A 55,133-nucleotide genomic window follows, 5' to 3' on the forward strand; every position below is an offset into this window, starting at 1 on the left:
CCTGTATTGAAGTCGGTCATCATTGCACCAATTCCTAATACGTACTCACTATTTTCTACAAATTATCTGACTTCAGGTGTCATTAATTTGCCATCATACATACCAACATATTGGGGATGAGATTCACTCAAAATACTTTTATCCATAAACATAGTGGCATAAGGTAAGCCCGTTTTATCGATAAAAGCTTGGACATTATCTGATAACCCTAAACGTGCGGATAAAATACCTGGTAATACGCAGATATTATTGCTGTGTATAAGCTTTTCAATAATGAGTGATACCACTTTTTCTAGTATTTCTTTATCACTCACTGGTTTTTTCGGGGAGGTAACAGGTGAATGTTCTATCACTTGCATAGTGGCATTATCAGAAGGTAGGCCAATATAAACTGGGCGACGTTCTTTTAATGCAGTAGCAATTAAACGTTCCATTTCTGTAATGCAATTTTCAGGTGTTAATATTGCGTGAGCACAAGCAAGGCGTTGGCCTAATTGATAAAAAATATCAAAATCACCATTACCTAATGTGTGATGAACAAGGCGCTTACTTTTTTGTACACCACTTGCTGGCATACCAACTAAATGGAAAATAGGTAGGTTTTCTGCATAAGACCCAGCAATAGCATTAATTGCACTTAACTCACCAACACCAAATGTTGTCGATAATGCTGCCATACCTTTAATTCGGGCATAACCATCAGCAGCGTAAGCTGCATTTAATTCATTGCAGTTACCAATCCAGCGCATATGATTGCTATTACAAATAGTATCTTCTATGGGAAACGCATAATCACCCGCAACACCAAAAACATCACTTATTCCTAAGTCATATAAGCGGGTTAACATATACTCAACGACAGTCTTACTCATATCATCTCCAAAAAAACCGAATAATAGTCTGTGAAAGTAGAGGAATGCTTTTACATTATGCTTAATGTTTTATCGTGGATATTATCTGATATGAAATGGTTTATTATCATTGAGGGTATAACTAAATGTAATAAGGTAAGCATTGCTAATGGATATTCGCACATTGCGCTATTTTGTTGAGGTTGTTCAATTAAATGGTTTTAGCCGAGCCGCTGATGCGCTATTTATCACTCAACCTGCAATTAGTCGTAGTATTAAAAAATTAGAAGATGAATTGGGTGTTACTTTATTAGTGAGAGAAATTGATGGCGTTAGATTAACAGATGATGGTGCAATATTGTTTGAACATGCAAAACAAATACTTGCACAATTTAATAATATAAATAAAGCATTACAGGACAAGTCTGGGCCATTAACAGGGACATTAAATGTTGGATTACCTCCTGTAATAGCTTCGACGTATTTTGCTGATATTATTATGGAATTTAGCTCTCGCCATCCTCTGGTTGAACTAAAAATATTTGAATTGGGTACTAAGCAAATGGCTGATGCCATGAGAGAAGGCAGAGTTGAAACTGCCGCCGTCGTATTGCCTTTTAATGAAGATATTTTTGAATTAACACCTTTTTCAGAAGATCACTTAATGCTATTAATGTCACCATCTCATTCTTTAGCTATAAAAAAGGAAATTCACTTCAAAGAGTTGATTAATGAACCTTTTATCTTCTTTTCTGAAGATTTTCGTATTAATGATTTAATTTATAGTGCTTGTGGTATTTACAATACAGTGCCTATTATTGCGGGACGTAGTAACCATTTAGATTTAATTATTGCCATGGTGAAAGCTGGTGTAGGAGTAACACTTTTACCCAACAGTATGTGTAATAAAAATCCTATTGATGATTTGGTTGTTCTTCCTGTAGTGGAACCTACATTGTCATATCAAGTAGCACTAGCAAATAATAAAAATGGCTATAAAAGCCGAAGTTGCCAAGCATGGAATCAGTTAGCAAGAGAAAAGCTAACAATAGAATAAAATATTAAAATAATACTTATTTATATTCTATTTAAGAAATAAATATCGCAATTATCTTATAAATAATAAAAGTGATTATAAATCAATAAATGTTATTTTTTAAGAAATGCGGATAGCAGTATAAAAGCAGTTATATAAATGATAAGTTTATATTTTGCACATAGCCTTATGAGTAATAATAAAAATGGGCAAATAAAAGATTAATCAGACAAGACAGGAATAGGATAGGGAAAATGAATGAGAGTAATAGTTCTGTAAATCAACATTTTATTCGCAAACTTGAAGGTATCGTTGGTAAAAAACAAGTATTAACACAAGCACATAAAACAGAACGTTATCGCAAAGGTTTTCGTTCAGGGCAAGGTAAGGCGTTGGCTGTTGTCTTTCCCGCTAATCTATTAGAACAGTGGCGAGTTTTTAAAACCTGTGTCGAAGCCGATAAAATTATTATTATGCAAGCGGCGAATACTGGATTAACAGAGGGCTCAACGCCTAATGGTGATGATTATGATAGAGATATCGTGATTATTAGTACATTACGCCAAGATAAAATACAGGTTCTTTCAGAGCATAATCAAGTTATTGCTTTTCCTGGTAGTACGTTATGGCATTTAGAAAAAGTATTAAAGCCATTAGGGCGAGAACCTCATTCTGTTATTGGATCTTCTTGTATTGGTGCGTCGGTGATAGGGGGAATTTGTAATAACTCGGGCGGTGCTTTAGTTCGCCGCGGGCCTGCTTATACCGAATTATCGCTTTATGCTCGCGTTAATGAAAAAGGTGAAGCTGAATTAGTTAACCATTTAGGTATTGATTTAGGTGAAACACCAGAAGAAATATTAACTAATTTAGATAATCGTCATTATCACGAAAAACAGATACAAACGACAGAAAAACTAGCCTCTGATCATGAATATCATGAGCGTATACGTGATGTCGATGCTAATACACCTTCTCGTTTTAACAATGATGAACGGCGTTTATATGAAGCAGCAGGGAGTGCAGGAAAATTATCGGTATTTGCTGTGAGATTAGATACTTTCCCAGCAGATCATCGCACTCAGGTTTTTTATATTGGTACTAATAATCCGGACGAACTTGAAGATATTCGTCGTCATATTTTAAGCCATTTTAAAAAGTTGCCTGTTGCTGGGGAATATATGCATAGAAGCTATTACAAAATGGCTGAAGTGTATGGAAAAGACACATTTTTGGTGATTGATAAATTAGGTACAGATAAAATGCCAATATTATTTGCCGTAAAAGGGCGAGTAGATGCGGTATTAAATAAAGTGCCTTTCTTACCTAAAAACATGGTGGACAGAACCATGCAGTTTATGAGCAAACTATGGCCAGCTCATTTACCAGAGCGTATGACTGATTTTCGTGACAAATATGAACATCATCTTATGTTAAGAATGGCAGATGATGGAATTGAAGAAGCCGCAACTTATTTAAAAGAATACTTTAAGCTAGCATCAGGCGATTATTTTGAATGTACTGAAGAAGAGGGAAATAAAGCCTTTTTGCATCGTTTTGCTGCCGCAGGTGCTGCTGTGCGTTATCATGCCGTTCATGTTAATGATGTAGAAGATGTGTTGCCATTAGATATTGCATTGCGCCGTAATGACAAAGATTGGTTTGAAAAGCTACCACCTGAAATAGAGAGTAAATTACTTTATAAACTCTATTGTGGGCATTTTATGTGTCACGTTATGCATCAAGATTATATTATTAAAAAAGGTGTTGATGCTAAAGCATTAAAAGCAGAAATGCTGGCGCTATTAGATCAGCGTGGAGCTGAATATCCCGCAGAGCATAACGTAGGTCATATGTATTATGCTAAACCTCAATTAAAAGCATTCTATAAGCATAACGATCCAACCAATAGCATGAACCCAGGTATTGGTAAAACCTCAAAACTAAAATATTGGGGAGAAGAGTGTGGCTGTGGACATGCTCATAATGATGCTAATACAGAGAATAAAAAATAATTGTTGTAGATTGTGTTTATTAAATTAAAGAATAAAGGCAGGATAAAACCTGCCTTTTATTTTATCAATTAGCTCGCAATCTCTTGAGCATATAAATAAAGCTCTTGTAGCTGTTTTAATTTTTCCTCGTTATCGGCATGTTCTTCAGCTAATAATTGAATAGTATTAATATATTCGGTTAGTTTTTCTGGCGTTAACATCTCTTTTCTATGTGCCAACCAACGTTGTTGTTCGTCATAATTAAGCGTTGAAGGATAATTTCTTGCACGATAACGGAAAAACAGAGGTTCCATTCTCGCATCTTCAAATGTTAAGTCTAAAGCGGGTAAATTCTGTGGTTGCGTTGAGCGAATAATCTCCATCGCACTACGATCATTTTCACTGAAAAAACCATTATAAATTTGTGAATCAACATTATCAGAGACAACAAAAGGTGTTTGTTGTGCAAATATTTCCACGACTTTATTGCGTATTTCAGGATGAGAAAACAATAGTGCTTGGTTTTTTAAACAAGTATCAACATCTAAACCAATTCTATCTGCATCTTGCTGTCTTAATGTATTTTGCGGTGCCACAATGGGGCATTTATTAATATGCAGTAATTTAATTGGAACTGGTGGCTCATCGACTGATAATTCACTACGTGGTGTATATAAACGTTCACGCAATTGGTCTGAATCGAGTGTTAATAAAGGCGATATATCTGCGGCTAAGTCGCAAACAATAACTGCATTGCGATTATCAGGATGCCACGCTAATGGTGCAACAAGGCTTAAATTAGAACGTGCGGCACCAAACATACCTGAAACATGCACAATCGGTGTCATTGCTGGAATATCAATTAGCGCCTGTACTTTGCGTTTATCGCGTAAATTAAAGAAATAATCAAACATGCGCGGTTGAGCTTGTTTTAATTTTTTTGCCATCGCAATGGTGGCATAAACATCAGACATCGCATCATGCGCATTCTCATGAGAAATACCATTTGCTTTGGTTAATAACTCCAAACGGAAGCTTGGAAAACCGTCTTCATTTTCAGGCCAAACAATACCTTCAGGGCGCAGTGCATAACAGGCACGTAAAACATCAAGTAAATCCCAACGTGAATTTCCTTTTTGCCAACTATAAGCATAAGGATCATAAAAATTACGATAAAGGATATTTCGTGTGACTTCATCATCAAATCGAAGGTTGTTATAGCCCATAATACAACTATTAGGTTGGCTAAAAGCTTGATGAATTTGACGAGTAAATTCGGCTTCAATCACCCCATTTTTTGCCGCAACTTGTGGCGTTATTCCTGTGATCATCACGGCTTCTGGGTGAGGCAGATAATCATCATTAGGTTTGCAATAAATAACGAGAGGATCTTCAATAATATTGAAATCCATATCGGTTCTTACACCTGCAAATTGCGCAGGGCGATCAAGTGCTGGGTGCGTGCCAAAGGTTTCGTAGTCATGAACATAGAACGTTGGTTGTTTGATTGTGTTAGTCAATGTTATCTACCGTAATAATCTGTGTTTTAATTCATTGATTTATTGCTATTTATAGCACCTTGACATCAACTATTTCGCTCTTTTGAGTGCTAATGTCCTTTACTGTCCAGTATCGTCCATGTCATATTGAGTACAGAATGAGTACAAAACTACAAAAAAGAGTGAGTACAAAATATTATGGCTCTTAGTGACACGAAGCTTAGATCTATTAATGGTAAACCATATTCAGGTAAACCAGAAGTAGCTGATGAAGATGGTCTCAGCGTTAGGATATCTCCAAAGGGAGTGATTACCTTCCAATGCAGATATAGATTAGATGGAAAGCAGCATAGAATTAGCATTGGTAGATACCCAATAGTTACTCTTAGAGATGCTAGGGTAAGGGCTGATGAAATTAAGGAGTGTGTTGCTAGGGGAAACGATCCTAGACATCATGATGGGAAAGAAAGCAGAAACATTGTTACACTGCATGACTGTATCTCTTATTGGAAGCAAACCTACTTCCCGCAACTGAGAGAGAATACAATACTATTGTATGAGGCTGTTGTTGTTAAAAATACCAGAAATATCTTTACTGGCATTGATATAGAGGAGATATCCTCTAAAAACTGGATGGATTTATTTTTGGCTTTCGAAAAAGAGAACCCCAAGAAAGCAAGGACTATATTTGTACAGCTAAAGTCAGCTATAAATTGGTGCATTAGAAGGCAGTTTATTAACTCATGCGAGTTGATGAAGATAAGCCCAAAAGATATAGGCATAAGAACAAATAAAGGCGAGAGGGTTCTGACATATAATGAGCTTGCTAAAATATGGATAGCAATAGAAAGAAGTAGAGCATCAACGTCTAATAAGCTTTTGCATCAAATGGCCATGCTATGGGGATGCAGACTATCAGAACTCAGAAGATCGAGAAAGTCAGACTTTGACTTGAAGGAGAAAGTATGGACTATTACTCCTGAATATAGCAAGGCAAAAAACACAATAAGAAGACCTATATTTGATGGAATAGAGCCATTATTAAATAAGGCACTAATCACATACAAAGATTATTTATTCCCAGGGCAAGATATTAGCAAGCCAATAACAATAGCTGCTGCCAATAGATATATTGGAAGAATAAGAGATGAAATGAACTTAGAATACTGGAGAACTCATGATTTTAGGCGCTCTCTAGCTACTAGGTTATCAGAGGAGGGTGTTGCCCCGCATGTCATAGAGAAAATGCTAGGGCATGAGCTTGGTGGGATCATGTCTGTGTATAATAAGCATGACTGGATTGATGAGCAAAGAAAGGCGTATGAGATACACTTTACTAAAATAATGGATCACGTTAGGGAGTTATCTGACTAGCACCGCCGTTTTTAATCCACTTATAAACATCTGTTCTCAGGTATGCTTTAGGTCTCAATCTAATAGGGCGAGGAAACTTCCTTCTTCGCTCGTAATCCCATAGTGTTTGTCTGGATGAAATACCTAATTTATTCATTACTTCATCACTAGTCATTAATGTTCTATCCATCTTTCTCTTCCTTTTGTAATTTCCGTAGGTAATACGATAGGACCATCTTGTCCTGATAGTTCATGTGATTTAGAGGCTTAAACTTTGGCGTGTATTTATCGAGGATCTGAGTGGTTAGTTTGTCGTTGGGTATTCCGTGGCTTCTGAGTTCGATTAAGCATTCCTTTGCTATTTGCCTTCGTGCGTTTTCCATTGCTTGTGCATTCATAGTCTTTGCCTTTTATTACGCAAAGTGACTATATATGATTTACGACAGTTTTCTATTTCGACGGGATAAATATTCTTTCCTATCTTTATTTTGTGACTAACGATTATTCCAGTTCGATTATATTTCTTTTTATGGGCTTCCAGTGCCTCATTAATAGCAATCCTTTCTGTTGGCGTGACTTCACCGCGAATTATTAATCTCATAATTCACCTATATTAATTGAATACTTTCTTTTGCTTGGTCGCCATATACATCCCAATCACCGTATTTCTCACGAGCGAATAATTCGAGTCGAGGAACATCTCCATATAATTCCTCTAAACGATGATGTGCCTCTTTTGGCTTTTCGCTGTGTTCACCTAAGCACGAATAAATAATTTGTCTCACGCTTGCAGATTGACGAGGTAATCCATTTCCTCTTGTAGCTATTAAACACATTTCGACATTTTGACGGGTATAATTACCGCAATTAATCTTTGTCTCATTGTTTAATATTTCCATGAAATCAAAGAAATCTTCTGGCGGTTTTTTATTTATTCTATCTCCTGCATTTTTATTTAATTTAACCCATGCGAACCCGAACATGTTTTTAACTTTAAAATCCCATGCTTCGGCTAATTTAATAGCCTCAAGTGCAAAGTTTCCCGTGTACCACATAAACAGTACGGCATTTTTAGAAGAGTGTTTTTCTATTGGTAATCGAGAAAGGGAATATAAATCTGTGGTGTTGTAATGGTTATCTGCTGCGCCATTTGAAACTTTGTTGTTATATTGCCAAGGCGGGTCAGCTAGAATCAAGTCATACTTTTTCATTCTCCGCATCCTTCATCATCAGGAATACTTCCATAGCGCCACGGTATAAGCCTCCACGCTCAACATTACCAACTGAGCCATGACAGCACATCCATCCACCTGAGCTTTTAATCATGGATATTTCATTCTCAATAATAATCGGCATGGCGTCTTCTGGATTATGGCAATAGTCAGTTCGATAAAACGAATTAAACATATCTTTGTCTTTTAGTGATTCCTCGCCATATAATTTAATAAAAACATTTTTATTAATCTCGAAGTCAGAGAGTTCAGTGTGTTTATTCATTATCAGCCTCAATAATATTAACCTCGGAAATATGAAGGTTTTCGCCTGCGTTTTTGCCAATAATTTTCTCAGCATCTTCACGCAAATAGAATATTGCTTTTAGTGATGGGTACTTACTATTGTTGATACAGACAATATTCCCGTCATTATCACACACCGCATAAAATTTAAATTTATTCATTTCTCATCACCTCGCCACAAATAACCTCAACATTCTTCACTGACATTAAATATTCAGCACGTTTATTACATTCCGATTGTGTGTATATATCTTCCGTTACAGGCACAGCAGAACCCTGTATTAGCACGAGTAATACATATCCAATTATTTGCATTGTTATTTACTTTTGAATTAAATCAGCACGAATATATAATGTGTCAGTTGGATGAATTCTATCTGCACACCAAGTTACATCATCACTACGTAATTTAACTGGAAATTCAGGTTTATCTATCTCCTCTGGATCAGGGTCGACTTGTAGCCATATTAATTCTGGTGCGGTAGGGCAATTAATGCTTTCTGGTAAATTATTAATTAAACTCTCGCGCGATGCTTGCCAGCTAATCCACATTAAATCTACATATTGGTCAGCGTAATTTAATCCGTTGTTCGCATGTTTAAGTTTTGATTCAAATTCTGAAGGGTCGCTAAGTGACTTTATTGTCTCTTCAAATTGCTGTCTTGATTTATCCATCACTCCACCTTTTAATATTTGCAATTGCCAATTCCATTTTATGACGTGCTGATGAATTAGATGAATGAACAATAATTTCAGGCGGTTTAAATCCGTTTAAGTAAACCTGTTCTTCTATCCATAATAAAACGTCGTAGCCTGTACCGCGTTCATCATCACCTAAATCATGGTCTAGGCTAATTAACTCAACCTCGCCAGTTTCAATTAATTTAATTGCTTCATCAGGCCAGTAAACACGCACAAATCCCCCTGGCGTTTTACGCTCGTCGTCGAGATAGACTTTCATCACTCCACCTTTCTATATCCAGCTTTATATAAACGCTCGGCATGTGCTCTGGCTGTAGCTATTCCCATATCAACCAAACCAACATCACCAGTTGATAAGTCAGTTGCCATTTGCTGAATTTCCTTTTCAGCTATTTCCTTACGCTTTTCATCTGCAATTTCTTTCGCTAAATCAGAACACTCAAAACAAATATTTGCCGTCTGACCTTGGATTAAATTGTCTTTGCCGACATTGCCACCGCAAAGATTGCAAACATTCTTAGGGTCTGGCTCTGGAAATGTAAATTTCATAAATTGCCCATAATGTGTAAAACTGTTCATATTCACTCCTCTTCATTGCATCCCTGAGAGTTAAATTAAGCTGTCCGTAGCTTTTCGATTTCAGGGTAACGCGAGCGAATTAATTTAAAAGCCTCATCTAAACTAATTTCGCCTTCCATTCGCTTATCGAACCAAGCTTGAATATCTTCTGAATTCCCGTCACTATCATCTAGTTCATCAAAAATGTTTACATCAGTTCCCCACTCTAACGCGCCAAGTAACCAGTCCTTAGCTTCAACTGTTTTTCCTTTCTCGATTAAAAAGGATGCAATTTGAATAGTTAAGGAGAGCCTTACCATGATGCATACATCAATATTTGCCATTGCAGCTCTGCCTTGAAGTGCGTTAATTTCTTCTTTGAGTTTATCTGTCATATCTATCTCCTGTTTGCATCCTTGCACTGAGTCCGTGGTTAATTAAAGAATTCCTTTGCGATACTCTTTTCCCAAATAAGTTTCTTTCCCGCTAACTTCGATACTTCCCTTAAGTAATTCTCGGTTAGCTTTCCCGATAGAGTTGTCTGGACTTATATCTAACCCTTTTAATGGACGAGAAATTGAATCGAATTGACTAATAATCTCTTGGCGCTTTCTATCAACACGAGCAATGACTTCGTCAAAGTGCTCTTCACAGGAATGAAAGCCTCGGTACTCATACCCGTTATAGTCATCAAGTTCTTTCTTGCATAAGCAACATTTATTCATGGCTATATCCTTTGGTTAAATCACATAAATAGCGTGGCGTGGGTAGGGGAGTCCGATAGGAGCGAAAGGTATTTGATCATCCCAATCTTGAGGTGGCTCACTTTGTGGTGTTTGATTACTCGATGCTTGTTTTGGTGCTTGCGGTTGCTGAGGTTGTCCCCATCCTTGAGGCTGTGGCTTCTGGCTTCCTACCTGATTACCACCGTTACCGCCTAACATCTGCATAGATCCGCCGATATTTACCACCACTTCCGTTGTGTATCTGTCTTGACCGCTTTGGTCTTGCCATTTTCTGGTTTGCAGAGAGCCTTCGATATATACCTGACTTCCTTTTCTCAGATATTCACCTGCAATCTCAGCTAATTTTCCAAAGATGCACACGCGATGCCACTCAGTTTTTTCCTTCATCTCACCTGTTTGTTTATCACGCCACGATTCCGATGTGGCTAGTGTGAGATTTGCTACTGCGCCACCTGATGGCATGTATCGAATTTCAGGGTCTTGCCCCAAGTGACCAATGAGAATGCATTTATTTACGCCTTTACTTGCCATTATGCCGCTTCCTTAAGTTCTTTAATCCGAATTCCTGTTAAACGTTCACATTCCTTTTGTGATTCGGTACCAGCCAATGCATTCCATGCTTTTTTGTACTCATCCATGATTTGTGACTGATTCACCTCTGTACCAAGGAAGTTAGTGTAATCAGCTAATATCTGCTCTGCCGTCCGAGGTGCTACGTTATGAACTTCTGCATCTGCATCAATTGCGGTTTCTTCTGTTGGAATACAGAACGCCTGAAATGCCGCGTACTTATATGCAATGGACATGGCTTTATTTGTGGCTTTATCTCCGCTATCCATAGCTTCGCCATAAGTCACAACCGTGTGCTTACTGCCATCTTCCGTGGCAACAAAATCAAACTCAGCCTTAACCACAACGTAGAATAACTGACCACCTCTTTGCGTTTGTCTTTCCGTGACTGAGCGTTCAATGATCCGTGGGAGAATAAGCAATCCATGCTTAACTAAAGCCGGGGCAAGAGCGTTATATACTGCGTCAATCCCTCTAAACATAAACCCTTGCTGTTGGTTTTTGCTTCCTTTCTTTATTCCTGTTTCAGCCATTTCCTTGGCTACATTACTAATCGCTTTATATACAGCAGTCATATTAATCTCCCAAATACTGACCCGGTCGGCGATCACTTCCGTAGTAATCGATTTCAACCTTATGACTAGATACAGAATTCCTTTCTGCATCACGTATTGCTTGAATATGAGCTGGCAGAGGAGGGTTATTTTTCGATGCGTCCAAGTTCATGTGTAGCAGTTCCATTGCTAATCGCTTTTCTCTCTCCTTCACGCTCGTATTCGGCAAATGACCATCAATCATTGCAATAGCTTGAGCCAGAGCTTCCTCTATGTTTTTTGCTAATGAAGGTGATGTTAATTGAGGGTATTTATCGGTAGGGTAGGAATTAGAAACATTCATTGAAAATCTCCTGCAAAATCCTTTGTTGGTATCGACAACCCTTGTCGTCCTAACACTTCCGTTTGATACATAAATTCATTGCGTTCGCGTTCCTGCGATTCTTTACGCTTCCTGCGTAACTCTTCTAACAATTGTTGATGATTTGTCACGCAACCCTCCTTAGCAGAGCCAGCTTAGAAATAGGTGCGTCCTTGCTTGCTTCATTGACAATCCTGTCAAACTCTTCCTTGTCGAACTGCATAATCCATTGCAGGGCTTCCACTGGGTCGATTTCCGTTAATTTAGCCAGCTCAGCGAAACTGCCTGTCTCAATGCTAAGTTTGCTACTTTCGTCAAATCCCATGACTGTTTTATCGTCTACTACCCGAGTTCCGTTCGAGTAGCTGTATGAAATTTGCATAATCACCTCAATTTACAAATGTTGGTATTACGCCAACGGTTGTCACAATGACCACTGCTAAACTGAATAACCATGGGTTTGTACGTTTATTTTTACGTGCTTGAGGCGTAGTGATACGCACCGCCATGCAATCACGCATAGTGATGTAATATTCTGATTTCATTGTTACCTCGCTAGGTGAGCGATAGGGTGGTCATCTGGTGTTGGTGCGGTGGGTTAGTAGTGAATTTTTACGTTTGATACTAGGTTTTTAGCGATAGCGATAATGCAATTCTTGGCGCACTCTTCTGGAATGCCAGCATCAATTAAATCTTGCATGGCTTGATTGTTAATTGCCTTCTGATGTTCCTTATCAGCCTGACGTTTAGCTTCTTCCTGACGCTTACGTTCTTCTTCTGCTAATCGCGCTTGTTCTGCTTCCTGTGCTTTCTTGCACTCAGCTTCGATAGCTAATTGCTTCTCGCGTTCTGCTCGTTCCAGTGCTTCTCTAGCATCACGCTCTGCCTTTTCCTTGGCTTCTTTCGCCGCTTGCTCTGCACGCTGAATAGCTTCTTGCTTTTCACGCTCAGCGCGTTCGGCAGCTTCTTTTGCTTCACGTTCACGTTTAGCTGCTGCTTCAATTTCTTGCTGTGCTTTACGTTCAGCTTCTATTCTCGCCTGTTCCGCAGCTTGTCGCTTCATTTCTTCTTCACGAGCAATGCGTTGACGTTCTTCTTCAGCTTTGCGCAAATCAAACAATTCGTTCATTTGCAGAGCTTCTTCGTGGTCAAGCTCGATTTGCTTCTTAAGTGCTTCAGCTTCTTCGCGAGCTTTTTCTTGCTCTTCCCACTCTGTTAGTGGCTTGCGAATTTCTGTGCTCAATGCATCTAATTCGTCACGAAATAACTTACGACTAGCATCAACTTTTTTGGGTAGCTCTTTTAACTTATCGACAACTGCTTTACCTTCCTTGTCGATATACGTTTTTGTTTGAGCAACTTTGTACGCCAGAGAAGCGAATGCTTTTCGGTTTTTAACTACTGATAAATCGCTATCGAGTTCTTTTCGTTCTTCTTCTGCAAGAGATTTAATGCGCTCTAGCATCTGATTTACTTTTTCTGGTGCTGTAAATAAATCTAGCGCCGTTGCTTGCTCGATTACGGCTAATTCATTTGCCATTTCCTATGTTCCTTATGTGCATATTCCTCACTATTAATAGCGATATGAATGATTAAGTGGTGGGTTACTGCTGACCGAGGGCTTTTGCGATTGCTAAACGAGTCTTTTCCATTGACGACTCATATTTATCATCCCATCCTTTCTTGCGTCCGTTACGTTGCATTTCAATCAAAGCCTCTAATAACTCTGGTGCTGTTGCGATTAGCATTGATCGCTTAACACAAGTGTCTTTATCACCCATTAATATCGCGTAAGTCTTATCTCCAAAGTCCATGACTACACTTGCTTTAAGTTTTTTCAGTGACTCCTTATCTGTCATACTCCCTCCGTTATTAACTAAATACGATGCTAATCATCGAGCTTGAGTTTTTGAATTAAGTTGCTCACCGCGGTATCTACTGCTTCCTGATCGATGGTGTCGAATAGCTTGTTGCGTGCTTCTTCCGCTTCATTAAGGCTTTCCTCATCATCGTCGTCGTAATCTATCCACAATCCAAAATCGACCGCGAAAAGTTTCTCTGGCCAGCAATATTGCACCCCGATTTTTGACTCATCGGCGTCATGAGCTTTCTTGATTAGAATTTGACGACCATGCGACTCAAATTCCTTAAACCATATTTCCATCTCTATCTCCTATCTATTAATCAACTCACCACAGCCCACTAAGTGATAAGCTCTGGTTAGTTGCCCATATATCGTCATGGGCTAACGCCATTCAAGCCATGAATAGGATCGGCATAATATTTATTTTTCTCTCAGTTTAGATTTGAACACTTACATAAATCCTCCGATTCAAACGGTTCTTTTTATTAGGCGAGACCGATTTATCGCCTTTGATTTGTTAGTCTAAAAAGCTATCTCACCACAGCCCACAGAATGGACTGTAATTAGTTAACTCATTACGAACCACTCACGAGCATGACGACGCGCCATAAGTGCCAGTTCTAACCAAGCCTTACGTAACTCAGGATATTCTTTATCCTCTTTAGCCCAAGACATGTACTTACGCTGAGACTGCTTGCAGTCGATTATTAATTCTTGCTGAAATGTCACATCTAAACCTGCCATATCTAAACCCTCGCCGTCACACCGAACTCACTGCTCGGCTGTTTTGTTTTAACTCCTGAAAATACTGCTACATTAGGTAAGCAACAGTTATCAGATGATGGTTGGTATTTTGTTGGTTTGAGAGAGAGAACAGGGCGCTCTGGTTTCTCAACGCCAAATATTGAATCCCATATTTCTTCCACTGAGCGACTTCTCATAGCTATCTTTCGAGCCAAAAACTCACCTTGCTTTCTGCGTCTGCGAATTTTTGAGTTCTCTTTAAAAGTTATTGTTGCCATATTTGCCTCCTAAGTGATCTTTGGTGGTTATGTGTTTCACGCCTTACAGGTCTCTGTGAAAATCTACCCTGTCGCTTCTAGGCTTGCCGTTGGCACACATAACCCCAAAAACCACTCAGTGGTTGCTCTGAAAATTTATTCTGAGCGTTCTTAATTGTAAAAGAGCGAACATCCTGTTTATCTATGGCTCCTTGCCTTCGATGAGTCATATATTGAACCAATAGTTCACATAAATCAAGAACCAAAAGTACAATATTTTATTGTCATAGTGAACTTTTAGTATATTTTGTTGTTTTTAAAAGGTATTTATTTTTTGTAAATATTTAAAATTAGATCTTAATCACTAATTTATTTAGGCGGGATGAAAAAAAATCCCTCATATAGAGGGATCAAATAAAGAGCATGAGGTTAGTATGATGTGCAGTTAACGGTAGAGCCTAATTTTGTACAGTTCGTTGTTGTTACTGGTTTATTATAAATGTTTTGCTGTTGTTGCCATAATAACAGGCTTTGTTGTGCTGATATCGCTCTAATAGCCGAAGCGCCATTGTCTTGTCTTATTTTTTCTGGGCCATATTCAATAAGAGAATTATTTTTAAATATAAACTTATAGTCGGCTTTATCATAAGACCAACCAGACATCAGCCTGTTAGCATAAATTAATATTTCATACTCATTTATTGACGAGGCTCCATCAGGGTTGCCCATTATTGATATAACATTGTCTTTGCTCATCCCAGAATGTATTGATGATATTTTATCACCTGTCACACAACCTGATAAAGCAATGATAATAATTAGAAAAAATATTCTCAAAGCATCCTCTTCTTAATGATTAAAAGTTAGACAAATCGCATCATCATTTGAACTACAACGCCAATAATTTTACAGTTTCCATTTATAGTAATAGCGGGATAAGCTGGGTTTAACGCTTTAAGATATTTAGCTCCATCCAAGACAAGCTTTTTGAATGTTGCTTCATTCGTATCAGTAAGCTTAGCTATTACCAAGCTTCCATTTATAGGTTCTCTTCCTGTATCTACTAGGACTAATGATCCTTCAGGAATACTAACTCCTGTTGGTGCCGTCATTGAGTCGCCCTCAACCTTAAGCCAAAAAGCAGACCCTTGAACAGAAACTTCAGACTCGTACCACTCATCGATCTCGCTTAGCGTGTATGGCTCACAAGCTTCCGTCCAATTACCAGCCTGAACAAAGCTAATTACAGGGTATTTAGGTGCTGGTCTATAAGGTCTTGGATTACTAACATTTGCATTATTTACATTTTCTTGCCCATGTTGCAACCAGACTATATCCACTGAAAGTAATTTAGCTAACTTATTCATCACCTCCTGTCTTGGTAGTGATTCGGCATTAAACCACTTACTAACGGCCTTGGTGGTTACGCCAAGTTTATTAGCTATTTCTGTCGCTTTGCCATGGTCATCAAAACCAGCGTCTCTTGAAGCCTGCGCAAGCCTCTTGGCAAATAATTCACGCACGTTATTAGTTTGTACCATACGTTCAATAATAAACATCTTGAAAGGAACTGTCAGTTCAACTAATATATGTACTGAAAGTTCATTAAGGAGACTTCTATGCACGATTTAAGGGAGCCAATTAAACAGATTGGCGTTGCAGAAGTAGCAAAGGCATGCGGAGTAAGTGAGCGAGCTGTTTATAAATGGATTGATAACGGTTTTCTACCAAAAACAGAATTCTTTGGAAAAACTAATTATGCAAAAACAATCCAAGCCCTATCCAAAGGGAAAATAAAAGCTGAAGACTTACTAGCTATTAGCCAAAAAAAATTACTTGCTGCTTAGTTTTAATCGCTCTTTAACATCACTAACCCGCTCAGAGTAAATTCTCAGAGCAAACAATCCGCTCATATGGAATGAGCCACGGATCATTACTGCTGTTCCCATATTGGGAAGTAATCTAAGAAGGAATTTAACAAATGGAACTATCAAACGAACGCAAATTTCGAGAAATCGAATCAAAAATCATGAAAGGGATACTTGTTACTGGCGCTAGAGAAGTAGCGAAAAGAACGGGTATTCACGAATCACAAATATCTCGCTGGCAATCTCAACAATCCAAAACGCAATTAAGCTTCATACAACGTTGTGCAAGGCTTTTAGTTGCTATTGGGTATGAGACACCAGATGACACAGTGATATTGCAAGGTGATGAGGCTAGAGCGTTAATTCAGATGCTTGAGCATGTAAAAGCACCAAAAAGAAAAGCCCCAGCGGTAACTGAGGCTTCTCAACAAATGGACTTAACCATTTAACTTAACAAATACACTGTATCAATAACCAGTATTAAAGGGAAGCTGATTTTGAGCTTTCCTTTTGCTGATACAGCATAATTAATGGAGTAATTATATATGAATTCTGTTTACTTAACAAACATATGGAGGTTGCTATGACAGTAGTCAAGAACATTGATTTTGTTAACAAGCAACTGATACCAGACAAACCAGAGGTTAAAGTGGCTGATCTTGATAACGGCTACTTACGGGTAGCTAATGAAATTCAAGATGCTTTATGCGAACTCCAGTTAGCAGGTAGAGAGTGGCAGGTTCTTAATGCCATTATTCGGCTTACTTGGGGGTGGCAAAAGAAAGAAGACCGCATTCAAAACATCTTGATTGAAGAGAAAACAAAATTAGGACGCAATCCTGTATCTGAAGCGGTTGGCTCTCTTGAGTCGCGGAGAATAATTAACGTTAGAAGAATAGGGCAAAACAGATACATTTCTATCAATAAAAACACCTCAGAATGGGTATACACGAAAACAAGGAAAACTATCCCCGAAAACGAGGATAACCATCCCCGAAAACGTGTAGCGGCATCCCCGAAAAAGGGGATCACCAAAGACACTATACCAAATACAGTAAAAGATATTAAAACCCCTATATCCCCTAAACAAAAATCTACGCCTAAAAAACAAAGTTTCGATCCGCTTAGCGTAGATATACCCAGCTGGTTAAATCCTGACACTTGGAGAAATTGGGTTGGGTACCGAAAGGAAATTAAACAACCGATAAAATCTAAGCGAACTCTCGATGGGCAAATAAAACTTCTTACTGAGTGTTATGAGCTGGGTTTTTCACCTGAAGAAATAATCAATAACTCGGTTACTAACGGCTGGCAGGGATTATTCAAGCCTAAAACGCCATACCAACAACCTAATCGAATTATTCAACCTAGCCAAACTCAAGAATTCATACCGGAGAACTTCTAATGACAGCAACGGCAACACTGGCGCGATTAAAACGCATGATGCCAGAACACATCAAGCCAAAGTTCTCAACGGCTGAAGAACTTATGGCATGGCAACGAGAGCAGGGTGAAATTGACTCTAAGCGGATCGCAGATGAAAACCGTGTAACTCGATTGAATAAGATTATGGGGCGTTCTGGTATCAGCCCATTACACCAAGAATGCACATTTGATAATTACCAAGCCACAAACGCTGAACAGCAAAAAGCACTTCACAAAGCGAAAAAGTATGCCGAGGAATTCGGGCAGTCATTCGGTGGTTTTATTTTCAGTGGAAACCCTGGCACTGGAAAAAATCACTTAGCCTCAGCAATTGGTAATTACATCATTCAAAACGGCAAAAGCATTCTGATTGCAACACTACCAGACTTGATGATGAAAGTGCGTGACACCTACCAGAAAGACGCAAAAACAACAGAGTCAAAACTGATTGATGATCTGTGCGAGGTTGATTTACTTGTCCTTGATGATGTTGGTGTTCAGCGTGAAAACAAAAACGAGGAGTTAATTATTTTCCAAGTGGTTGATCGCCGTTTAGCTAACAAAAAACCGGTTGGAATATTAACAAATCTTAAATTTGATGAACTTGGTCGCGTTCTTGGTGAGCGAGTCATTGATCGACTGAGAATGGGAAATCCAACAACAATCAATTTCACATGGCAGAGTCATCGCCGTCTAGTTAAATAAATTCTAAGGAAATAAATATGAACTTTTTCAAAAATGCGATTGTATATCGTATGACTCGTGACATTCAAATTTCAGCAGAACAACTTGAAGAGGCATTAAAAACTTTAGCATTTACACCATGCAGTAGCCAAGATATGAGTCGCTCTGGTTGGGTGTCACCACTTGGTAATCACGGTGAGATGTTAACTCACGTTGCTGGCAATCAGATTTTACTCTGCCTCAGAAAAGAAGAAAAAATATTGCCATCGACAGTTATCAAGGAAACTCTACAAGGAAAAATTGAAAAACTCGAAAGTGAGCAAGGTGTTAAGCTGAGAAAGACAGAAAAAGCGACATTAAAAGATGAAGTCATTCACTCTCTCTTACCTCGCGCATTCAGTAAATATTCTCAAACTCAGATCTGGATTGACTTGGATAAGCAAAGAATTATCGTTGATGCCAGTAGTTCTAAACGCGCAGAAGATTCACTTGCGTTACTTCGTAAGACATTGGGCTCATTACCAGTCATTCCACTTCACACCGAGCAACCAGTCGAGCTAACACTTACCGAATGGGTTCGTAATAATGATACTCCAGCAGGATTTATGCTTCATGACGAAGCTGAATTAAAAGCGGTGTTAGAGGAAGGCGGTATTGCCAAGTTTAAAAAGCAAGATTTAGCTTCAGACGAAATTTCCACTCATATTGAAGCAGGAAAATATGTCACTCAGTTATCTATGGATTGGCAGGACCGCATTAAATTCACGTTAACCGATAGTCTTATGCTTAAGAAAATCAGCCTATCTGATGTTTTGAAAGAGTGTAACGACGATATCCACCATGATGATTACGCTCAACGATTTGATGCTGATTTCATTCTGTTTACTGGTGAATTTTCCGTGCTGATCGATGAATTAGTGTCTGCGCTAGGTGGCGAAGCTAAGGCTTAACACGCAAGAGGATTTTTAGATGAACTTATTAAAAAGCACCGTCACCAAGGTTTTAGGTGATCCGGTTCGTCACACCTACAAATCGGATGATGGAACAGAAAATGAATATTACCTAACTCCAGTAGAGTGTGATTGCTGGGGTGATATTTCAAACACAAAAGTCATGACTAATACCTTAGAGCAAGCCAAGGCAATTAAAGTTGGATATGAGTGGGAATCGTGAGGAGGCATCTAATGCAGGGAACTAAGATGATTAAATTATTGAGAAAAGGGCTGGATGTTCCAACTGAGTATTTCAACTGGACTGGTGTTAATGGCGGGCGATTATTGCTAGGAAGAACACTACTAGCCATTCACGGTAAAAAAACAGTACGAGTATTTCCAATATTCCCATCATTAACTAAAGGCGCTTGCCTTAAATCTGATGGTGTTATCTGTTTTCTGCCACCAAAAAACAAAGGCGTAATTATTTACAGCGGCATTTTCCAATTAATCAAAGGAGTGCTAACTAATGCAGGGAACTAATTGGGTTAAGACAAAGGACAAATTACCAACCGAAGGTGAGGCGGTAGTTGTTATATTTGGCGAACATATCCAGAACATAACATACGAGCTAATTTCATGCGGTGTTGACTTCGAAGAACTTAGATGGATACCACACAATAACAGCGACTATAATTCGGCTCCATTGGAAACATTCGACTACTGGATGTACATCAAAGACCTGCCACTCCCACCAATGCCAGAGGGTGAATGATGAACCTGTTAATTCATTTATTTCATAGTAGATGGGTGTTGATTAAATGGTGCAAAAATAACAAACCAAGTTGTGATTTAGCGGAAAATATCATTAGGCACTACGGCTTGAGTGGCTGTGTAGCTAAAGATGTTAAACGCATATGTAACAGGAGAGCTAACAGTGAGTGATAAGCAAATGCATTTGTACGCCCATTTATATTGCTCTAATGCGCGAGGGGATACTGAGTTAGGCATAACAGAGTCAGAATGGGAAGCTATGAGCGAGGACGAACAGCAGGAAATTATAGGTCAATACATGGCAAATATTGTTGATATGTGGGTAGCTCCAAAGGAAGATTAAAAATAGGAGGTTAACTTGGAAGTAGATTTCCTCTTCCACGAATCAACAAAAAATACCGCATGGCAACACTTCAAAGAAGTTCTAGCAACAAACCAACCACACCGAATCATTATCAAGCCTTGGAAAAACAAGCGTTCGCTATCTCAAAATGCAACTTTTCATTTGTGGTGCTCAGAGATAAGCAAATACCTATGTAAGAACAACGCCAATTACACACCAGAAACCGTTAAGGAAATGCTTAAGCATACATTCCTAGGTTATGAGGTGGTCGATATGGTTGACGTTACTACACAGCTTACAGAGCGCGTAAGAACACTTCGTAAAACATCAAAACTTGATACAGGTGAAATGTTCCACTTCATGGAGCAGGTTGAACGCTGGGCGGTAGGTATAAATTGTTTCGTGACGATACCTGATAACTCTGAATATATGAAATTGAAAAGGAAGCAAAATGAGTAAATACGACAGACCATGCAAGGGTGTGACAATCGATGTGTATGACGTTTTAAAAGCATTTGAAGTCACTAACCCAGCATTACAGCATTTAATTAAAAAAGCTCTCTGCGCTGGATTGAGAGGACATAAAGACAAAGAGCAAGATTTATGTGAAGCGCTGGCATCGGCAAAGCGGGCTATTGAGTTGGAGGCTGAGAAATGACTGAAGAGCAATACAGGACTTATGCGCGAGTGATAGTGGTTGGTCGTGAGTATATCTCATTTAATCACAACACCATCTCGCGAGTAACGGGATTAACACCCGCAAGAGTTGGAACTATTCTAAGAAAGTTACTTGCATTCCAGTGTGTAGAACATGTTGAAACAAAGAGTCGTAAACGCACTCGCCCAATCAATAACTACGCAGTAACAGACGATGCGATTACTCGGTTAAGAAATCAGTTTGAAAAAGAGCGTCTGGCTAACCTTCCGCTCTTCCTAAAAGCTAAAAAGGTTGAAGCAAAGAAACCTAGAAAAGTGCTGGATGATTTTATGCGTGGACTGTCATTTGTCGATAAGGCAAACACCGTAGGCATGGGTAATCCGATGTTGATGAAAATAGACTCGTTACTCAAAGGGGTTCGCAATGAACTGCATGTCATGCAATAGACAGCTAACAGATGATGAAATTTATGTGTGTAGCAAGTGTGCTGATGAATACGCTCATTTGGAAGTGATGGATAAAATCAAAGGAGAGGGAGATGCCGAGGTATCGCAGTAAATATAAACACAAACATAAACATCCAAAGAAACCACAAAAGGAGTTTGAACCAATGTTTAATGCCAATTTATTACGCTATGGAAAATTTGTCGCAATATGGTTTATCGCCATGTTAATTCTTGGAGTTATTTTGGGGTGATGTATGCAAAGTTTAAGGCGACGGCGCTGTAAAATATGCCGAGAGTGGTTTCACCCTAAATACAGTAACATTTGGTGGTGTTGCCCAGAACACGGAGCAGAACTGGCAATAAGGCGAATAAACAAGGAAAAAGAAAAAGTATTAGCGAAACGTAAAAAGGAGCAAAGAGCAAAGGAAGTTAAAGCAAAAGATAAACTCAAAGCCCGCAAGTTAGCAGTAAAACCCCTCTCATATTTCACCAAACAAGCACAAACCGCATTCAACGCATTTATCAGAGAAAGAGACAAGGATGAGCCTTGCATCTCGTGTGGTCGTTTTCACGAAGGTCAGTATCACGCAGGACACTATCGAACCACAGGAGCAAATCCTGAGCTTAGGTTCGATGAAGATAACTGCCATAAGCAATGCGCACCATGTAATAACCATCTATCGGGAAATATCGAAAATTACACACCTCGACTAATAGAGAAAATTGGTCAGGAGCGTTTCGACCGACTAATGGGTTCTCATGAATTGCCAAAGTGGAAGCGCGAGGATTATGAGCGGATACGTGATCACTATCGTAAGAAGTTAAAGGAGCTGAAAGATGTTCACTGACTTAATCGCAGCTATTGAAGAAGCAAGATATTTAAAATCCAGATCAGGCGGTCGAGTTAACTTCTGTGTAATCCAGATTGCTGAATGCATGGAAGTATTATGCGGGCTGATGGATGGTGTCAGGGTTTTATATACAACTGCGAATGATGATTATCACACAGTATTACCGGAGGCGAGATGAGCTATATCGGAGAGAAAGAGTTAACAGATGAGCAGTTTCGCTGGCTAGATGGATGGTTAAATCTGTGGGGGGCGTGGGTATATTCTGGTCGTATCGATATTCGTATGATCAACATGATTTATAAATTCATGCAAACAGTAGAGCCAAGTAAAAACCCATCAAGACCTATGTGCAATGATGATGAAGGAATGTTGATTTCTCAGGTCGTAGATTCAGTCATCGCCACTGACACACAGGCTTATGGAATATTACTCAGTTATTACGCTCATGGTTCATCTAAGTTGTCGATTGCATCTTACTATCACCGAGTTGCAAAACCACGCAAAATGAAAACGAGAGGGGGAAATAAATACGGCAAGCCATCTCATAGAACCTGCAGGAGAGAAGTTGACGAAAAACTCAAGGCTGCTCAGTGGTTATTGTACGAACCTCTGCGAAATGCAATGAATAATCGTAAACGTGTGGCTAAAGTAAAGAAAATAGCCGAACTTTGCTATTGACATTAATGGACAAATGGACAACAATTATAAGGTAAGTTGCTTTACGTGACTCTTAAGTTTACTTACCTCATTCAAGACCTCGCTTCGGCGGGGTTTTTTGTTACAGAAACAGTGCCCCTCATAGTCCCTACGCAGAGCGGAGGAATCTGGTTTGCGATACACTTGGGGCTTTCTATTTTAATTCCCCCGAATTCTAGGGAATAGCAACCTGTAAGTAATTATTACAAGTTCACATGTTCGGTTATTCCGAACAACTCATTTTGAAGATCGCTTAGGCGGTCTTTTTTTGTATATGCACCAGTAGCTCAATGGTAGAGCGCTCGACTCATAATCGATGGGTTATCGGTTCGAATCCGTTCTAGGTGCACCAAATATGCCGACCACAGAACAATTACCCTCGTTATCACATTCACTCAAAATCTGTGAGTCGGCGTTCTATTAACTAATTCCTCCAGAAAGGAGGCGGTATGACACGAATGGACGAGAAAGACAAATTCAGTGCCACCGCATGGGGTGTCATATTCGCTATCTCCCTATACGGCGGATTAGCTAGATATATTATCGACAATAAGCGCAATGGTTATCGGTGGAGCTGGGTGGGAGCAATTATGCAAATGTTCGTATCTGGCTTTGCTGGAATGATGGGTGGTCTTATATCAATAGAGCTTAACGCCTCATTCTACTACACGTTATTTACGGCTGGCTTATGTGGTTCCGCTGGCTCTTTAGCATTGGATTTCTTCTGGGATAAATTTACAGGAGGCAGGAAGTGAGTAAGTTTAGATTAAGCAGGCGTAGTGAAGAAAACCTCCGTGGCGTTCATCCTGATTTGGTTAAGGTAGTACATCGAGCATTAGAAATTACCGATATTGATTTTATGGTGATTGAAGGTAAGCGCAACGAAGCCCGCCAACGGCAGTTAGTTGCAAGCGGTAAAAGCCAAACGATGAATAGTCGTCACTTAACTGGCCACGCTGTTGATTGTGCTCCGCTGGTAAATAACCAGATCCCTTGGAATGATTGGTCATACTTTAAAAAAGTAGCTGATACCATGATGCAAGCGGCGAAAGAGTTCGGCGTCGATATCGAGTGGGGCGGTAACTGGAAAACATTTAAAGATGGCCCTCACTTCCAATTAACCCATAAGACATATCCAGCATGAGTAAAAAACTGTTAATTGCCTGTGCTGTGATGATGACGCTGTTATTTATCATGACTCGATGGCAGGCAGGAAAAATCGATGAGCTGAAAGAATCAAACCAATCACTCACTGAACAACTATCCCAACAAGTCGGAATCAACAAAGACTACCAAGCCCGTATCACTCGATTAAATCAACTCGATATTCGTCACTCACAGGAGTTAGCCAGTGCAAAGAATGAAATCGACAATCTTCGTGATGCTGTTAGTTCTGGTTCTAAGCGGGTGTACATCAAAGCCGAGTGTCCAGCAGTCACCAAGAATCCCACCGAAAGCGGAAGCAATGAAGTCACCGCACGACTTAACAAAGCAGTTGAACAAGATTATCTACGTCTCAGAGAAATGATAATCGAGAACGAACAGCAAACTTTGTATTTGCAGGATTACATTAAAACGGAGTGCTTGCAGTGAAAATATATCTAGTCACATGTAATGATCTTAGTCTGAATAAGAAATACGTAATGTGTGCATTTAAAATAAAGTTACATGCTGAAGAGTTTATTAAGCAATTTGATGATAAGTCGAATAAAGAGCTTTCTATTGATGAAGCTCATTTGAATTAACTCCCAACAAGAAAGCAATACGGGAAATTGAACAACAACGACAGGTGATGAAATAAAAAAAAGCCCAGCATGGGTGCGTGGGCAAGCTAGCAAGATATTAATCAAAGTATAGTGATACTTACTTAGTATAGCTTAAGTAGGTATATATACTAGATTGATAATTCTGATTAACCTATTTCCTACCTAAATAAAAAACGCAAGATAAAAATAACCCTGTGAGTTTGGGCTCCCACAGGGATTTCACCAGTATGTGTGAAAACAATAGATTACCAATATCCAGTAAGCCAATCTGTTAATAATCAACGTAAGTTTTTAGAAAACAACCGCCTCGCTCAATAGCGGGGCTTTTTAATGGAGAAATATCATGATGCAAAAAGATAAGCACTCTGGTTTCACAGCAGATAAGCACTGCATCAATCACGCTGGTGAACATTACTGGTACAAAAATATTGAAGGCGGGTTCACTGAATGCTGTGAATATGGCGTTGAGTGTGAAAAGCATAAAGCTATCCGAGACAAAGAATAACCCCGACAAGGTGACAGGAGGTGATCCTTCTTGCTGACGGGTAAGCCGTAAGTGACCAAAGTAACGTATTGATACGTGATGATGGTTGCGATTAACTTCACACAGGAACATCAAATGACAGAAATTACAGCACAGAATCAAATGCGCTTAGAACTACTCCGATTAGTTGGCAATGATACCGCAGCAGCTCAAGCGGCTATCGAGTTCGTAAAAGACGACGCACTTAAGTTTGAGTTATTCAAAGACGCATACAAAACATGCCAGACAGAAGCTCAGTTTGTAGCGCGAGCACAGAAAGCAGCCCGTGATGCTCAAGAGGCATTAGATTTATTCGCACAGTAGTTAATTACACAGCTCATTTACGAGTGGGCTGGATAATTGATTAAAGGGGGATATATGAAATTACATAAAAAAGTAAAAGTCCCCATATACGGACTTAATATTCATATCTGCGCTACTGAGGATGTTGCAGATAATATTTATGGTTCTGGCATACATAGATCATCAAATATGGGTCAGGTTGTTCAGATTGAAAACACAAAAACTGGTGAGATGCTTATCCTCATTAGCTTTAAAGATATCGATTGTTTTAATGCCGACACTATATCTCATGAGTCAGTGCATGCCGCATGGAAGGTGTTAGAAATAGTTGGTATTAAAGTAGACTACGAAAATCATGAGGCGTTGGCGTATCTAACTGGTTGGATTAGTAATGAGATAAATAAGTTTTATTACAAAATTAGTGATGATGGTGATGACTTATGACAAAGAAAAACAAAGGTGGTCGCCCGTCTAGTTATATGCCGGAAGTTGCAGAGGATATTTGCAAGCTTTTAATGGAAGGTGAAAGCCTGCGCCAGATATGCAAAAGACCTAGCCTACCTGCGATAAGCACAGTAATGGAATGGCTGCAAAGGCATGAAGAGTTTCGGGAACAATACGCGCACGCGCGCGAGGTTCAGGCGGAATTATTAGCCGAAGATATCATCAACTTATCTGATGCGGTTATTGAAGATGGTGCGGCAGTTGCTAAGGCTCGTTTGCAGGTTGATGCCCGTAAATGGTACGCATCCAAGTTGGCACCTAAACGTTATGGTGATCGCATTCAACACGAACAGAAAATTACTATCACTGATTTGACCGATGAAGAATTAGATAAGCGCATTAAGGAGCTAAATAATGGACAGGGAGCAGAAAATTGAGCTTCTTAGGCTCCTTGAGGAAAAATCCCGCCGCGCAAATGTCTACCGCTACAAAACTTATTACGAAACTCGCTACCCTTGGCAAAAGAAATTCATTGCACTAAGTATCGAATATTCGCAGGTTGCATTGATTGCAGCTAACCGAGTCGGAAAGACTGACACAGCTACCTATATCGACGCTATTCATGCAATGGGTGATTATCCTGACGATTGGGAAGGGTATAAGTTCGAGCATGCACCGCTTATCTGGTGCCTTGGTTACTCTGGTGAAAAGTGCAGAGACTTATTGCAAGCACCCATCATTGGCAGGAAAACGGATAACGGCTGGCAGGGTGGGTTGATCCCTAGTGAGTTGATTGTCGATACTGAGCCAATGGCTGTTACGCCTAATGCCGTTCGTTCTGCATACATCAGGCATAAATCAGGTAACTTATCAAAGATTCAATTCTGGTCATACTCACAAGGTCAGCATGCATTGATGGGTGATAGTGTTGATTGGTTCCATATCGATGAGGAGCCAAAAGACCCTACTATTTATCCGCAGGTTTTAACTCGTACCGCAACAGGTGATAAAGGTCGCGGTGGTCGTGGAATCCTGACATTTACACCAGAGAACGGCAGAACAGATTTAGTTATTAGCTTTATGGATGCTCCATCATCTGCTCAAACGTGTATGAATGTTGGTTGGGATGATGCGCCACACTTGAGCGAAAAAGTTAAAACTGAATTACTAGCTTCGTTCCCGCCACATCAGCGTGACATGCGGACTAAAGGTATTCCGATGCTTGGTCATGGTCGTATTTATGACTTTGGTGAAGAGTTTATAACGTGTGACCAATTTCCTGTTCCTGATCACTGGGCTGTAATTGACGGTATGGACTTTGGGTGGGATCACCCTCAAGCACACATACAGTTAGCTATCGATTTAGATAATGACGCTTATTACGTCACTAGGGCATGGAAGGCTAGTAAGACATCCCCTGCTGAGGCGTGGGGTGCTGTAAATAAGTGGGCTAAAGATATTCCTACCGCATGGCCACAAGATGGATTGCAAACTGAAAAAGGCTCTGGTTTACAGCAAAAAGAATATTACGAAGATGCAGGGTTTAAGATGCTTAATGATCCTGCTCAGTGGCCTGATAAATCCCGCTCTGTTGAGGCTGGTCTATTTGAAATATATGACCTAATGAGAACAGGGCGATTCAAAGTTTTCCGTGGTTTGCGTGATTGGTTTGAAGAATACAACTTCTATCATCGCGACGAAAAAGGAAAGATTGTTAAAACTCGTGACGACTTACTTGATGCTACTCGATACGCCTACATGATGCGCAGATTCGCAAAACGATTTGGCGAGATAGGAAAGGTTAAGCAGCGAGTAATTCCCGCACCGATTAGGCCGATTAGGAGATAATAATGGTCGATAGAAAAGAGCGGCTTGAGAAAATACTTCGCAAATTCGACCTCGATTACTCTGCATCTGAAAATGCCAGAACGGAGGCGAGAAACGATTTATTCTTTAGTCGTGTTAGTCAGTGGGATGATTGGCTTGAAAGCTACGTCACATTGCAATACCGAGGTCAGTTTGATGTAGTGCGCCCAATGGTTCGTAAGCTAGTTGCTGAGATGCGTAAGAATCCTATTGAGGTTCAGTACAGGCCAAAGGATAACGCGCCAGCAGATGCCGCTGATATTCTCATGGGCATGTATCGAACTGACATGCGTAACAATAGCTCAAAGATTGCCGTTAACGTGGCAGTGAGAGAGCAAATCGAATGTGGTTACGGTGCTTGGCGTTTAGTTACTGAGTATGAGGACGATAACCCAACCAGTAATAACCAGATTATCCGACGTGTTCCAATGCATGAGTCTTGCACTCACGTTATCTGGGATTGCAATGCTAAGGCAATGGATAAGTCGGACGCTAAGAATTGCACCATCATTCACGCAATGAATGTTAATGGGTGGGAGTCTTTCGCTGAGCAGTACGGGTTAGATCCTGATATTCAACCATCTTTCCAATCACCTAATAACGACTTACTTTTCACTTGGTCGAATGGAAAGACAATTCATATTGCTGAGTATTACGAGGTAGAGGAAAAGAAAGAGTTAGTATTTGTCTATCGTGATCCGCTAACTAATGACCTTAAAACGTACTCGGCAAAGGAAGCGAAAGAAAAGATTGATGAATTGGCTGATGCTGGTTATGAGAAAGTAGGTGAGCGTAAAGTTAAAAAACGCAGAGTCTATAAGTCAATCATCACTAGCACAGGTGTCCTGAAAGATAGAATGCCGATAGCTGGCGAGCATATTCCAATTGTACCTGTGTATGGTGAGTGGTCATTCTTTGATGATAATGAACTGTATGAAGGAGTTGTCAGATTATCTAAAGATGCTCAACGGTTGCGTAACTTTATCTTATCCAAGTCTGCTGACACCGCAGCTAAGTCACCTAAGAAGAAGCCATTTTTTCACCCTGAGCAAATAGCAGGGTATGAGCACATGTATAGCGGTGAGGATGACTATCCTTACTATCTAATCAACCGTACTGATGAGAACAATGCTGATCTTCCTCCTTCTCCTGTTGCGTATATGGAGAATGCCGAGGTTTCACAAGCTGACGCATTACTACTAGAAGTTGCAACGGAAGCCGCCAAGTCAACAGCTCGTGTCGGTGTTGATACTGAGGCGGCTAATGGGCAAGTAGCGTTTGATACTGTCAATCAGCTTAATAGCCGCATCGACCTAGAAACCTATGTATTTCAGGATAACTTAGCTATCGCAATGCGCCGTGATGGTGAAATTTATGCATCAATTGCAGCTGAGATATACGACACAAATCGAACAGTAACAACAACTGCTGAAGATGGAGGTGAGAATCAGATTGAGCTAATGCAGGAAGAATTAGACTTTCGCAAAGGTGAAATGATTGTTCGCAATGATATCCGAGGCAAGTACGAAACATTTACTGATGTGGGTCCATCTTTCCAATCACAAAAAGATGCTGCTAGGGCTGAGATAGGCGAGCTTATCACCAAGGTTCCAGTAGAGCATCCAATGTGGAATGTCATGATGCTTACATATGCAAATATGATGGAAGGCAAGGGCGTTGAATACATCAGAGATTACGCCAACAAGGAATTGATTGTTAATGGCTTGAAGAAACCAGAGACCGAGGAAGAGCAACAATGGTTGATGGAAGCTCAACAAGCAGCACAAAGCAATCAAGATCCAATGATGGTGGCAGCACAAGCCGAGCAGAAGAAAGCAGAAGCCGAACTGGTTAACGCACAGAATCGCATGGCTGAAACACAAATAAAAGCATTTACCGCTCAGAATAATGCACTTGAATCACAGGCCAACACTACATTGACCTTAGCTAAGGCTGAGGACTTGAAGCAAGGCGCAGTGATGCAAGCAATTAAACTTCTGAACGAGGTTGCACAACAGCAACAACAAAATATTCCTACCGACAATAACGTCGAGAAAAATCCTCAAACCATGTAAGAGAGTTAAATATCATGAGCACAACCACCGAAATTCAGAATAAATCTGAAGAGTTAATCCTGTCTGGCGATCAGGCGGCGGCATCCGCAGATGGCTCAGTTATCGATAATGCCAACGGTAACGCAGGACAAGAAGAAGGCTTCGATATTGTACTGAAAGACGATGAGAGCACACAGGAAGGAAAGCCCAATAACAACGCTGTTCAAGCGGCAAAGCGTATCGCTCGCAAACGCCAGAAAGAAATCGAACAGCAGGTTAAAGCTATTGAAAACGGCGAGCTTCCAGAACACTTGCGTGTAAAACCTGAACTTCCTGCAATGCCAAAATTAGATGATTACTTGTCTGATGAGGCATTAGGAAAATATGACTACGACACACACAAAGCAAACGCAGCATTCCAAGCTGATTTATTGCAGTGGCAAAACAAAGCTTTGGATGCAAGAAGTAAAGCGGTGGCTGATCAGGGGCGCAAAACTCAGGAATATACACAGCAAGGTCAACAAGTAGCTAATGCAATCAAGGCGCACTATGATGCGGCTGAGAAGCTAAACCTGCCTGATTATCAGGAAAAAGAAGATTCTGCATTGCAAGTATTACCTCAAGGTGTCTATGAAGCAATTGCTCAAAACTTCCCAGATAAATCAGCTGCAATCATTTATTACTTGGGCTCAAACCCAGAAAAAGCCAAAGATTTATTTAGCAAAAACCCAGTCCAAACAACTATTGAGCTAACTCGATTAGCTGATCGTTTAACTCTCAAGCCTCGCGGTTCACAACGTTCATCCGCGCCTCCTGCTGACGAGCCTATTAGCGGTGATGTTACAGCGGCAAATGTCGCGGCATTACAAAAGCAAATGGATGATGCAGCAAGTAAAGGTGATGTACAAAAGTACCGCGCTATCAAGGCTAAATTACAAGGAATAAAATAATGGCTTTAAATGAAGGTCAAATCATCACCTATATGGTGGATGAAGTAGTAAACACTATCGAAAATAACTGCCCGATGGCTCAGCGTGTAGGTAAATACACACCTCCAGCTGGTGATATGCAACGCTCACAAAATACAGTCTGGATGCCAGTAGAGCAAGAAGCACCGACTCAACAAGGTTGGGATTTAACCAATAAAGCGACAGGTATCTTGGAGCTTTCTGTTAAATGTAACATGGGCGTTCCTGATAATGATTTCTTTGGTTTGCGTGCCGATGATGTGCGCGATGAAACCTCATTGCGTCGTCGCATCCGAGCTTCAGGTTTGAAATTAGCAAACAACGTGGAAACGTCTATTGCTAAACAGGCGGCTGAAACTGCCTCACTGGTTATTGCTGATGCTGGTGATCTATCTAACGGAGCAGATTCTTGGGGTTTTGTATCTCAGGCCGAATCTCTTATCTTCTCTCGTGAGTTAAACCGCAATGAAGGGTTGAGTTACTTCTTTAACCCTGACGATTACCTAAAAGCTGGTTATAACTTGGTTGGTAAAGATTTATATGGTCGCATTCAAGAGGAAGCGTACAAATCAGGAACCATTCAAAAACAAGTTGCAGGTTTTGAAGACGTTCTTCGCTCGCCTAAACTTCCAACGTTATTAGCGGCAACTGCCACGGGTGTTACCGTCGATGGTGCTCAGAAGTTCAAGCCTGAGGCGTGGAAAGAAGATGTTGATGGAAACCGTGAAAACGTTGATAACCGCACGGCAGTAGTTAAAGTTAGTGACGGATCAGCATTTAAACGTGGTGATAAGATCAGCTTTGCTGGTGTTAAGTTCATCTCGCAAATGGCGAAAGACTTACTGACACAAGACGCAACGTTTGCAGTGGTTGGTGTTGAGGGTAACAACATCACTATCATGCCGAAACCTATCGCTCTGGATGATGTGGCTCTGAAACCGGAAGAGCGTGCATATGCCAACGTTAACACCTCATTGGCGGCAGGGGCTGCAATCAGTGTCATTAACGTGAAAACTGCCAAGACAAATATCTTCTGGGCTGATGACTCAATCACTCTGCTGTCACAGCCGATCCCTCTTAATCATGCGCTGTTCAGTGGAATGAAAACTGAGTCATTCAGCATCCCATCTGTCGGTCTAAATGGCGTTGTTGCATATCAGGGTGATATCTCAACACTGGAAGGTAAATGTCGTATTGCTGTGTGGTATTCAGCATGCACTAAACGACCTGAAGCTGTCGGTGTTGGTCTTACTGGTCAAAAATAAATCCTCGTTGTTATTTGGGAGCTTCGGCTCCCTTTTTTATTGGAGATGACAATGAAAACGATGCTTTATAAATCTGATGGTGATGTGAAAATTTGGGGGATGAGCCTTCAAATTATCACTGTCAACGATGATGAAATTGAAAGTCATTTGAAAGATGGTTGGTGTAAAAATCCAAACGACACCAAGAAGAAGGCTGAAGATAAACCCGCTACCAAGAAAAAGGCGGTAAAAGATGCAGATCATAACAAAGGGTGAGTTAGTCGTAGCGGCATTACGTAAGTTAGGTGTTGCTTCCGATGCTACATTAACCGATATCGAGCCACAGTCATTAGAAGATGGCGTGGTTGATTTAGAGTCAATGATGCATGAGTGGTTTGAAGATGGCGCGGGAATTCATACTGGTTATAAGTTCGCTGATGAAGATACACCCATTGACCAAGGTGATGAGCACGGGTTGCACAAGCAAGCAATCAATGCGGTTATCTATAACTTAGCCACTCGTATCGCTCCCGATTATCAAATCATCCCACTCGATAAAGTTATTACAACTGCTAGATATGGCAAAGAAAGACTCATGCGCAGTTGTGCTTTAAAGAGAGCTAAAAATGCCAGATCTCATCATCCAGATGGTTTCCCTATTGGCTCAGGTAATCGCTTATTAACGATGACTGGTCAACGATACTTCCACAGGAGAAAACCACATGCCAAGAATTCAGATCCCTCTTGCTAGAGGTTTGCGAAAAGACCCGCATACAGCAGATTATATTGACGGCCTTCCAGTTAATATGTTGGCCACACCAAAAGAAGTATTGAATGCGTCCGGTTACTTGCGCTCATTTCCTGCATTAGAAAAGCGTCATAGTGTTGATGGTGTATCTCGTGGTGTTCAGTACAACACGAAAAACAACACGGTCTATCGAGTGTGTGGTAACAAACTTTATCGTGGGAAGAATGCTGTTGCTGACATTCAAGGTAAAGATAGGGTGACTATGGCGCACTCTGGTTACAGTCAAGCAGTAGCGTCAGGCGGTAAGTTAAAACTCTATCGCTATGATGGTGAGGTTAAGGAGTTATCTAACTGGCCTGAGGAAGAGGTAATCACTGAAGGCTATAAACGCGACGTTAAGAAATGGACTCATAAAGACGGCAATGATGATTTTGTGCCACTCACAAAGAATGATCTGGATGGGTTCTTAACGTTAAAAATCACACCTAAAACCTCTGATGGTAAAACTGGTAATGAGATGCTTATCACTGAGCAAATGGTAGGTGTTAAATTATCTCAGCAGGAAGATGACGAGAAACCTTATCTTACTGACGTTCTAGTCGAAGGTGTTAAGCGTGCAGGCGGTAAAATCACAGTAACGTATAAAATGAACCTTGCTAAATCCAGCGAACTAACAGCAAAAGACGTTACTGAGTTTGTAATGACACAAGAAGTGTTAGAGGTAGTTGAAAGGTATCCTCAATACGAATTAGGTGATGTTGTTGATGTCGCTCGTAACCGAGGGCGCTATATTTGGTTACAGAAAGGAGGTGAAAGATTCGGAGTTACTGACTTAGATGATGAGTCAAAGCCTGATAAATTCCGTCCATTTTACACCGCTGAATCTCAACCTGACGGCATAATTGCCATTGCCTCTTGGCGTGATATGGTTCTTTGCTTTGGTTCTTCAACTATCGAATATTTCACAATTACAGGTTCAACGAGTGCGTCACAAGTAATATACGCGCCACAACCATCTTATATGGTTCAGATGGGCATTGCTGGTCGTGACGCTAAGTGTAAGTTCGGTGAATCATTTGCATTCATCAGCAACCCAGCGAACGGCGCGCCGTCTGTCTATATTCTCGGCTCTGGTTCTGCTAGTCAAATATCTACCGCAAGCATTGATAAGATCATCCGTAGTTATACTTCAGACGAGCTGTCACTGGCAGTTCTTGAGAATATTCGCTTTGATGGTCATGAGTTACTCATTGTTCACTTACAACGCCATACACTTTGCTTTGACGCAGCGGGAAGCCAGCAATATCCGCAGTGGTGCATTCTAAAGTCTGGGCTGTATGAAGAAAATTATCGTGCAATTGATTTTATGTACGAAGGTAATCAGATCACTGTCGCAGATAAGAATGAGGGACTTGTTGGTAATCTTACTTTCAATAAATCATCTCAGTACGACAAACAAGTAGAGCATATTTTATACACGCCCATGGCTAAAGCCGATAACGCAAGGGTGTTTGATTTAGAGCTTGAGGCATCAACAGGTGTTGCTCAGGTTGCTGATAAGTTATTTCTCTCTGCAACAACTGATGGCGTTAACTTTGGTCGTGAGCAAATGATTGAACAAAACTCACCTTTCCAATATGACCGCCGCGTGTTATGGCGACGAGTAGGAAGAGTGAGAAAGAACATAGGGTTTAAGGTTCGTGTTATCACTAAGTCACCTGTAACTCTGAGTGATCTATCGATGAGGGTCGAATGATGGCAAGTGAAAACCTTTCTAAACCCATAGAAATTCAATCCGCTTACATTGTTCCAGATATCCTACCGACTAACTTTAGTGAAACATATCGACGAATAGTGCTTAGCGGTGCTGATGATATGGCAAAGGTGGCTGGTCGTGCAAATGAGGCTGGCGCTGAAGCTTTCGATGCTCAAAAGAGGAATGATGAGCAAGATATTGTTCTTGAAGATCATGAGGAAAGACTTGGTGAAGCCGAACAAACAATTGTTGAGCATGGTATTAAGTTAGCTAATCATGAAGAGCGAATCACAAAAACAGAAGAGGATTTATCTAAGTTAGAGGTAAGAGTTCTTAACGTTGAGCAGGACGTTGATGGGCTGAAAATAAAGATACAAGACCTCGATGGTCAAATATCTGAAATCAAAGTTGATTACGTTTCTCTCAGTAAAACAGAAAAACAGAAGCTTTTATCTCCTATCGATGTTTCAACGTCCTACTCAGTAAACGGAACTAAAGTTGTTGGCACTCGCGTTACTGGCTTTACATCAGCAACAGGAACAGCATTTAAGGGCTCGTTTAATGCTAACCAGTCCTACTCATTCAGCGCCGATTACACTCGTTCAGAAATGCAAACTCTAGCAAACGGGTTAATAGAGGCAAGACAACGAATCAAGGCGCTCGAAGATGCACTTCGCTCACACGGATTAATAGACTAATGGAAATTAAAATTATTGATAATCCTATTCGACTATCTGAGTTTTTAAATGATAAGTCGAACACGGGAAATATCGTTGATAGCAATGATCAGTACTTCATTAAACCCAATGCGCTTTACTTAGGTATTTATGAGGGAGTTCTATTGGTTGGTGTTTTCGAGGTGCGTAATTTTTGGCATACAGTTGTTGAGTGTCACGCCATATTTGATGCTGGATTCCGTGGTAAATACGCCTTTGATGCACATAAATTATTCTGCAAATGGTTACTGGAAAACAGTCAATTCACTAACTCAGTAACTATGGTTCCTGATACTACAAAATATGGTCGCGTTATTGTGAAAATGATTGGTGCTACACGTGTCGGTCATTTAGATGATGCATATATGAGTAATGGCAGACCAGTAGGTGTCACCATCTATCAACTCAAACGCGAACAGTACGAGGAGTTATTAAAATGCTGATTATTTCAGAGAAATTCAGAAACTCACTGCTACCAATGAATGGGTATATGAAAGGTGGCGGTGATGGTGGTGCTGGTGCTCAAGCTGATGCGACTCGTGAAGCCACGGCGTTACAGCGTGAAATGTGGCAGACGAACATGCAAAACCTTGCGCCGTTTACGCCGCTTGCCCAGCAATACATTGGTCAATTGCAAAACTTATCTTCTTTAGAAGGTCAAGGTCAAGCATTAAACCAATACTACAACTCTCAAGCATTTAACGATTTATCAGGTCAGGCAAGATACCAACAATTACAAGGTGCGGAAGCCTCTGGAGGATTGGGTTCAACAGCAACAAGTAATCAACTTGCATCTATCGCTCCTACGCTTGGTCAAGGTTGGCTGGCTGACCAGATGAATAACTACCAGAACTTAGCCAATGTTGGGCTTGGTGCTTTGCAGGGTCAGGCTAGTGCTGGTCAAAACTACGCAAACAATATGGGGCAATTGCTACAACAAAATGCAAATGCTCAAGCGGCTATGGCTAATCGACCTTCACAATTTCAGCAAGGGATCACGGGTGGTTTAGGTGGTGCAATGGCTGGGGCATCCATTGGTGGTCCATGGGGCGCTGCAATCGGTGGCGGTCTTGGATTGCTCGGAGGATTGTTCTAATGGCAACTTGGCAACCTAGTAATGGAGCTGGTTTTTTAGGCTCTATTGGCTTAAATAATTCAAATGCACCTCAAGCAAGTGATGCAAATTTCGTAGTTGATTCCATCAATAGAAGTAATGAGATAGCCCGCTCTGGTGGTAACAATATTCTATTGCAAGGTTTGCAGGGTCTGAAAGGAATTAAAGACACCATCGGAGAATATCAAGCACAAGAAAGACTAGGTGAATTCCAAAAAGCATGGGGTGAGGCATACGCAAATAGTGATCGCGATGGTATGAGGCAGTTACTAGCGACTTATCCTGAATACGCTCAAGCTATTACTGGAGGTATGCAAGGCGTTTCCGCTGATGTTCGCGAATCCTTGGGTAACTTATCATCTGGCTATCGCAATGCGGTAATGAATGGTAATGCTACTGACTACGTTAGACAGAATGCTGATACATTCCGTCGCCTTGGTATTGACCCAATGGAAGCCGTTTCTATTGCAGAAAAAGACCCTAAAGCGGCTGTTCAATTAGCGGACCACATTGGCATGTCATCACTAGGAATTGATGATTATTTTAACCTGCAAGATAAACAACTTGGCAGACAGATTGACCAAGGTCGTTTGGATGAGCAAATCAGAAGCAATCAAGCTGGCGAAGCATTAACAAGAGAAGGCCATCAGATACAGGTTCGCGGTCAGAACATATCCGCTCAAAACTCTATGCGTTCAGCTAGCTCAGCAGGAAGTAAGCCAGCGGCAGTTCAGGAGTATGAGTACATGATGACACTTTCACCTGAGCAACGTAAACAGTTCTTGGCGCTCAAAGGCAAATCGGGAACTGAAATGCAACAAGCTCAACTGGCTAATGGTCAGACTGTGATGATAGACCCCAATGCACAAGGCGCTGGTGATTCCAAATATTACAAAGGGTTTGATGCGAACGGCAATGTAGTAACTATTCCTGTTAACGCTTTATCTAGTGTGTCATCTACTGCTGGAACAGCATCAAGCACGAGAATGAATGAGGATTTATCTTTAATTGCAAATGCTCCAGCCTCTCAGCTAAATGCAATAACTGGTGTTACCGGAGGTACAGGGACAGCACCGATTACCGCAGATGCAGGGACTAGAACGGTAAATAAAGATGCAAGGGCTCTTTATAATGCTGCTCAACGCATTCAAGGAAACATGCAGAATCAAGGTATTGGCGCAGCTAGAGAGATGGGTGCAAGTGGAATCAATACTGTCGCTGAGGCTAAGATGTTCTTCCAGTCCATGCCGCAACTTGATTACTCTAGCCCAGAAGCATTGCAAAACTCAGTTAAGATAATCGATCAGTATACAAAGGCATTCAACTCTAAAAATAATGCCAATTTAAGCTCACCAGCAAGTCAGCAACCAACACAACAAGCGCCCGCTAATAATCAAGGTGGGTATTCTAATCTCTGGGGTGGGTAATGGCTAAACCATGGAAAGAGGTGATCTCGTCACCTGAGTATCAATCACTATCTAACGAACAAAAGGTATCAGCACAGGAGCAATATTTTAATGAAGTAGTTGCTCCAAATGTTGGTAACGACGTAGATAGCGCAAGACAACAATTTTATACCGCATACCCACTTCCTCAATCACAACCAGAACAAGCAACCCAACCACCACAGCCAGAAAACAGCTACATTGCTGGCATGAAACAAGCTAACCAGAACCTTTCACAAGGTTTACAGCAATCGTCTGATGATGCTAAAGGTTTCCGTGAAAACGTAATAGATGCTTTTACTGGCGAAAGCAAGATGACTCCTGAAGTTCAAGGACTAGAGGGGATCATGTCTTCGCCAGAAATGAATGCATTTAATACTGATGCAATGAAAGCGGCTTGGGTGCAAATGTTCGGTAATGATAACGACTTTGTAAAAGTCATCAGCAATATGGGCGGGCAAGTATCTCAAGATGAAAAGGGAAATTTACTGGTTGATTTCCCGTCCGGTCGCTACGCATTAAACAAGCCCGGTCTATCATCTGAAGACATAATGCCATTTATTGCAAACGCAGTTGCGTTTACCCCTGCGGCGAGAGCGCCAACAATTGTCGGTGCAACAGCCAGATCAGCAGGTACAGACTTAGCATTGCAGTCATCCGTTAATATGGCAGGTGGTGGTGATATTAACCCGTGGCAAACTGCATTGTCTGCTGGTATTGGTGGGGGAGGGAAAGCTATTGAGCGCGGACTTAGCGGTCTATCTCGTGCAACAAGTGGAAATATCGCGCCAGAAACTCAACAACTATTAAGGAATGCGGAGCAAAACGGAATAGATGTACTAACAACCGATGTTTTACCGCCAAGAACGTCAGTAGGAAGACAGCTTCAACAAGCTGGTGAACAAAGCATTGGCGGCACTGGTAACCGCAGGGCAATACAAGCAGAGCAAAGAGAAAACTTTGTCGAGTCTGTTCCGCAGATGATTGAGCAAGAATTCGGTATTTATGCTCCGCATGTTATGCAGGGAGAAATTAACGCAGGATTGCGCAGGGCTAAAGACATGCATGGTGGCGTGATAAATAACATTACTCAGCAAATGACAGGTGTTCCAGTTACTCCAACCAGATCTATTCCAGCAATTGATGAGGCATTACAACGGATAGGAAATGGCTTAGCTCCAAATAACGCCGCTACGCAAATACTAACGAACCTCAGAAATAGGGTTGCAAATGGTGCTAGCTTTGAAGAGCTTCGTAATTTGAGGACAGAGCTTCGTCAAAGTTTGCAGGGCGATAACTTAGCAATGCCTACAGCTCTTGAGTCTGCATACAACAGAATAAACACAGCCATGACAAATGACATGAATAGATCTGTTGGTCAGAATCTAGGTGCTGGTGCATTAAATCAGCTTCGTCATGCAAATAACGAATACCGAAACATAGCGAGAGGGATAGAGAAAACAGGGCTAAAGAACGCTTTGGAGAAAGGTGACATCACACCAGAGCTAATCAACAATCTTGTTTACAGTAAGCGTCCTAGTGATATTGCCAGAATATTCAATATGGTCAATGAGAATGGCAGAAACCAATTACGATCTGCTTATTTGACTCGCGCCTACGAAAAGGCAAATGGCTCTCCTCAGCGCATGGTTACTCAATTAAATCAGCTAATTAATCAGTCAAACGGTCAGGTGTTTAATACAGTCTTTAACCAGCAACAACGAAGAATGGTTGAGGGAATGCGCGATGTTCTTGAGGCAACCAGAAGGGCTAGTACAGCAAACCAAGTTACGCAAACGGGGATGTCACTAATAACGCCAACACGAACAGCGGCAACGCTATTAACTGGCGGCACTTCTCTTGGTATTGAAGCTGGAACCGGTTTAATTGCTAGAATGTATGAATCACCAGCGATAAGAAACATGTTGTTACGCCTACACAACACACCACGAGGAAGTACTGCCAGAGATAGAGCGATAACTAATATCATCAACACTCTAACTGCTACTGGTCAAGCCGAAAGCAGGAAATAATCAACTAGGTTATGGACAACCTACAAAATAACAACACCGCTTAGTTGCGGTTTTTTTACGTCCAAAATACACCAGATTAACACTGGTGCGACTACTCACGCTTGGAGAAAGCAATGTCAGATATTATTCCTAATGTCGTCGTGTCAATGCCGTCACAATTATTCACTCTAGCAAGGAAATTCCAAGCGGCGAGTAATGGTAAGATTTTTATTGGTAAAATTGACACCGACCCAACATTACCAGAAAACCAAATTCAGGTTTATTTAGAAAATGAAGATGGTTCTCATATTCCAGTGCATCAACCATTAATTATCAACCAAGCTGGATTTCCTGTATCTGGTGGCCAGATTGCTAAGTTTGTGACCGTGGAAGGTCATTCAATGGCTGTGTATGACAGTTACGGCGCACAGCAATTCTATTACCCCAATGTTTTAAAGTACGATCCTGATCAGTTTGGTATGAAAATTTCAGGAAATTTTGGCTGGTCATATATTGGTTCTGCTAATTACGATGACATAAGAAATTACTCTGGAGATAGGGATAGAGCGTATGTTTATGGGAGAAGCTCTGTTTTCGATGGTGCTAATGGTGAATTTTTCGTTGATAACGAGGATAGGGCATCGGAGGATAACGATGGCACCGTATTGGTAGATTTAAAAGGAAGGAGATGGAAGCGTGTTTATAATGGTAAACTTAACGGTCTCTGGTTCGGGATGGATAGAAATGGCGTCTTAAGTTCATCAGTTCAATTTAATAAACTACTATCATCAGGTGTCGATATAATTATACCCAGTGGAAGCTACTTGTTATCAGGTGAACATAACTTAAAGAATGGACAAAGTATTTATTTTGATAATGTAGAAATAAAATCTGATGGAAGCGCATCAGAAAACTCAATGCTAATAATCAATAATGACGATATAACAATAAGTGGAAAGCTAACAATAAATGGAGAAAAAATAGATAAATCACTGGAATATCCAAAAATAGCTATTGGAATTAGAATTGGTAGCGAGAGGCAGGTTAATGGGGTTAATATTAGCGGAGTTCATTTTTTTGCGGTAACTTACGGCTTATTTGTCACTGGAGCCAGAAACTCATATATTTCTAACTGTAAGGCAAGTTTATGTAGCGATGGATTTCGCATGGCATCAAATGCGTCAGGGATTGCAGAAAGTTTCGGTCTGGAAAATTTAAATTTTAAAAGTTGCACTGCAAGCAACAATGGGATTACATTCATGCCGGATTCTGGAACTATCTCAACTGAAAGTTGTTGTGGATTTAAAATCACTGATATACCAATTAAAAACCTAACATTTGAAAATTGTATTTCTGAGTTAAATTGCGGATTTGGTTTTAATATACACGGGCATAAGTACTTATCAAAACCAGATGATTTTATTATTGATAACATTAAGTTTATAAATTGCATTGCCACTAAAAATAATGTCCCTGAAGATAATTTGCCAGAAGACCAAACTCCCCCAACTGGGTTATGTAGTGGGTTTTACATCGGATTAATTGGTAGTGACATTAGCAATGTACTCATTGATAATTGTAGCTCAAATGGGAATATTGGCGATGCTGTTCATATTAGATCCCTTGATGATGTCAGTACATTAAGGGGACTAAGCGTAAACAATATTTCAATGACTGGTGTGGTGAGATCAAAAAACAGCAAGATAAGATCTGAAAACTCTCTGCTAAGAATATCAAATGTACATAACCTAAGTATCTCTGGAATTAATATTCTTGATGTTGCCGGAAGATATGACTTTATTATTTATTCTAGAAATTTAACAGGAAACGTTAGTTTATGTGGCGTAGTAAATGGAGATTCTCCAAACCTAATGTACGCTCAATCATCATCTAGCAGTTACGTAAATAAAATATCAATAAGCAATTTAAGATACATAAAAGGTGCAAATCTAAATCCAGCTTCAACAACTACACCTATAGCCATTAGAGTTATTGACTTCGACGAAGTGTTAATCGATGGGGTATCAATAAGTGATACTTTGATCGGTGATTTATCATTACATTATGGAATTAGGCAGGAGTCTCCTTTGCGTGAATCAAAAAGCATAAAGGTGATCAATTCTGTAATATCTGGCACAAACACATCAAGCAGGATAAAAGGATCTGCTGTTGATATATCCTCAAAAGGAGGTTCTAAATCATTTGTATCAAATACTCTTTCTAATAGCGATACTGGCATAAGTGGGAATCAAAGTGAGAATGCTATTTTTATAGGAAATCATTTTGTTACAGGAACGGTAACTACACAGGTAAGAAACTTCGCGCCAAGCGCAATAAAAGTTGGTAATTTCGGATTGCCTAATAGCTAATATTGTGGCAGGGATGGAACCCTGCCAAAGCGTAAATCATTTTTTAATAAATGGATGCTCTATATATTTAAATGTTAATGATGATATTAACGTTATGAAAAACGACATAATTACAGCTATTGATAAGGTTACTATCACACTTGAATCACCAAGATTAATTACTTTTTTTATCACCTCACCACAGAAATAAAACAAAAATGCATGAGTTAGATATGTGCTGTAGCTTATTTCACCAAGAAATCTAAGTGCATTAATTTTTAATATTTTTGGGGATGCAAATATAACACTAAAGAAAAGAACGCTTGAAAGAACGTATCTCAATATACTATATGGGTCATCATTTATGTAGATTGACAACAAATTTACAATAACAGCGGCAACAAAAATAAATGTGAAAGCTCTGTTTTCTGATGGATTGAATTTATTTTTTATATATGCACATAGCCCGCCAGTTAAAAAATAATTATACAAAACACCTTTGTCATTGAATAAAAATACAATCAGCCATATTATAGAAATAAGAATAAATATATTTTTTATTTTTTTATTTGACATGCAAGCGGCTACCAATGGTAGAAAAAAGTAAAACTTCCACTCATAAGTCAGAGTCCAAAACATCGTTAACGAATGACCAAGTTCGTGACCGTCAACGTTGTATTTTGTGCCATAAAACCCAAAACTAAAGACTTTAACTGTTTGAAATAAAAAGTTACTATCAATGTGAAAATTAATCATAAATAGCATTGTTACTGCAATGATTGAGCAAACAAAAGCATATAGAGGAACAAGTCTCTTTATTCTTGAAATAAAAAAAGAATTCCAGTTGATGTTTTTGTCTCTTATTATTTTATTAAAAAACAAGAAACCAGTAATGCAGAAAAACATCTGCACACCAATAGCTCCTAGATTCGCATGGTAGTACATATCTTGTTTGAATATTTCATCATTTGTTACACCAGACATAGTCACCCTCCAGCTATGCGCGCAAATAACACACACAGCCGCTATGCCTCGCAAACCGTCTATTTGCTGATATCTTGACCCAGAATCACTCAAATGAGGTAATAGTTTAACTTTGTATAATATGTAGGACATAAATATAAAAGAGGCGAATATAGTTGGAGCTAGTAAGTATCTTGGTTCAATAGTAATCATCTTTATTTCTTTTTATTAACTCATCTAATTTATCAAATGATACTTAATAGCATCGTGAATACAAATTTTAATTTACATACCGAATGATAATTATATTTAATCACTCTGTTTTCAAATACTGCACTGAATTCCCATCAGGCAATTTCTTACTTCTCTCACGATAAAACGCTAGTCGCTCATTAAAGTACTCGCGCAAATGTGCTGGTTGTTGTCGTTCAACTTCGGACGCAACAACTGGCATGTTTAGGCGCTCTTTATATGCGACCCCACTTGCGGCTAAATCGACATTCACTTTGTCTTTTTCTTCTTGGGTTAGGTTTGCGAGGTTCATAATAGATCCGGTTAGTTTTTGGAGAGTATAGCAGGGTGTGGAATTAAAAATGAGGAGGTGGTATAAAAGTATCACCTTTCTTTTTATCAATTCAAAATTATCCCCAATTCTTGCAGTGAGTACATAATTGAGTACAGAATAAAGCAGGCTAAAAAATAAATTATTAACAATCAGTTATTTAAAATAAATTCACATAGTCATGAACGTAAAATGTGGGCGTTTTCGCTGAATTAGACAAGGTTTCCTACCGTAAAGTTATTGATGATTTTTTTTAAATCATTACTCAATGAGTTGTATTGGGTTTAATTAAGACCATGGTAAACCATAATGCGGTAAACGTGAAATGTCAGATCAAAGCGTGCTTATGTAGTGTTTAATATAAGGTGTTGCTGTGAGAATAAGTAGGAGCGTACCCCCGCTAATATTGATTACTTTTTTCATAGTAACAATATTGATTTTTTGTGATGACAATAAAATAAAACTACAGCAAGCAATTAGCCAGATACTCATCATGAAAATATGAATAGAAGATAAAGCAAGATAATTACCTAGTGTTGGCGTCGCACCAGCATAACTAGAAACAACCACAAGATATAACATAATTGCTTTAGGATTAAGCACATTAGCAATATAAGCTGTTTTGATAGAGACTTTTTGATGAATAATTGTGGTGTTTTTAGAGGCTTTTAATCCAGAACGTATCAAAGAAATTCCAAGATAAATTAAATACAAGTTACCAAGAATAGTTAATACCATAAAAGCAGAAGGGGACGAAACTAATAATTTTGTTATTCCTAATCCGACCAAAAGCCCGTGAGTAATAATGCCTAATGCGGTGCCTATAATCGTGATCAATAACCCTTTTATGCCATAGGTTAAGGTGTTATCTAAAGCAATTGTAAAACTTGCACCCGGTGAGATAATTATCGGCAGTAACGTAATAATAAAACCAAGTATATCCATAGTATTGTCTTAGATAGTTTTAAGCGAATTATGGAGGACACTGTTATTTTAACAAAGGAGATTAAAGAAAAGGGATTATATGATGCCTTTTCGTGCGTTTTACTGTCAGTAATGGCAATAAAAGATAAAGGTAGATCTAGAGCACATAACTCAAGTTGTTAACGTTAACTTATGTGCCTTATGTCACATTAAAGCGATATAATTGTTTGTGAACTTAAAAGTTAACGTTAACATTTAAGGGTGAAATGACTTTATAAGGCGCTCAACCAATGAACAAAGACTCAAAAAAATACTATGCGATCTTAAGTGCGCTGTTGTTTTTCTTCTTTTTTACCTGGTCTTCATCCTTTTCATTAGTTTCTATTTGGTTAAATCAGTATGTAGGATTAAAAGCGACAGATACTGGATTGATATTCTCTGCAATTTCTCTGATTGCGTTATGTGCTCAACCTCTATATGGCTTTATTCAAGATAAATTAGGACTAAGAAAGAATTTATTATTAGTGATTGCAGTATTACTTATTCTTTCTGGACCATTTTTTCTAGGTTTCGCATCAATACTTCGCTGGAATATTTTTGTTGGCTCCATTTTGGGAGGTTTATATGTAGGTATGACATTTAATGCGGGGATTGGTGTATTAGAGTCATATACAGAGCGTGTTAGTCGTATTCGTGGTTTTGAATACGGTAGGGCGAGAATGTGGGGATCGCTAGGTTGGGCATCTGCAACATTTATTGCAGGACACAATATAAACATCGATCCTAATTATAATTTTGTGATGGCTTCTATTTCTGGTGTTGTGTTCTTAATTCTTTTAACACTTTTAAAAACAGATAAATCAGACGCATTTAATCAATTAGAGCATGGGAAAACATCGGCTATTACCATAAAAGACGCACTGAATTTACTTTCATTGCCTCGTTTTTGGGCGCTTATTTTATTTGTTATTGGTACCTGTGTTTATGGAGTTTATGACCAACAGTTTCCCGTCTTTTTCTCATCGCAATTTGCAACCTTACAGCAGGGTAATGAGATGTACGGATATCTGAATTCATTGCAGGTATTCTTAGAAGCTGGTGGTATGTTTGTCGCACCTTTTCTGGTCAATAGAATAGGTGCTAAAAACGGCTTATTACTGGCAAGCAGTGTTATGGCGGCACGTATTATTGGCTCAGGACTAGTCGATGGTCCAGTCTTGATCTCTTGTATGAAATTATTACATGCTGTTGAGTTACCTATTTTATTAATTTCAATTTTTAAATATAACAGTCAACACTTTGACAAACGTTTATCTTCAACACTCTATTTAGTCGGTTTTCAATGTGTTAGCTCTATTGTTGCTACATTATTATCTCCATTAGCGGGTTATGGTTATGATCATTATGGTTTTGCACCAACCTATATGGTGATGGGATGTATTGTGATAGGGACAACACTTTTCTCAGCAGTGTTTTTACGTTCAGACGCGAAAGCATTACTGCCACTTGATGGCTTACAACATGAAGATCAAAATAAAGCACAGCCTATTTAATCGCTGATTAATTTATCCTTTGTAGTATCGATTTGGGCTACCAGTAAAAATGTGTAGCCATTTTTTTATCATTAATTAAGTGAACATTTACGGGTTAAAGAATGTTGACTATATTTATTAATGTATATCATCCTAATTAATTGTTAATTAAGCAAAATCAATTAAATTTGTAAACTTTGCTTGTTTATTGACACGATTAAGCGATAATCTTAAACAGAACTATTTATCTTAAATATCAATTGTAAAGGTGTAGGAAATGGATAACGCAAACAAGCCGTCTTTCCAAAACGTACTGGAGTTTGTGCGTATGTATCGTCGTAAAAACAAAATCCGTCGTGAGATCACTGACAATGAGAAAAAGATCCGTGATAACCAAAAACGTGTTCTTTTGTTAGACAACTTAAGTGAATACATTAAACCGGGTATGTCGATTGAAGATGTATTGGGTATTATTGCTAATATGCGTAGTGACTATGACGATCGTGTTGACGATTACATTATTAAAAATGCCGATCTGTCTAAAGAGCGCCGTGAATTATCTAAGCAGTTAAAAGCGATGGGTGAAATTAAAAATCTTCCTGATCTAAAAGACTGATTGTTTTACTAAGAATAAGAAATCGAAGGCCTCTGAATTGAATATTCAGGGGCTTTTTTATGTTGGCTTAATAAATACTCAGTTAATTTGCTAATAGTTACCCAAAAAAAAGAACCCACTAAAAAGTGGGCTCTTAATTTAGAAGTATTATCAAGATATTCTTAATAACACCTTATTATCAGTTTTGACTTTCAGCTTTAGTCATTTCTGAAGAAGCGTGATTAGTAGAACAATGTCCACCCGCACCTGTGCGACCTTTCTTATCAAAAGCTGGACGTGTTTCCCATGCTTTGATTTCAATTGCCACAGGTGTTTCATCAGCGGCTGGCGCTTTTGTCATTGGTGAGCTTGCATGTAGTTGGCGTGCAACTGCAACAGGCTCTTGACGAATAACGACTTCAGTTGGTTTGCTTTCTGTTACCGTTTCAATTTCCACCGCAGAGATTGCGCTTTCTTTTGGCTGGTCTTCAATAACCGTTTCAATAACAGCTTCAACAACGGTTTCAGTCGTAATTTCTTTGTGTTGTTCAACAGTTTCTTCTGTAGCTACTATTACTGCTTCAACAGGCTGAGGCTCAGGCGTTGATATTTCACTCTCTACTGGTGCAACTGTATCTTGTGCAACTTCTTCTGGCGCGATGTTTGTTTCAGCCTGTTGTGAAGTTTCATGCATATAAGCTTCAGTGGTATTTAATACCGCTGAAATGTTCTCTTTACGAGTAATATGCTCTTCTGTATTCACTTCATTAATGACATCACTGATAACGTTGTTTTCAATAATGTCGTTAGTTTCAACAGGCACAGCCTGTGGCTCTACTGCAATAATTTCAGCAACAGCCTCTGTGGTTGATTCAGTACTAACCGTGACAGAATAAGTTGATTCAGTCGATCTTACCTGTGCAATATCAGCAACAATGGTTTCTGAAACCTCTGGTGCGATAGCGACTATTTGTGGATCTTGATGAGTAATAATGCGGTTTTCAACAGAAACGTCATTGTTGTTTTCAGCATTATTCTCAATAAATGGTGCATCACTTATTGGTGTGATTGGATAGCGAATGAAAACTTTACCTGAAGCAAGTTCAGGAGAAGCCACCGCCATTGCCAGAGGCATTGGTGATACTGTTAAGGTACGCTCATCACGATAGCGACGACGACGTTGACCACTTACACGTAAATGACGAGGTGAACGGCGAGAACGACGTGGCATAACATTATCTTGCCCGTTATTATCTTCGTTTTTATTGTCATCTTGTGATTTAGTTGCATCAGGTAATGCTTTTACAGCTTGTGCTTCATTCGCTTCAACTTTCGCAACAGCGACTGCTTTAGGTGCTGATTTTTCTGTTGGCGCAACTTTAGTTTGTGTTGTTGCAACAGGAGGCTCAGAAACGGCTTTTTCAGTCACAACGGGTACAACAGCCAATGCATTATCATTGTCAGTTACGCGTACAGATTGTGCTAATTGACGACGATTGCGGCGTTGCATAGCAGGGCGACGAGGTTCTTCTTTCTTCTCATCAGCACTATCTTTTGCAACGGTATCATTTTCAGCAAGAGCCGCTTGTGCTTTAGCCGCTTCTTGTTGCTGTTGACGTTTTTCTTCTTGACGACGACGCTGTTCCGCACGTTGTTCACGACGCTGTTGGCGACGAGCTTCGCGTTCTGCAATCTCTTGCTCACTACTAACTTCAGTTGTTGGCGTTGTTTGTGGTTTTTGATTGCGATTTTTGCGATTGTCTTCGCTATTTGCGTTATCACGATTACGATCGTTATCACGGTCACGGCGATTATTGTTGTTACGTCGATTATTGTTATTACGACGATCACGACGATTGTCGTTATTCTCTTTCTTATTTTCCTGTGGTTTTTCTGGTGTTACCACAGGCTCTGGTTCACTACTAAATAAGTTAGAGAAGAATTTTGCGATAGAGGCAAAGAAACCTGTACCTTGAGCTTGTTCTGATTTAACAGGTTTAGCTTGAGGCTGAGGTGCTTTTTTGCTTTTCGTCGCTTCAATCGGCTCTTCTTCTTGCAATCCAAAGGCTGAAATAGCGGGTTGTTCAGGCGCTTTACGCTCTGTAACAACATCGTCCTCAGCTTCATTTAGCTGGCTCTCATGGAATTGCGCTAAGTTGTAGCTCAGAGAGGTAATTTCTTCGCCTTTACGCACACGAATAACAGAGAAATGAGGCGTTTGCATTTGGTCATTAGGAACAATAACCACTTTGACATTAGATTGACGTAATTCAATGTCAGTCACTGCTTTACGTTTTTCATTAAGCAAATAAGAGGCGATTTGAACAGGTACAATCGCATGTACTTCATGTGTGTTTTCTTTAAGTGCTTCTTCTTCGATAAGACGTAACACAGAAAGTGACAGTGATTCGTTATCACGAATAGTACCGGTGCCTAAGCAACGCGGACAAACGTGATGGCTAGATTCACCTAATGAAGGGCTTAAACGTTGACGAGACATCTCTAATAAACCAAAGCGAGAGATGCGTCCAATTTGAATGCGAGCACGATCTTGGCGAACAGCTTCGCGCATTCTGTTTTCAACTTCACGCTGATGGCGCACAGGCGTCATGTCGATAAAGTCGATAACAATTAAACCACCTAAGTCGCGTAAACGTAATTGGCGTGCGATTTCGTCAGCCGCTTCTAAGTTAGTATTGAACGCAGTTTCTTCGATATCACCGCCACGGGTTGAGCGTGAAGAGTTGATATCAATCGCTGTTAATGCTTCAGTTGTATCAATAACTAAAGCGCCACCAGAAGGAAGGCGAACTTCACGCTGAAAAGCAGATTCAATCTGTGATTCAATCTGGTAATGGCTAAATAGAGGTACTGCACCTGTATAATGGCGAATTTTGCTAGCAAAATCACCACGACCAATCGCTTCAATATGGCTACGCGCCATTTCAACGACTTTTGCGTTATCAATTAAAATTTCGCCAATATCAGGACGTAAGTAGTCGCGGAATGCGCGAACAATTACGTTACTTTCCTGATGAATTAAGAATGGCGCAGGGCGATTCTCAGCCGCTTTCTTAATAGCATCCCAGTGTCTTAGACGATAGCTTAAGTCTTGTTGTAGTGCTTCGGCAGATTTACCAACACCTGCTGTACGTACAATCAGACCCATACCATCTGGGATTTCAAGGCTTGATAAAGCTTCTTTGAGTTCAGTACGGTCTTCACCTTCAATACGGCGAGAAATACCACCCGCACGAGGATTATTTGGCATTAATACCAAATAACTTCCTGCAAGGCTGATAAAAGTGGTTAATGCTGCACCTTTATTACCACGCTCTTCTTTATCAACTTGAACAATAACTTCCTGGCCTTCTTTTAAGACATCTTTGATGTTAGGACGACCATGGGAGTGATAATTACTAGGAAAGTATTCGCGGGCTATTTCTTTGATAGGAAGGAAACCGTGGCGTTCCGCACCATAATCAACAAAAGCGGCTTCTAAGCTGGGTTCAATTCTAGTGATTTTACCTTTATAGATATTCGCTTTTTTCTGTTCATGACCGGGGCTTTCGATATCCAGATCGTACAAGCGTTGCCCATCGACAAGGGCAACACGCAACTCTTCCTGCTGAGTTGCGTTAATTAACATTCTTTTCATATTGTGACTTACTCGTTATTTTCACGTTTTATAATGTGCCACTAACATACGTAATTACACTATTGATAACCGATGACCTCGTGTCTTTTACAAATGCGTCAACCTCACGGTTGTCGATTGTATAGAGGTGCAATATGTCGGTGAGTCTGATTTTTAGTTCAAAAATTCAGCACTCTTTAATTGAACACGATGTTTCAACTCAATAAGCGATGTATTTATGGCATACTAAATTGTTTGATTTTCGACTATGTCTTACGCCATTGCTGCATTTTGAAAATCAAACAAACAAAATTTTCATAAATATACCTGATAAACATAATCAGGAGAGTCTGCATTATTCCATTGGTGTTAGGGTTATAGCAAGATGACTTTTCTGCTTTGGTGACTTTTTCTGTATAAATATGAGAGATTAGCTAATGTTTCGTCTTTTTCCCATTATTCAGGTTAAAATAGACGACAGATTTGATGTTATTTTGTACACCACAAAGTTGTTTGTTATTTTTATTTTAAGAGAGCCAAAGAATCGCCACTATGAAATCATTTAATCAAGTTCAGTTCGTCACCATTGATGGCGATGAAGCAGGCCAGCGTATCGATAATTTTTTACTGGCACGCTTAAAAGGTGTACCAAAAAGTATGATTTACCGAATTATCCGTAAAGGGGAAGTTCGAGTTAACAAAGGGCGAATTAAACCTGAATACAAACTCAATGCGGGTGACAGCATCCGTATACCTCCTGTGCGAGTATCGGAAAAAGAAGAAGTCGCGGTATCACCAAAGCTTGATAAAGTCGCTGCATTGTCAAATTGTATTTTATATGAAGACGACCATTTAATGCTCATCAATAAACCTTCTGGTACGGCTGTACATGGGGGAAGTGGGTTAAGTTTTGGTGTGATTGAAGGTTTACGTGCATTGCGCCCAGAAGCGCGTTTTTTAGAGCTTGTACATCGTCTTGATAGAGATACATCGGGTGTTTTACTAATTGCAAAAAAACGTTCAGCATTACGTGCTTTGCATGAGCAATTACGCTTAAAACAGATGCAAAAAGATTATTTAGCCTTAGTGCGTGGTCAATGGCAATCTCACACTAAAGTTGTTCAGGCACCGTTGTTGAAAAATATTCTTCAAAGTGGTGAGCGAGTGGTTAAAGTAAGCAATGAAGGAAAGCCTTCTGAAACGCGTTTTAAAGTGGAAGAGCGCTTTGAATTTGCCACATTAGTGAAAGCAAGCCCTGTGACAGGAAGAACACACCAAATTCGTGTGCATACATTACATGCAGGTCATCCTATTGCATTTGATGATCGTTATGGTGATCGTGATTTTGATTCACAATTGGTAGGAACTAAACTTAATCGCCTATTTTTACATGCTAGTTCTTTGACATTTACTCATCCTTCAACGGGTGAACAAATGCGAATTGAAGCGCCAATGGATAATCAGTTACGCCATTGTTTGCAAGTATTACGTAGTCAAAAATCTTAAGTCGAAAATTTTTATTTCAACAGAAAATCCGAATACTCAATACGCCCAGTTTGTTGGGCGTATTGCTTTTCTTAAACCACTAAGAAAGTGAGTGGAAAATAGAATTAACCTTCCACTTTTGTCATGCATTGCTCAACAATTTTATCAATATCCCACTCTTTAGGCAGTGATATTGAACCGTTTTTGCGCATTTCCATATCTACACGGATAAATTCGTTAATTCCGTAATTTTTAATAATGCCGTCGTAAGTACATTCACACACTTCGGCAATTTGAGGAATTAGCGCATCATCAGTAATGCCCGAACCTAATATGCAGCTACTGACGAAATTCTTTTTAAATAAGGATTTGCTGTCATCTTTTTTGTCTGAAATTACACCGTCTTGGATAGTATTTGTCGTGTTAGTTGCTTTTGTTGTTGAAATTTCAGTGTCTTTTTCATCAGAACAACCCACTAATGCTGTTGCCATCACTAAAGCTGTTAAGACTGATGCTAATTTATTCATAATACGCTTTATCGCTACATAAGATTAAAAAATAAGATGACCAGATTCATTTGTGATCATCAGAGAAAAATAATGGGTTTATTCTTTGCGAGAGTAACATTTTATTCAATCGGATAAGTGGTAAACCAATTAAAGAATTTGGATCATCGCCGACAAGTTTATCAAATAGAGTGATGCCTAGTCCCTCAGATTTAAAACTTCCAGCACAATTGAAAGGCATTTCTTTATTTAAATAACTGATAATTTCTTCATCAGTTAAATGACGAAAGTAAACTTGAAATAATTCACAATGAGTTTGATGTTCTAACGTTAGACTATTATATACAGTTAATCCGGTGTAAAACGAGACACATTGTCCTGAAGCTTGTTTTAATTGTGCAAAGGCATTATCAAAATTATGGGGTTTTCCCGTGATCTTTTTATTCAGTACACAAACTTGATCAGAGCCAATTATAAGGTGATGTGGAAATTTTGCTTGTAAAGCGCTGGCTTTTTCATAGGATAAGCGACTGACAAGATCTTGAGCGTACTCTGTGGGCATCGGGGTTTCGTCAATCTCTGGAGATGCCTGTATAAAGGGCATTCCAAGCTTTTTCAGCAACTGAGCTCGAAAGGGTGAAGTAGACGCAAGGACGAGTGGCAACATATTTTTTTTAAAATCCGTAGCAAAATGATGCCTGACATTCTAAACTATGCGCCGCTGATAAAGCGAATTTTGGTGGAAAGGTGTAGATAACCCGCCTTTTTCTTTGACTATATTCCATTACAAAGATAATATGCGCGCCTTATGCAAAAGGTAAAATTACCCCTGACCATTGATGCGCTGCGAGCAGCTCAAAAGAATTTAGACTATGACGGTCATTATTCTCCAGAGCAAGTAAGCCGCTTAGCTGAATCGGTGGTCAGTGTGGACAGTAATATTGACGTGGCTTTATCATTTGATATTGACCATCAACGTCTTGCCGTGATTAAAGGACATTCCGATGTGGATGTGACTTTAGAATGTCAACGTTGTGGTGGCCATTTTCCGTATCATGTTCACGCAACATATTGTTTTAGCCCTGTTGTCAGTGATGAACGGGCCGAGACATTACCGGAAGAATATGAACCAGTTTATGTAAACGAATTTGGTGAAATAGATTTGCTGGCAATGATTGAAGATGAAATAATCCTCAACTTGCCGGTGGTTCCGGTACATGATTTTGAACACTGTGAAGTGTCCGACGCGGATATGGTGTTTGGTGAACTCCCTGAAGAATTATCAGAGAAGCCAAATCCATTTGCCGTATTAGCCAGTTTAAAGAAAAGTACTAAGGAGTAAGGTCAATGGCCGTACAACAAAACAAACCAACTCGTTCTAAACGCGGTATGCGTCGCTCTCATGACGCACTGACAGTAACTCAAGTTTCTGTTGACAAAACTTCTGGTGAAACTCACCTGCGTCACCATGTAACTGCTGACGGTTACTACCGTGGCCGCAAGGTTATCAACAAGTAATTAGCTTTATAGCTCGTTGATACCTTGACAAATCTAACCATAGCGTTAGATGCGATGGGCGGGGACTTCGGTCCTCGCATCACAGTGCCTGCTTGTTTGCGGGCGCTGGCATCTAATCCTCATTTAAAAATATTGCTGGTAGGTCAACCAGACTCTATATCTCCTCTGCTTGCAAATCAAAATGCTGAGCTAATCTCCCGTTTACAAGTTATACCCGCAGAACATATTGTCGCCAATGATGCCAAACCTTCACAAGCTATTAGAGCAAGTAAAGGTACATCAATGCGAGTGGCACTTGATCTCGTGAAAACAGGGGAAGCACAGGCTTGTGTAAGTGCAGGGAATACTGGCGTATTAATGGGATTAGCAAAACTTCGACTTAATGCGATTGATGGAATTGAACGTCCTGCACTGGTTTCGGTATTACCTAATCAGAAAAAAGGCAAGACGGTTGTTCTTGATTTAGGCGCTAACGTTAACTGTGATAGCAAAATGCTGGTGCAGTTTGCGGTAATGGGCGCAGTTATGGCCGAAGAGATAGCAGAGATTGATTCACCGAAAGTGGCGCTTTTAAATATTGGTGAAGAAGAGAGCAAAGGATTAGATAATATCCGCGAAGCTGCTACGGTATTAAAATCGACACCGAATATTAATTATATTGGTTATGTTGAAGGTAATGAATTACTGACAGGCAAAACTGATGTATTGGTGTGTGACGGCTTCGCAGGTAATGTCTCCCTTAAAACGATGGAAGGGGTTATTAGAGTTTTCCTTTCATTGATTAAATCTTCTACTACCGAAAATAAAAAAACGTCGTGGTG

72 protein-coding genes, 1 tRNA gene and 1 pseudogene (2 of these 74 cut by a window edge) are annotated in these 55,133 nt (G+C 39.8%); 44 read left to right on the plus strand and 30 right to left on the minus strand.

What is annotated here, in order from left to right; translation table 11 throughout:
• Positions 1-872 (minus strand): annotated as a pseudogene (locus ACNART_RS08275) (alpha-keto acid decarboxylase family protein); it reaches 778 nt to the left of the window's first position.
• Between the two features lie 148 nt (positions 873-1,020).
• On the opposite strand from ACNART_RS08275, the gene ACNART_RS08280 reads away from it, so the two are divergent.
• Both ACNART_RS08280 and dld read left to right on the plus strand, forming a co-directional pair.
• Positions 1,021-1,908: a LysR family transcriptional regulator gene (locus ACNART_RS08280; RefSeq protein WP_198629769.1), complete on the plus strand. Its 888-nt coding sequence runs from the start codon at positions 1,021-1,023 to the stop codon at positions 1,906-1,908.
• Between the two features lie 233 nt (positions 1,909-2,141).
• Positions 2,142-3,902: a D-lactate dehydrogenase gene (gene dld / locus ACNART_RS08285; RefSeq protein WP_198620653.1), complete on the plus strand. Its 1,761-nt coding sequence runs from the start codon at positions 2,142-2,144 to the stop codon at positions 3,900-3,902.
• Between the two features lie 68 nt (positions 3,903-3,970).
• Here the strand turns inward: dld and sbcB are convergent, their stop codons facing one another.
• Positions 3,971-5,401 (minus strand): exodeoxyribonuclease I, encoded by a 1,431-nt coding sequence (gene sbcB, locus ACNART_RS08290; protein ID WP_160230200.1) that lies wholly within the window; start codon positions 5,399-5,401, stop codon positions 3,971-3,973.
• A 177-nt stretch (positions 5,402-5,578) separates the two neighbouring features.
• Here sbcB and ACNART_RS08295 point away from each other — a divergent pair, with 177 nt between their 5' ends.
• Positions 5,579-6,754 (plus strand): tyrosine-type recombinase/integrase, encoded by a 1,176-nt coding sequence (locus ACNART_RS08295; protein ID WP_211823948.1) that lies wholly within the window; start codon positions 5,579-5,581, stop codon positions 6,752-6,754.
• A gap of 373 nt (positions 6,755-7,127) precedes the next feature.
• Here ACNART_RS08295 and ACNART_RS08300 read toward each other — a convergent pair whose 3' ends face one another.
• The 22 genes from ACNART_RS08300 to ACNART_RS08405 form a co-directional block, all read right to left on the minus strand.
• Entirely contained in the window at positions 7,128-7,334 is a 207-nt protein-coding gene (locus ACNART_RS08300) for a DUF4060 family protein (protein ID WP_416303522.1), read from the minus strand.
• A 7-nt stretch (positions 7,335-7,341) separates the two neighbouring features.
• Positions 7,342-7,944 (minus strand): MT-A70 family methyltransferase, encoded by a 603-nt coding sequence (locus ACNART_RS08305; RefSeq protein ID WP_416303523.1) that lies wholly within the window; start codon positions 7,942-7,944, stop codon positions 7,342-7,344.
• Positions 7,931-8,230, minus strand: a complete 300-nt coding sequence (locus ACNART_RS08310) for a recombinase (protein WP_416303524.1) — start codon at positions 8,228-8,230, stop codon at positions 7,931-7,933. Before ACNART_RS08310 ends, ACNART_RS08305 begins: the two co-directional genes overlap by 14 nt.
• Complete coding sequence (locus ACNART_RS08315) at positions 8,223-8,411, minus strand: hypothetical protein (protein WP_416303525.1); 189 nt, start codon at positions 8,409-8,411, stop codon at positions 8,223-8,225. Before ACNART_RS08315 ends, ACNART_RS08310 begins: the two co-directional genes overlap by 8 nt.
• 160 nt (positions 8,412-8,571) lie before the next feature.
• Positions 8,572-8,925: a hypothetical protein gene (locus tag ACNART_RS08320; protein ID WP_416303526.1), complete on the minus strand. Its 354-nt coding sequence runs from the start codon at positions 8,923-8,925 to the stop codon at positions 8,572-8,574.
• Positions 8,918-9,211 carry a cyclic-phosphate processing receiver domain-containing protein gene (locus ACNART_RS08325; protein WP_416303527.1) on the minus strand — a complete coding sequence of 98 codons (294 nt, stop codon included), beginning with the start codon at positions 9,209-9,211 and terminating at the stop codon, positions 8,918-8,920. Before ACNART_RS08325 ends, ACNART_RS08320 begins: the two co-directional genes overlap by 8 nt.
• Positions 9,211-9,531, minus strand: a complete 321-nt coding sequence (locus ACNART_RS08330) for a hypothetical protein (protein ID WP_416303528.1) — start codon at positions 9,529-9,531, stop codon at positions 9,211-9,213. The genes ACNART_RS08325 and ACNART_RS08330 overlap by 1 nt, the downstream gene beginning before the upstream one ends.
• A 35-nt stretch (positions 9,532-9,566) precedes the next feature.
• Entirely contained in the window at positions 9,567-9,905 is a 339-nt protein-coding gene (locus ACNART_RS08335) for a hypothetical protein (RefSeq protein WP_416303529.1), read from the minus strand.
• A gap of 42 nt (positions 9,906-9,947) precedes the next feature.
• Positions 9,948-10,235, minus strand: a complete 288-nt coding sequence (locus tag ACNART_RS08340; protein ID WP_416303530.1) for a hypothetical protein — start codon at positions 10,233-10,235, stop codon at positions 9,948-9,950.
• A 15-nt stretch (positions 10,236-10,250) separates the two neighbouring features.
• Positions 10,251-10,787: a single-stranded DNA-binding protein gene (locus ACNART_RS08345; RefSeq protein WP_416303531.1), complete on the minus strand. Its 537-nt coding sequence runs from the start codon at positions 10,785-10,787 to the stop codon at positions 10,251-10,253.
• Complete coding sequence (locus ACNART_RS08350) at positions 10,787-11,401, minus strand: ERF family protein (RefSeq protein ID WP_416303532.1); 615 nt, start codon at positions 11,399-11,401, stop codon at positions 10,787-10,789. The genes ACNART_RS08345 and ACNART_RS08350 overlap by 1 nt, the downstream gene beginning before the upstream one ends.
• Position 11,402: 1 nt before the next feature.
• Entirely contained in the window at positions 11,403-11,723 is a 321-nt protein-coding gene (locus tag ACNART_RS08355; protein WP_416303533.1) for a hypothetical protein, read from the minus strand.
• Complete coding sequence (locus ACNART_RS08360; RefSeq protein WP_416303534.1) at positions 11,720-11,872, minus strand: hypothetical protein; 153 nt, start codon at positions 11,870-11,872, stop codon at positions 11,720-11,722. The genes ACNART_RS08355 and ACNART_RS08360 overlap by 4 nt, the downstream gene beginning before the upstream one ends.
• A complete protein-coding gene (locus tag ACNART_RS08365; protein WP_416303535.1) occupies positions 11,869-12,123 on the minus strand; it encodes a hypothetical protein in 255 nt (84 codons plus the stop codon). Before ACNART_RS08365 ends, ACNART_RS08360 begins: the two co-directional genes overlap by 4 nt.
• Before the next feature lie 7 nt (positions 12,124-12,130).
• Positions 12,131-12,286: a hypothetical protein gene (locus tag ACNART_RS08370; protein ID WP_416303536.1), complete on the minus strand. Its 156-nt coding sequence runs from the start codon at positions 12,284-12,286 to the stop codon at positions 12,131-12,133.
• A 53-nt stretch (positions 12,287-12,339) separates the two neighbouring features.
• Positions 12,340-13,281 (minus strand): cell envelope biogenesis protein TolA, encoded by a 942-nt coding sequence (locus tag ACNART_RS08375; protein ID WP_416303537.1) that lies wholly within the window; start codon positions 13,279-13,281, stop codon positions 12,340-12,342.
• A gap of 64 nt (positions 13,282-13,345) precedes the next feature.
• Positions 13,346-13,600 (minus strand): hypothetical protein, encoded by a 255-nt coding sequence (locus ACNART_RS08380; RefSeq protein ID WP_416303538.1) that lies wholly within the window; start codon positions 13,598-13,600, stop codon positions 13,346-13,348.
• A 29-nt stretch (positions 13,601-13,629) separates the two neighbouring features.
• Complete coding sequence (locus ACNART_RS08385; RefSeq protein WP_161671186.1) at positions 13,630-13,905, minus strand: hypothetical protein; 276 nt, start codon at positions 13,903-13,905, stop codon at positions 13,630-13,632.
• A 267-nt stretch (positions 13,906-14,172) separates the two neighbouring features.
• Positions 14,173-14,349 (minus strand): hypothetical protein, encoded by a 177-nt coding sequence (locus tag ACNART_RS08390; RefSeq protein WP_161706177.1) that lies wholly within the window; start codon positions 14,347-14,349, stop codon positions 14,173-14,175.
• Positions 14,350-14,351: 2 nt separating this feature from the next.
• Entirely contained in the window at positions 14,352-14,627 is a 276-nt protein-coding gene (locus ACNART_RS08395; RefSeq protein ID WP_416303539.1) for a hypothetical protein, read from the minus strand.
• A gap of 408 nt (positions 14,628-15,035) precedes the next feature.
• The gene (locus ACNART_RS08400) at positions 15,036-15,443 is read right to left on the minus strand and encodes a hypothetical protein (protein ID WP_416303540.1); all 408 of its coding nucleotides are present in this window, start codon (positions 15,441-15,443) and stop codon (positions 15,036-15,038) included.
• A 26-nt stretch (positions 15,444-15,469) separates the two neighbouring features.
• A complete protein-coding gene (locus tag ACNART_RS08405) occupies positions 15,470-16,165 on the minus strand; it encodes a LexA family protein (protein ID WP_409546532.1) in 696 nt (231 codons plus the stop codon).
• A gap of 60 nt (positions 16,166-16,225) precedes the next feature.
• Here ACNART_RS08405 and ACNART_RS08410 point away from each other — a divergent pair, with 60 nt between their 5' ends.
• The 35 genes from ACNART_RS08410 (at position 16,226) to ACNART_RS08580 (ending at position 42,611) form a co-directional block, all read left to right on the plus strand.
• Entirely contained in the window at positions 16,226-16,453 is a 228-nt protein-coding gene (locus ACNART_RS08410) for a helix-turn-helix domain-containing protein (RefSeq protein WP_049216808.1), read from the plus strand.
• 134 nt (positions 16,454-16,587) lie between these two features.
• On the plus strand, positions 16,588-16,923 hold the full coding sequence (locus tag ACNART_RS08415; RefSeq protein ID WP_123822243.1) for a CII family transcriptional regulator: 336 nt from the start codon (positions 16,588-16,590) through the stop codon (positions 16,921-16,923).
• A 134-nt stretch (positions 16,924-17,057) separates the two neighbouring features.
• A complete protein-coding gene (locus tag ACNART_RS08420; RefSeq protein WP_416303541.1) occupies positions 17,058-17,879 on the plus strand; it encodes a replication protein in 822 nt (273 codons plus the stop codon).
• Positions 17,879-18,604 (plus strand): ATP-binding protein, encoded by a 726-nt coding sequence (locus ACNART_RS08425; protein ID WP_109391283.1) that lies wholly within the window; start codon positions 17,879-17,881, stop codon positions 18,602-18,604. The genes ACNART_RS08420 and ACNART_RS08425 overlap by 1 nt, the downstream gene beginning before the upstream one ends.
• Before the next feature lie 17 nt (positions 18,605-18,621).
• Complete coding sequence (rdgC, locus tag ACNART_RS08430) at positions 18,622-19,533, plus strand: recombination-associated protein RdgC (protein WP_416303542.1); 912 nt, start codon at positions 18,622-18,624, stop codon at positions 19,531-19,533.
• A gap of 19 nt (positions 19,534-19,552) precedes the next feature.
• Positions 19,553-19,756: a hypothetical protein gene (locus tag ACNART_RS08435; protein ID WP_123822269.1), complete on the plus strand. Its 204-nt coding sequence runs from the start codon at positions 19,553-19,555 to the stop codon at positions 19,754-19,756.
• Positions 19,757-19,767: 11 nt separating this feature from the next.
• The gene (locus ACNART_RS08440; protein ID WP_416303543.1) at positions 19,768-20,058 is read left to right on the plus strand and encodes a hypothetical protein; all 291 of its coding nucleotides are present in this window, start codon (positions 19,768-19,770) and stop codon (positions 20,056-20,058) included.
• Positions 20,045-20,290, plus strand: coding sequence for a hypothetical protein (locus ACNART_RS08445; RefSeq protein ID WP_416303544.1), 246 nt, complete (start codon positions 20,045-20,047; stop codon positions 20,288-20,290). Before ACNART_RS08440 ends, ACNART_RS08445 begins: the two co-directional genes overlap by 14 nt.
• 162 nt (positions 20,291-20,452) lie before the next feature.
• Positions 20,453-20,632: a hypothetical protein gene (locus tag ACNART_RS08450; RefSeq protein WP_202611569.1), complete on the plus strand. Its 180-nt coding sequence runs from the start codon at positions 20,453-20,455 to the stop codon at positions 20,630-20,632.
• 15 nt (positions 20,633-20,647) lie between these two features.
• Positions 20,648-21,091: a YbcN family protein gene (locus ACNART_RS08455; RefSeq protein ID WP_416303545.1), complete on the plus strand. Its 444-nt coding sequence runs from the start codon at positions 20,648-20,650 to the stop codon at positions 21,089-21,091.
• Positions 21,084-21,290 (plus strand): hypothetical protein, encoded by a 207-nt coding sequence (locus ACNART_RS08460; protein WP_350405027.1) that lies wholly within the window; start codon positions 21,084-21,086, stop codon positions 21,288-21,290. Before ACNART_RS08455 ends, ACNART_RS08460 begins: the two co-directional genes overlap by 8 nt.
• The gene (locus tag ACNART_RS08465) at positions 21,287-21,736 is read left to right on the plus strand and encodes a hypothetical protein (RefSeq protein ID WP_416303546.1); all 450 of its coding nucleotides are present in this window, start codon (positions 21,287-21,289) and stop codon (positions 21,734-21,736) included. The genes ACNART_RS08460 and ACNART_RS08465 overlap by 4 nt, the downstream gene beginning before the upstream one ends.
• A gap of 254 nt (positions 21,737-21,990) precedes the next feature.
• Positions 21,991-22,584, plus strand: a complete 594-nt coding sequence (locus tag ACNART_RS08470) for a recombination protein NinG (protein ID WP_416303547.1) — start codon at positions 21,991-21,993, stop codon at positions 22,582-22,584.
• Between the two features lie 177 nt (positions 22,585-22,761).
• Positions 22,762-23,265, plus strand: a complete 504-nt coding sequence (locus ACNART_RS08475; protein ID WP_416303548.1) for an antiterminator Q family protein — start codon at positions 22,762-22,764, stop codon at positions 23,263-23,265.
• A 294-nt stretch (positions 23,266-23,559) separates the two neighbouring features.
• Positions 23,560-23,635, plus strand: a tRNA-Ile gene (locus tag ACNART_RS08480).
• Between the two features lie 106 nt (positions 23,636-23,741).
• Positions 23,742-24,038, plus strand: a complete 297-nt coding sequence (locus ACNART_RS08485) for a phage holin family protein (protein WP_074379366.1) — start codon at positions 23,742-23,744, stop codon at positions 24,036-24,038.
• The gene (locus ACNART_RS08490; protein ID WP_368926985.1) at positions 24,035-24,427 is read left to right on the plus strand and encodes a M15 family metallopeptidase; all 393 of its coding nucleotides are present in this window, start codon (positions 24,035-24,037) and stop codon (positions 24,425-24,427) included. Before ACNART_RS08485 ends, ACNART_RS08490 begins: the two co-directional genes overlap by 4 nt.
• The gene (locus ACNART_RS08495) at positions 24,424-24,876 is read left to right on the plus strand and encodes a lysis protein (RefSeq protein WP_416303549.1); all 453 of its coding nucleotides are present in this window, start codon (positions 24,424-24,426) and stop codon (positions 24,874-24,876) included. The genes ACNART_RS08490 and ACNART_RS08495 overlap by 4 nt, the downstream gene beginning before the upstream one ends.
• A gap of 519 nt (positions 24,877-25,395) precedes the next feature.
• The gene (locus ACNART_RS08500) at positions 25,396-25,554 is read left to right on the plus strand and encodes a hypothetical protein (RefSeq protein WP_416303550.1); all 159 of its coding nucleotides are present in this window, start codon (positions 25,396-25,398) and stop codon (positions 25,552-25,554) included.
• Positions 25,555-25,668: 114 nt separating this feature from the next.
• Positions 25,669-25,896, plus strand: a complete 228-nt coding sequence (locus ACNART_RS08505; RefSeq protein WP_259694984.1) for a DUF2560 family protein — start codon at positions 25,669-25,671, stop codon at positions 25,894-25,896.
• A gap of 54 nt (positions 25,897-25,950) precedes the next feature.
• Positions 25,951-26,319 (plus strand): hypothetical protein, encoded by a 369-nt coding sequence (locus tag ACNART_RS08510; protein ID WP_416303551.1) that lies wholly within the window; start codon positions 25,951-25,953, stop codon positions 26,317-26,319.
• Positions 26,316-26,756, plus strand: a complete 441-nt coding sequence (locus ACNART_RS08515; protein ID WP_115065249.1) for a ubiquitin carboxyl-hydrolase — start codon at positions 26,316-26,318, stop codon at positions 26,754-26,756. The genes ACNART_RS08510 and ACNART_RS08515 overlap by 4 nt, the downstream gene beginning before the upstream one ends.
• A 127-nt stretch (positions 26,757-26,883) precedes the next feature.
• On the plus strand, positions 26,884-28,167 hold the full coding sequence (locus tag ACNART_RS08520) for a terminase large subunit domain-containing protein (protein ID WP_416303552.1): 1,284 nt from the start codon (positions 26,884-26,886) through the stop codon (positions 28,165-28,167).
• Positions 28,168-28,169: 2 nt separating this feature from the next.
• On the plus strand, positions 28,170-30,260 hold the full coding sequence (locus ACNART_RS08525; RefSeq protein WP_416303553.1) for a portal protein: 2,091 nt from the start codon (positions 28,170-28,172) through the stop codon (positions 30,258-30,260).
• Positions 30,261-30,274: 14 nt separating this feature from the next.
• Positions 30,275-31,189 carry a scaffolding protein gene (locus tag ACNART_RS08530; protein ID WP_416303554.1) on the plus strand — a complete coding sequence of 305 codons (915 nt, stop codon included), beginning with the start codon at positions 30,275-30,277 and terminating at the stop codon, positions 31,187-31,189.
• On the plus strand, positions 31,189-32,472 hold the full coding sequence (locus tag ACNART_RS08535; protein WP_416303555.1) for a P22 phage major capsid protein family protein: 1,284 nt from the start codon (positions 31,189-31,191) through the stop codon (positions 32,470-32,472). Before ACNART_RS08530 ends, ACNART_RS08535 begins: the two co-directional genes overlap by 1 nt.
• A gap of 51 nt (positions 32,473-32,523) precedes the next feature.
• Entirely contained in the window at positions 32,524-32,727 is a 204-nt protein-coding gene (locus tag ACNART_RS08540) for a hypothetical protein (protein WP_416303556.1), read from the plus strand.
• Positions 32,705-33,202: a packaged DNA stabilization gp4 family protein gene (locus ACNART_RS08545; RefSeq protein WP_416303557.1), complete on the plus strand. Its 498-nt coding sequence runs from the start codon at positions 32,705-32,707 to the stop codon at positions 33,200-33,202. The genes ACNART_RS08540 and ACNART_RS08545 overlap by 23 nt, the downstream gene beginning before the upstream one ends.
• Positions 33,174-34,955, plus strand: coding sequence for a packaged DNA stabilization protein (locus ACNART_RS08550; protein WP_416303558.1), 1,782 nt, complete (start codon positions 33,174-33,176; stop codon positions 34,953-34,955). Before ACNART_RS08545 ends, ACNART_RS08550 begins: the two co-directional genes overlap by 29 nt.
• Entirely contained in the window at positions 34,952-35,653 is a 702-nt protein-coding gene (locus tag ACNART_RS08555; RefSeq protein WP_416303559.1) for a phage tail protein, read from the plus strand. The genes ACNART_RS08550 and ACNART_RS08555 overlap by 4 nt, the downstream gene beginning before the upstream one ends.
• Entirely contained in the window at positions 35,653-36,114 is a 462-nt protein-coding gene (locus ACNART_RS08560; protein WP_416303560.1) for a DUF2824 family protein, read from the plus strand. The genes ACNART_RS08555 and ACNART_RS08560 overlap by 1 nt, the downstream gene beginning before the upstream one ends.
• Positions 36,108-36,767: a DNA transfer protein gene (locus ACNART_RS08565; protein ID WP_416303561.1), complete on the plus strand. Its 660-nt coding sequence runs from the start codon at positions 36,108-36,110 to the stop codon at positions 36,765-36,767. Before ACNART_RS08560 ends, ACNART_RS08565 begins: the two co-directional genes overlap by 7 nt.
• Positions 36,767-38,212 (plus strand): DNA transfer protein, encoded by a 1,446-nt coding sequence (locus tag ACNART_RS08570; protein ID WP_260797974.1) that lies wholly within the window; start codon positions 36,767-36,769, stop codon positions 38,210-38,212. Before ACNART_RS08565 ends, ACNART_RS08570 begins: the two co-directional genes overlap by 1 nt.
• Entirely contained in the window at positions 38,212-40,263 is a 2,052-nt protein-coding gene (locus ACNART_RS08575) for a hypothetical protein (protein WP_416303562.1), read from the plus strand. The genes ACNART_RS08570 and ACNART_RS08575 overlap by 1 nt, the downstream gene beginning before the upstream one ends.
• Before the next feature lie 113 nt (positions 40,264-40,376).
• Positions 40,377-42,611 (plus strand): phage tailspike protein, encoded by a 2,235-nt coding sequence (locus ACNART_RS08580; RefSeq protein WP_416303563.1) that lies wholly within the window; start codon positions 40,377-40,379, stop codon positions 42,609-42,611.
• Between the two features lie 36 nt (positions 42,612-42,647).
• On the opposite strand, the gene ACNART_RS08585 is transcribed toward ACNART_RS08580, so the two are convergent.
• The 3 genes from ACNART_RS08585 to ACNART_RS08595 form a co-directional block, all read right to left on the minus strand.
• Positions 42,648-43,766: an acyltransferase family protein gene (locus tag ACNART_RS08585; protein WP_416303564.1), complete on the minus strand. Its 1,119-nt coding sequence runs from the start codon at positions 43,764-43,766 to the stop codon at positions 42,648-42,650.
• Positions 43,767-43,866: 100 nt separating this feature from the next.
• The gene (locus tag ACNART_RS08590; RefSeq protein ID WP_164526285.1) at positions 43,867-44,097 is read right to left on the minus strand and encodes a DNA polymerase III subunit theta; all 231 of its coding nucleotides are present in this window, start codon (positions 44,095-44,097) and stop codon (positions 43,867-43,869) included.
• A gap of 351 nt (positions 44,098-44,448) precedes the next feature.
• Positions 44,449-45,060: a LysE family translocator gene (locus ACNART_RS08595; protein ID WP_198620651.1), complete on the minus strand. Its 612-nt coding sequence runs from the start codon at positions 45,058-45,060 to the stop codon at positions 44,449-44,451.
• Positions 45,061-45,329: 269 nt separating this feature from the next.
• Between ACNART_RS08595 and ACNART_RS08600 the strand changes: the two genes are divergently transcribed.
• Both ACNART_RS08600 and tmaR read left to right on the plus strand, forming a co-directional pair.
• On the plus strand, positions 45,330-46,592 hold the full coding sequence (locus ACNART_RS08600) for an MFS transporter (protein ID WP_368926954.1): 1,263 nt from the start codon (positions 45,330-45,332) through the stop codon (positions 46,590-46,592).
• Positions 46,593-46,848: 256 nt separating this feature from the next.
• Complete coding sequence (gene tmaR, locus ACNART_RS08605) at positions 46,849-47,187, plus strand: PTS system regulator TmaR (protein WP_036937771.1); 339 nt, start codon at positions 46,849-46,851, stop codon at positions 47,185-47,187.
• Between the two features lie 178 nt (positions 47,188-47,365).
• Here the strand turns inward: tmaR and rne are convergent, their stop codons facing one another.
• Positions 47,366-50,824, minus strand: coding sequence for a ribonuclease E (gene rne / locus ACNART_RS08610; protein ID WP_368926952.1), 3,459 nt, complete (start codon positions 50,822-50,824; stop codon positions 47,366-47,368).
• Positions 50,825-51,355: 531 nt separating this feature from the next.
• Between rne and rluC the strand changes: the two genes are divergently transcribed.
• Complete coding sequence (gene rluC / locus ACNART_RS08615; RefSeq protein ID WP_099076193.1) at positions 51,356-52,309, plus strand: 23S rRNA pseudouridine(955/2504/2580) synthase RluC; 954 nt, start codon at positions 51,356-51,358, stop codon at positions 52,307-52,309.
• A 104-nt stretch (positions 52,310-52,413) separates the two neighbouring features.
• Here the strand turns inward: rluC and ACNART_RS08620 are convergent, their stop codons facing one another.
• Together ACNART_RS08620 and ACNART_RS08625 are read right to left on the minus strand one after the other, a co-directional pair.
• On the minus strand, positions 52,414-52,815 hold the full coding sequence (locus ACNART_RS08620) for a hypothetical protein (RefSeq protein WP_198620649.1): 402 nt from the start codon (positions 52,813-52,815) through the stop codon (positions 52,414-52,416).
• Between the two features lie 46 nt (positions 52,816-52,861).
• Entirely contained in the window at positions 52,862-53,461 is a 600-nt protein-coding gene (locus ACNART_RS08625; protein WP_196533125.1) for a Maf family protein, read from the minus strand.
• A 141-nt stretch (positions 53,462-53,602) separates the two neighbouring features.
• Between ACNART_RS08625 and yceD the strand changes: the two genes are divergently transcribed.
• The 3 genes in view from yceD to plsX are tightly spaced (at most 24 nt apart) and all read left to right on the plus strand, a layout consistent with a single transcriptional unit that may run on beyond the window.
• Entirely contained in the window at positions 53,603-54,136 is a 534-nt protein-coding gene (gene yceD / locus ACNART_RS08630; RefSeq protein ID WP_023582576.1) for a 23S rRNA accumulation protein YceD, read from the plus strand.
• Positions 54,137-54,141: 5 nt separating this feature from the next.
• Complete coding sequence (rpmF, locus tag ACNART_RS08635; RefSeq protein ID WP_006537252.1) at positions 54,142-54,312, plus strand: 50S ribosomal protein L32; 171 nt, start codon at positions 54,142-54,144, stop codon at positions 54,310-54,312.
• Positions 54,313-54,336: 24 nt separating this feature from the next.
• Positions 54,337-55,133, plus strand: the 5' portion of a protein-coding gene (gene plsX, locus ACNART_RS08640; RefSeq protein WP_088493193.1) for a phosphate acyltransferase PlsX. It continues 241 nt past the right edge of the window; only the first 797 of its 1,038 coding nucleotides appear in the window; the start codon lies at positions 54,337-54,339; the stop codon falls past the right edge of the window.

The sequence above is a fragment of the Proteus sp. LHD240705 genome, assembly GCF_047921555.1.
In the GTDB taxonomy this organism is placed as follows: domain Bacteria; phylum Pseudomonadota; class Gammaproteobacteria; order Enterobacterales; family Enterobacteriaceae; genus Proteus.

Bases quoted from the DNA above. Each gene is read 5' to 3' on its own strand.
- ACNART_RS08280 (WP_198629769.1), top strand. From the start codon at position 1,021: ATGGATATTCGCACATTGCGCTATTTTGTTGAGGTTGTTCAATTAAAT.
- dld (WP_198620653.1), top strand. From the start codon at position 2,142: ATGAATGAGAGTAATAGTTCTGTAAATCAACATTTTATTCGCAAACTT.
- ACNART_RS08295 (WP_211823948.1), top strand. From the start codon at position 5,579: ATGGCTCTTAGTGACACGAAGCTTAGATCTATTAATGGTAAACCATAT.
- ACNART_RS08300 (WP_416303522.1), bottom strand. From the start codon at position 7,334: ATGAGATTAATAATTCGCGGTGAAGTCACGCCAACAGAAAGGATTGCT.
- ACNART_RS08305 (WP_416303523.1), bottom strand. From the start codon at position 7,944: ATGAAAAAGTATGACTTGATTCTAGCTGACCCGCCTTGGCAATATAAC.
- ACNART_RS08310 (WP_416303524.1), bottom strand. From the start codon at position 8,230: ATGAATAAACACACTGAACTCTCTGACTTCGAGATTAATAAAAATGTT.
- ACNART_RS08315 (WP_416303525.1), bottom strand. From the start codon at position 8,411: ATGAATAAATTTAAATTTTATGCGGTGTGTGATAATGACGGGAATATT.
- ACNART_RS08320 (WP_416303526.1), bottom strand. From the start codon at position 8,925: ATGGATAAATCAAGACAGCAATTTGAAGAGACAATAAAGTCACTTAGC.
- ACNART_RS08325 (WP_416303527.1), bottom strand. From the start codon at position 9,211: ATGAAAGTCTATCTCGACGACGAGCGTAAAACGCCAGGGGGATTTGTG.
- ACNART_RS08330 (WP_416303528.1), bottom strand. From the start codon at position 9,531: ATGAACAGTTTTACACATTATGGGCAATTTATGAAATTTACATTTCCA.
- ACNART_RS08335 (WP_416303529.1), bottom strand. From the start codon at position 9,905: ATGACAGATAAACTCAAAGAAGAAATTAACGCACTTCAAGGCAGAGCT.
- ACNART_RS08340 (WP_416303530.1), bottom strand. From the start codon at position 10,235: ATGAATAAATGTTGCTTATGCAAGAAAGAACTTGATGACTATAACGGG.
- ACNART_RS08345 (WP_416303531.1), bottom strand. From the start codon at position 10,787: ATGGCAAGTAAAGGCGTAAATAAATGCATTCTCATTGGTCACTTGGGG.
- ACNART_RS08350 (WP_416303532.1), bottom strand. From the start codon at position 11,401: ATGACTGCTGTATATAAAGCGATTAGTAATGTAGCCAAGGAAATGGCT.
- ACNART_RS08355 (WP_416303533.1), bottom strand. From the start codon at position 11,723: ATGAATGTTTCTAATTCCTACCCTACCGATAAATACCCTCAATTAACA.
- ACNART_RS08365 (WP_416303535.1), bottom strand. From the start codon at position 12,123: ATGCAAATTTCATACAGCTACTCGAACGGAACTCGGGTAGTAGACGAT.
- ACNART_RS08370 (WP_416303536.1), bottom strand. From the start codon at position 12,286: ATGAAATCAGAATATTACATCACTATGCGTGATTGCATGGCGGTGCGT.
- ACNART_RS08375 (WP_416303537.1), bottom strand. From the start codon at position 13,281: ATGGCAAATGAATTAGCCGTAATCGAGCAAGCAACGGCGCTAGATTTA.
- ACNART_RS08380 (WP_416303538.1), bottom strand. From the start codon at position 13,600: ATGACAGATAAGGAGTCACTGAAAAAACTTAAAGCAAGTGTAGTCATG.
- ACNART_RS08385 (WP_161671186.1), bottom strand. From the start codon at position 13,905: ATGGAAATATGGTTTAAGGAATTTGAGTCGCATGGTCGTCAAATTCTA.
- ACNART_RS08390 (WP_161706177.1), bottom strand. From the start codon at position 14,349: ATGGCAGGTTTAGATGTGACATTTCAGCAAGAATTAATAATCGACTGC.
- ACNART_RS08395 (WP_416303539.1), bottom strand. From the start codon at position 14,627: ATGGCAACAATAACTTTTAAAGAGAACTCAAAAATTCGCAGACGCAGA.
- ACNART_RS08405 (WP_409546532.1), bottom strand. From the start codon at position 16,165: ATGTTTATTATTGAACGTATGGTACAAACTAATAACGTGCGTGAATTA.
- ACNART_RS08410 (WP_049216808.1), top strand. From the start codon at position 16,226: ATGCACGATTTAAGGGAGCCAATTAAACAGATTGGCGTTGCAGAAGTA.
- ACNART_RS08415 (WP_123822243.1), top strand. From the start codon at position 16,588: ATGGAACTATCAAACGAACGCAAATTTCGAGAAATCGAATCAAAAATC.
- ACNART_RS08420 (WP_416303541.1), top strand. From the start codon at position 17,058: ATGACAGTAGTCAAGAACATTGATTTTGTTAACAAGCAACTGATACCA.
- ACNART_RS08425 (WP_109391283.1), top strand. From the start codon at position 17,879: ATGACAGCAACGGCAACACTGGCGCGATTAAAACGCATGATGCCAGAA.
- rdgC (WP_416303542.1), top strand. From the start codon at position 18,622: ATGAACTTTTTCAAAAATGCGATTGTATATCGTATGACTCGTGACATT.
- ACNART_RS08435 (WP_123822269.1), top strand. From the start codon at position 19,553: ATGAACTTATTAAAAAGCACCGTCACCAAGGTTTTAGGTGATCCGGTT.
- ACNART_RS08440 (WP_416303543.1), top strand. From the start codon at position 19,768: ATGCAGGGAACTAAGATGATTAAATTATTGAGAAAAGGGCTGGATGTT.
- ACNART_RS08445 (WP_416303544.1), top strand. From the start codon at position 20,045: ATGCAGGGAACTAATTGGGTTAAGACAAAGGACAAATTACCAACCGAA.
- ACNART_RS08460 (WP_350405027.1), top strand. From the start codon at position 21,084: ATGAGTAAATACGACAGACCATGCAAGGGTGTGACAATCGATGTGTAT.
- ACNART_RS08465 (WP_416303546.1), top strand. From the start codon at position 21,287: ATGACTGAAGAGCAATACAGGACTTATGCGCGAGTGATAGTGGTTGGT.
- ACNART_RS08470 (WP_416303547.1), top strand. From the start codon at position 21,991: ATGCAAAGTTTAAGGCGACGGCGCTGTAAAATATGCCGAGAGTGGTTT.
- ACNART_RS08475 (WP_416303548.1), top strand. From the start codon at position 22,762: ATGAGCTATATCGGAGAGAAAGAGTTAACAGATGAGCAGTTTCGCTGG.
- ACNART_RS08485 (WP_074379366.1), top strand. From the start codon at position 23,742: ATGGACGAGAAAGACAAATTCAGTGCCACCGCATGGGGTGTCATATTC.
- ACNART_RS08495 (WP_416303549.1), top strand. From the start codon at position 24,424: ATGAGTAAAAAACTGTTAATTGCCTGTGCTGTGATGATGACGCTGTTA.
- ACNART_RS08500 (WP_416303550.1), top strand. From the start codon at position 25,396: ATGCAAAAAGATAAGCACTCTGGTTTCACAGCAGATAAGCACTGCATC.
- ACNART_RS08505 (WP_259694984.1), top strand. From the start codon at position 25,669: ATGACAGAAATTACAGCACAGAATCAAATGCGCTTAGAACTACTCCGA.
- ACNART_RS08510 (WP_416303551.1), top strand. From the start codon at position 25,951: ATGAAATTACATAAAAAAGTAAAAGTCCCCATATACGGACTTAATATT.
- ACNART_RS08515 (WP_115065249.1), top strand. From the start codon at position 26,316: ATGACAAAGAAAAACAAAGGTGGTCGCCCGTCTAGTTATATGCCGGAA.
- ACNART_RS08525 (WP_416303553.1), top strand. From the start codon at position 28,170: ATGGTCGATAGAAAAGAGCGGCTTGAGAAAATACTTCGCAAATTCGAC.
- ACNART_RS08530 (WP_416303554.1), top strand. From the start codon at position 30,275: ATGAGCACAACCACCGAAATTCAGAATAAATCTGAAGAGTTAATCCTG.
- ACNART_RS08535 (WP_416303555.1), top strand. From the start codon at position 31,189: ATGGCTTTAAATGAAGGTCAAATCATCACCTATATGGTGGATGAAGTA.
- ACNART_RS08540 (WP_416303556.1), top strand. From the start codon at position 32,524: ATGAAAACGATGCTTTATAAATCTGATGGTGATGTGAAAATTTGGGGG.
- ACNART_RS08545 (WP_416303557.1), top strand. From the start codon at position 32,705: ATGCAGATCATAACAAAGGGTGAGTTAGTCGTAGCGGCATTACGTAAG.
- ACNART_RS08550 (WP_416303558.1), top strand. From the start codon at position 33,174: ATGCCAAGAATTCAGATCCCTCTTGCTAGAGGTTTGCGAAAAGACCCG.
- ACNART_RS08555 (WP_416303559.1), top strand. From the start codon at position 34,952: ATGATGGCAAGTGAAAACCTTTCTAAACCCATAGAAATTCAATCCGCT.
- ACNART_RS08560 (WP_416303560.1), top strand. From the start codon at position 35,653: ATGGAAATTAAAATTATTGATAATCCTATTCGACTATCTGAGTTTTTA.
- ACNART_RS08565 (WP_416303561.1), top strand. From the start codon at position 36,108: ATGCTGATTATTTCAGAGAAATTCAGAAACTCACTGCTACCAATGAAT.
- ACNART_RS08570 (WP_260797974.1), top strand. From the start codon at position 36,767: ATGGCAACTTGGCAACCTAGTAATGGAGCTGGTTTTTTAGGCTCTATT.
- ACNART_RS08575 (WP_416303562.1), top strand. From the start codon at position 38,212: ATGGCTAAACCATGGAAAGAGGTGATCTCGTCACCTGAGTATCAATCA.
- ACNART_RS08580 (WP_416303563.1), top strand. From the start codon at position 40,377: ATGTCAGATATTATTCCTAATGTCGTCGTGTCAATGCCGTCACAATTA.
- ACNART_RS08585 (WP_416303564.1), bottom strand. From the start codon at position 43,766: ATGATTACTATTGAACCAAGATACTTACTAGCTCCAACTATATTCGCC.
- ACNART_RS08590 (WP_164526285.1), bottom strand. From the start codon at position 44,097: ATGAACCTCGCAAACCTAACCCAAGAAGAAAAAGACAAAGTGAATGTC.
- ACNART_RS08595 (WP_198620651.1), bottom strand. From the start codon at position 45,060: ATGGATATACTTGGTTTTATTATTACGTTACTGCCGATAATTATCTCA.
- ACNART_RS08600 (WP_368926954.1), top strand. From the start codon at position 45,330: ATGAACAAAGACTCAAAAAAATACTATGCGATCTTAAGTGCGCTGTTG.
- tmaR (WP_036937771.1), top strand. From the start codon at position 46,849: ATGGATAACGCAAACAAGCCGTCTTTCCAAAACGTACTGGAGTTTGTG.
- rne (WP_368926952.1), bottom strand. From the start codon at position 50,824: ATGAAAAGAATGTTAATTAACGCAACTCAGCAGGAAGAGTTGCGTGTT.
- rluC (WP_099076193.1), top strand. From the start codon at position 51,356: ATGAAATCATTTAATCAAGTTCAGTTCGTCACCATTGATGGCGATGAA.
- ACNART_RS08620 (WP_198620649.1), bottom strand. From the start codon at position 52,815: ATGAATAAATTAGCATCAGTCTTAACAGCTTTAGTGATGGCAACAGCA.
- ACNART_RS08625 (WP_196533125.1), bottom strand. From the start codon at position 53,461: ATGTTGCCACTCGTCCTTGCGTCTACTTCACCCTTTCGAGCTCAGTTG.
- yceD (WP_023582576.1), top strand. From the start codon at position 53,603: ATGCAAAAGGTAAAATTACCCCTGACCATTGATGCGCTGCGAGCAGCT.
- rpmF (WP_006537252.1), top strand. From the start codon at position 54,142: ATGGCCGTACAACAAAACAAACCAACTCGTTCTAAACGCGGTATGCGT.